The organism is Neobacillus drentensis, assembly GCF_036962125.1.
Classification (GTDB): Bacteria; Bacillota; Bacilli; order Bacillales; family Cytobacillaceae; genus Neobacillus; species Neobacillus drentensis_B.
In genome coordinates this window covers 1-57,671 of sequence record NZ_JBALOA010000034.1, presented here as the reverse complement: position 1 = coordinate 57,671, position 57,671 = coordinate 1, and the positions used below count along the sequence as shown (strand labels likewise).

Below are 57,671 nucleotides of genomic sequence, written 5' to 3'. Positions count from 1 at the left end.
AACACCCTCTAATGCCTGTCCAAATGAAGAAAAGGATGAGGTGGAAGTTTGTTTAACGGATTCGCCTATATCAGAGATAAACTCACTATTTAATTTATTCCCGATCAGTTTAATGGGCTCCCCAATAGTCGCACCAGAAATTTCTCCTATTTTTTTGCTCATTTTCCGAATCATCCACGACACCATCTCTCTCTTAACTTACTACTGCAGCGGTAGTTCCATTGCGAATTTCTTCTAATTGTCCTTGATAGGAACTCATCTGATTTTGAATGTTCTTCATGTGTTGAACATGGCTTTCGATATTGTGTTTATTTTTAATAAACTCAGCAAGAAGAGAGTCTAATTGATCCTTTAGGTTTTTAATAAAACCATTCATTTGCTGTTCGACATAATCAATATATTTTTTATTGACAGCATCAATATTGGAATCAATTTCACCCACATAGCCTTCCAACTTGTTATTAACGTCTTTTAAGATACTTTTCTTCATTTTCTCTAAATCCACAAAATAAACTTGGCTTTTTTTGTGCCAAAATACCTGGCGTTTGCAATGCCAAAATTGGAACGGTCTTAAAAGCGATTCACGAAGAATACATGAGGCAAAGACCATCAAAGAGTATTGGCAGACGGTGAATATGGCTGCATTTAGCTACAGTTTGGAACTGGAGCTCCATCACATTTTAGATGTTGCTATCCAATCCTTTAAGCAGCTCATAAGGAAGTTAAAATTCAACCGCAATGTCAAAAATTCATTCGCCTATTTTTATGGCATCGATGAGAATAAGTTTTGCGTGCTTTTTCACGATATACTCTCGGATAAGTATGATTTAAATGATGTGAATTGGAGTTTAGTCTCGGATTGAATCAATGACAAATTCTAAAGTTTAAGTGGAGACATTTATGTTTAGTGGTTCCACTCATACATTCTGGCCGCGATATAAATTCTGTCATGATTTCGTCACGAAATTAGGCGAATTTTGGCGAATATTCACACTATAGTCTGTGGTAATAAAGTCCCAATTACTGTTTAATTAAGATGAGAGACAAACAAGATCATAAGCACAGAATATTCTCAGGCTAAGCAAATAAGGAAAAGAAGCTTACATACTAAGTGAGCAATTTACCCGCACGCTGCCAAGGTAGTCAGGGATATTCCATACATATAGATGCGCACACAATCTTCCTTTCCAACAGGCAGTACATGACAGATTCAGTTGTAAGTGAACCCTTTTTCAAATCTTTTATATTTAAAGGAGAGGGAGACTATTTTTATTCAAACGAACTATTTTATTGAAAAGAAAATGATCTTACTAACAGGGGAATATGATGGTTATGGTAAGCTGTGTGCACGAGTCATGGCAGGAGGTGTGTCTTTTTTGGTGGGCCGCTCACCCTTACAAGTATTAGATGACACCTTAACCTCCATCGGATTTGACCTAAGAGGTGCCCTTGGAAGTGCCAAACGTATTCTTGGAGAGCGGTCTAGATGTCCCATTATCGTCAATCCTTACCAGGGAATTTGTCTGTTCCCAAATAAATCACCCAATCATGCCGATTGTATTTGGTTCAACCCCGATCATATTGTTCGAACAAGAGCGAGCGGAAGAAGTCAGACAGAGGTCGAGTTAAGTAATGGTCACTCCATTATCGTTGATTCAAGATTAACCTTTTTTAATAATAAGATTCACCAAGCCAAGCAACTGTTGGAGCTATCCATGAAAAGGGGCAATCAACCAGGCTCGATTCTTTTCTATCTCGATTCCCCAAAAGGGCATCAATTAACCAAAGAGAAAACAGGAAAATATAATTTTGCTAATTTAGAAGAGGATAACCAAAAATAATAAATTGGAAGAAAGGAAGTTACTCTTTGGAAAATTTCGGAATAGTCCTAAAAAAATTAAGAAATGCACAAAATCTATCTCAAGAGGGGTTGGCCGACCGCTGTGATCGACACCCGTCCTACATCAGCCTGTTGGAAAGAAATCAGAAAAAACCGAGCTTGGATACTTTTGTTGCTCTAGCCTATGGATTGGAAATGAAGGCTTCTGAAATGTTAGAGGAACTAGAGAAACATCCTTAGAACCGGTGAAACTAAGAAGGAAAGATGAATTAGAAAGAAACCATGCCGGAAAACTAGCATGGTTTCTTTCTGGAATCCTTCAGACCTTTCCCCACCTATTTTTCAGCAAATTTCCCTATTAACCAAACGTTTGATTAAAACAGCCTCATCCCTTGGTACATATGTCCCGAAGTAACATAAGCCAAAAATTATTTGTAGAAAAATAACAAAAAATTAGTCGTTTCTTAACGAAAAGTCAAGATGCGACACCCTTTCGACGAAATAACAAAAAGGCTATACTAATCAAACGTTTGGTTGAAACTGCCACAGGGATTAATTAATAAGAATTCCTCTTACAAAGAGAACACAAAATTTGTCGTGAGGAAATAACTATCTATTTTACATAATTAGAGGGGTTTCTCGTTATTTTACATAAATCCTGTAATCCCCCGCCTTTTCACCATTCCAAATGCATTTTTTGGTGACGTGCAATGTATTTATTTCTTAAATAAACTTTTACTTTACTTCTCCCTCATAAGTATCAGTGCTCCGTACCTCCACGATTTATGAGGATGGATTGCCTCTTAGGCTATTACGAAGGAACGTTAGAACAGAACCAGGCACCAGGTTTACTGCAATTCCCTTTCGAGAACTAAGGTAAGGCTAAAAAAAGTTTTATTAAAGAGTAATATCATTTAAGAAAGCACCTGTTTTATCAACTTAAACAATTTCATTATCTTATTATTATATTAGTATTTTATTTGTTTTTTGAAAAATAATTAATTTAATGAAAATAATGTTAGTTTAGACCCTATGATACACATACTCCGTTGTAATAATTTTCTAATTATTGTATAATATACTATATTAAAAAAATAATGGGAGATTGGATAATGAAAAAGAAAAACAAAATAATTATACCAATTGTAATCACTACTGCGATGGTAACCGGGCAAATTACATATACAAATACAGCATTTGCAGCTAGCCAGAACAATATCGAAGCAGGGGATTTAGTAAGTAGAACGGGGATTATAGTAGATTACTTTAACCACTGGGAATGGACTGAACAATTAGCTCAACTTGTGGGAAGTGACCATTATATGACCGATGATGTTTGGGATATTTCTATTACCGATCCACAAACTACAGGGTTTATGACTGCTCTAAAGGAAGCCGACCCTACAGGGCTAGGTGAAGTGATGTACGGAACTTGGACTGGTGATTTTGGAATAGAATTATTCGAAAAGCTGGATAGAGATACTATTAAATCAATTACTTTGCAACAAACGGAAAAAATCAAAGCATTAAAAAATGCGGTTGAAGCATACGATACATATGAAAACATTAAGAAGTTAAGTGAAACTGTGGATATAACAATAAATGTATCTAAAATTCAAGAAAATCCCAAAGCAAATTCTCTAGCCATTCTTGCTTACGGGGTAATGAGTAATGATCATAAGTTTAGTGTTGGTGATTGGGATTATATCCTTCAGTTAGTAAAAGATAGAGGAATTAGTATAAAAGCAGGACATCCTTTAAAAAACATTAGTAATTATAAACGGCCTAACCTTGTAACGGATGGCTCAGCTAGTAAAGGGAAAACGGCACAGCAGCAATTACGTAATTTATTGTCTGACATATATTCTGTTCAAGTCGGTTCACAACCAGTTTATTATCCTGAGTATTCAAAGGCATTGGTGAAGGATTACACAAATTCATATCATTATTATATTAATGATTTAAAGGAATTAAATGTGGACCTTAACCTAAAGTTAACAGACATAAAAAAACGCTTCAATGTATCTCAAAAACCTAAACAGTATATTCCACCAGTCCAAATTAATGAGTCATTTCTAAGAGCAAAATATGAATATCAAAATGGATATGGAGAAAACGCATTATATTATGCATTTAAGGCTAAAAGAGAGGGCTATTATAATAAAGAGGTTCAAAATTTAATAGATTCGGCGTCAAACCGAATATTACAAATGGCTAAACAACAAATGAGTATTAATGTTAAATATTCATCTAATCTACTTTTTTATTTAACAAATACATCAGATATACCGAGCAGTATCCAACAAACAGCAGAAGACTTAAAAATGCATCTTCGGAAAGATTCAGGCTATTCTACCGCGTTGTGGTATTCACAAAATTACCAATATAAAAATAGTATTTATTTTGTTACTAAAGCAATACAGTACGGCTATGATACAAAGGAATCACAGAACCTTCTTAGTAGTTCAGCTAAAAATTTATTAGATTATGCTAATAAATTAAACTCAGCAGGTAATTATAAAGAATCTCTGGATTTGTTTACCTACATTAATAGTAATTCTTTAATTCCATCGGATATTAAGGATGCATCACAAACGGGAATCGATTCAATCAGGAAGGCATCAGGATATCCAGAANNATGGGCAGAAAAAGGAAGCCTTAGATTTATTTTCTTTTATTACAAACGAAACACTGATTCCAAGTTCAATTCGAGCCGATGCGCAAAAAGCAATCGATACCATAAAGACGGCATCAGGATATCCAGAAGCACTATGGTACTACCAAAATAATCAGTATAAAAACGGCATAATACTCTGTGCAAAAGCAATTCGTTATGGTTATGACAATAATGAATCTCGATCTTTATTATCAAATGCAGCTAATAGTTTACTAGCATATGCTTACAAAATAAATGCGAATGGGCAGAAAAAGGAAGCGCTAGACTTATTTGCTTTTATTACAAGTGAACAACTCATACCAGACAGTATTCGTAATGAAGCTAGTAATGCTGTAAAAACTATTAGTGATTACCTTTCAAAATAAAAAATTGACCACCTCGAAATACTTTCCTGTATTCTAATAATTGTCGAGATTATTAGAATCTGGAGGAAAGGTATGTACGAGATGGCTGGTTATGAGTTTATCAGAAATTCACATTATAAACTAGGGTGGCCAATCAGAAAGATAAGTAAGGAACAAAAGATTTCAAGACAAACTATTCGTAAAGCGTTAGAGCCACAGAGAAACCAAAATACCCATTAAAAGCATGAATGGGGGTCTAACCCCAATATTCTGTTTTGATAGACTAGGAGGAAAGTTAGTGAAAAGCAAGGTTTTTAGTGTAGTTGTTGCATTAATATTGTTAATCGGTATTACCCTGCCCAATGTAACTGTAGAAGCAGCAACATCCAATTCAGCATTACAAAAAAGGATAAAATCATTAGAGGAACAAGTCAAAAAACAGACGAAGGAAATTAAATCTTTAAAATCTTCTGTAAGTACTAAAAGTAAGCAACTGATTACAAAAACAAAAGAAGTTAACTCCGTTAAAACTCAATTAACAGTTAAGAACAAAGAAGTAAATACACTGAAGTTCCAAATCAGCAGTAAAAATTCTGAGATTTCATCACTTAAAGCCAGAATTCCTATCGTTAGTACAGGTAAGCTCTATAAAGATGGTATATCATCAGGGTCATCCCAGTTTATTAGCATGGGAGATAAGGATTATGTTGATATAAAAAATATCATTCCATTATTAACAATCTATGATCCGAACAGAGTATTTTACAACAGAACAACAAAGGACCTTTTCCTTGGAATAGTACCAAGAAATGGAATGATATCACTTACACAAATGAATCCATATTCAGTATTTGAAATGCCGTCTTATGGTGCCGAACTGGATATAAATAAATGGTCTGATGGTCAAACATTTTCTATCAATAACAAACGTTACATAACAGGAATTGGCGGAGATACTGTTCAGCCGTTGGACGTAGACCCTTATATAGAATATAAGCTAAACGGTAAATATAAGAAGCTGAAATTTAAATATGGGCTAGATGATAAGGCTGACCAACTTGCTAAAGGAGAACTCACTATATCTGGTGATGACAATCCCCTCTTTATTAGTGGAGAATTAAGGACTCAAGAGGAAGCCAAAGAAGTTGAGCTAGACGTAACCGGTGTTAACATTCTTAAATTGACATTCATCCATTTAAGTCCTTATCGTACAAATCCGTACCTAATTGTAGCAGAACCAGTATTAATTCCATAAACAAAATATAACTTACAATAAGATAATGGGTGGGCATATTGCCTACTCTTTTTTTGCCCTCTAAATATTCACAATTTTATAACAATAACTCTCTAAAATGACATATGAAACATGTACCAAGACCTAATCTGTCTATGAAGTTTATCCCTTACCCTTGCTGCATTCCTGTAATCCCCCGCCTTTTCACCATTCCATATGCATTTTTTGGTGACGGGCAATGAATTTATTTATTAAATTATAGGGCGTGCCAGGCACCAGTATTCAGGGACAGTGGGACAGCGGACAGCTGCGAAAAAAAGTTTCTTGTAAACTATTTGTATAATAGTTGGAGTATTCATTATGAATATGGAAGTGTGACCATATTAAACCAATTTATACTTTTTTTGACAAAAAAAGGGACAAGAAATTTAATACACCATCGAATCATCTATAGGAATTATTATGGATGACTTTTAACTTAGAATGGGAGACGAAGTTATTTTGACTACAGAGTTATTTTTAAATGGGGAATTAATGTTAAGCAGGAAAGAAGCTCATGGAAAAGGCAAGCAACTTGGAAATTAACCAGTTTTCACATCAAGGATGGAAAAACGTGAATATTATCAGAGCGTTAATCATTTAGATATCCGGAATGTCTTAGATGTGAAAGGATTCTTAATCGATATTCGTGCCAATTGGAATACATATGTAGCACAGGTGAGTCAATAGATTCAAAAAAATCCAATAAAAAGGAATATCTGGAATTAAACATTTTCATCCTATCTTTTGGATGGTGGTGAATGGTTTCAATTTGGAGATGAATGTGGTTTGTCATGAGGCAGTAGGAGAGGAGATAAAAAGGAAAATAAAGCCGAGCTTCTTCAAGAATTTGTAAATAAGCTTCGTAATCAAAATCATCATAAAAAATAGATGACCTTCGATTGCCACGATTCGTAATATCAACTTCAGGCTCCCTCTTTTCTTTTCATGGAATTCAGTTCCTAAAAAGAAATGGGAGTCATGCTGCTTTAATATGCAGGTGTCTGACTCCCGATCTCCTTTAAGTTGATTTTCCTCCATTGCGGCCTTCTATTTCTATTCACAAATTATGAGCGGCATCCCCATTAGTAGACACCACTAACAATTGCAAGCGCAGTTTTTTCATTCTCCCTTTAGAATTTCAAGAAAGGTTTCCATGATATCACCTCCTTCCCAATACGGAAAGAAGCGTAACAACCAACCATCCCAATAATATTCAGCTGCATTTTCGTTCTATCATTTTCCACCACTCTAAAAACCTATCAACCTTCGACAAATATCGAGGCGTGACAGACACCGCTAAATCATGTCCTAAAAAATTGAAATACTTTCTAGAAAGTCATCAGAGACTCTATATTCTTTTGGTCTTTGTTGACAGGTACCGAAATTAACCTTGTGTATTTACATTGCTAATTACTTGGGCTACATCTTCTACTTCTTTTGTTTGAGTTTCAATACCATTATATAATTCTTCTGTTTTCTTAAGGACATTTTCTACTTCTAATGCAATTTCTTTTCCATACATCGCCTGGACGTTCGTTGCAGTTGTCATCCCTCTAATCATTTCTTTCATGGTATTGATGTTACGAACGATTTCCTCAGCAGTAAGCCCTTGTTCCTTTGTTGCATGGGTCACAGAGCTAGATTGATTGGTTACAGCCTCTACTGCAGCAACTATTGCCTGGCTACCTTTAGCTTGTTCAGAGGTTGCAATAGAAATCTGTTGAACTAGTTCTTTTATATTGAGGATACTGTTAACAATTTCTTCAGCAGTGTTTGACTCCTCTTTTGTAGAATGAGTCATTTCCATTGCCAGTTTTTTAGCATTTTCAACAGACTGTATAATAGATTCACTCTTAACGCTTTGTTCTACTGTTGCATTTGCAATCTGGTTCATTTCCTCTGTTACTCGCGTAATACCCTTTGTAATTTTCTTAATCGCCTGATTCGTTTTTTCTGCTAGTAGATTTCCCTCATTAACCTTTTCGGTTCCTTCTTTAATTGAGGTTACTGCAATTGTTGTTTCCGCTTGAATTCCCTTGATCAGATCCGAAATTTCTTTTGTGGCTGTTGCAGACCGTTCAGCTAGTTTACGGACTTCATCTGCAACCACTGCAAACCCCTTGCCGTGTTCTCCTGCTCGTGCTGCTTCAATTGCTGCGTTAAGTGCTAACAAATTTGTTTGATCAGCAATGTTATCAATTACCTCAATAATACTACCAATCTCTTCAGAACTTTCACCTAATGACTCCATGACATGGCTAGCTTTTTCAATCACTTGAGAAATCTCTTTCATTCCATTCAGTGTCTCATTTAAAGAAGCGGTTCCCTCAAGGGCATCCCCTTTAACGGATTGACTTAATTGATTAACTGTTTGTGCACTATTGGCAACTTGCTGAATAGATACAACCATTTCCTCAACTGTTTCAGAGGTCTGTTCTGAAGCTGCCGCTAAATTATTTGCATTATTATTAACACCTTTAATAGAATGGCTCATTTCTTCAATAGAAGTTGAGATATGGTCAAAACTTTCTTCCGCACTACTTACATTAGCAGCAACTTGTTCAATGGACGCCATCATCCCTTGTATTGCAGAGTAAGAGTCCTCAGCTGCACCGGCTAAACTATCCGCATTTTCTGCCACTAAATGAATAGAAGCACTCATTTGTTCTACTGATGCAGAGATTTCATCAACATTGGCTGCAGTAACGCTAGTGTTTCCAGCTACTTGCTGAATAGAATCAACTAACTTACTTACAGAATCGTTTGCTTTATTCATAGCCCCTTCTAATTCTTGGGCATTAACGGCTGAATGATCTATGTTTTTTTTAATCTCTTTAATTAATTTTCGGAAATTCATTATCAAAATATTCAAAGAGTAACCTAGTTTTCCTAACTCATCTTTTCGCTTTAAGATCTTTTCGTTTACTTCATTTTCCAAATTCCCTTTTGAAACCTCTTCTGAGATGGCTACTATTTGCTGAATGGGTTTAATAATAAGTTTAAAAATTAATAGAGAAAGTAATACAAGTATAATAATGAATATACTACCGATAAGAAGGTTAATATTGATTAAACTATTTTTAACAGATGTACTTGTTACTTGTTTTTCATTAACATATAAAACACCAATCGGTTGCTTTGTAAAATCATTTAATGCTGATACCATTTCAGCATACTCAATTGAGTTGGAATGTGAGGTCTTAAAACTTTTCAGATTTGGATCCTTTTTAGTGATATAAGGATTAAGTTGATTTTTATCAACTTTAGCTGAAGTAGTTAATAATGTTCCATTGTTAGTTAACAACCCAAGATTATTATGTAAGGTAGCTTTAATTTCATTTAGTGCTTTATTATCAAGAATTCTCCCAAAAATTAATATACCTGTTGGGCTATCCTTGCCATCTTCATTGGTAATTTTTGAAACAGCAATAACTGCTAAGCCATTTGAAGTCTGAATAAGACCTGAAAAGTCATTACTGTTTTTTAATTTCTCTACAATTCCAGGATTACCAAGTTTGCCTGAGAATTCTTTTACACCTCCAACCTCAGAAATGACATTTCCCTCTAAATCAGATGTAGCAATAAAGTGTAAGTTCGGAACTGTATCTTTTATTGAGTTAACATTTTCCTTGATCCATGTTAAATCTTTGTTTTCAACGGCCTTTCTATAATCTTCCCAATAGGCATTGGACTTTGTTGTATCTAAAAGTTGATTCCCAAAGTTTTTTATTAGCTTTTCCGTTGCCATACTTGTTGTAAGAACTCTTTCTTTTTCCATTTGTGTTAAATCACCGGTTATATGGACATATAAATATGTGCCTGCAATGGAAATTGGTATAACCAAAAGTATAATTATTAGAGAAAGCATTTTGAACCGCAATGATTTTATTACTTTTTTCATAAGTACCTCCAAATCTGCTAGTAAATAAGTCACTGTTTTCTATTAATAGCATAATTATATTAAAACATTAGAATAAATCTACTTTTTTGTATTATTTTGTAGATTATTTTTGGAAAATGTTACATATAATCGAATAATTGGTTATATTTTTATCTTTGTAAACTCTTTGTATAATAGTCTGGAGATTTATCATGAATATGGAAGTGAGACCATATTAAACTAATTTCTACTTTTTTTGACAAAAAGGGACAAGAAATTTAATAACCCATCGAATCATCTATAGGAATTATTATGGATGACTTTCAACTTAGAATGGGAGACGAAGTTATTTTGACTACAGAGTTATTTTTAAATGGGGAATTAATGTTAAGCAGGAAAGAAGCTCATGGAAAAAGCAAGCAACCTGGAAATTCACCAGTTTTCACCTCAAGGATGGAAAAACGGGAATATTATCAGAGCGTAAATCATTTTGATATCCGGAATGTCTTAGATGTGAAAGGATTCTTAATCGATATTCGTGCCAATTGGAATACATATGTAGCACAGGTGAGTCAATGGATTCAAAAAAATCCAATAAAGAGATTGGTCGTGACGGGGATTTTTACCGTAGTTCTTGGTATTTCTTCCATCACTTCGAATGCCGCGGTAATAAAAGAATATACCTACCAGGTAAAAAGTGGCGAAAAAATTGAAGCAATCGCTGCGAAACATGGTGTAACAGCAGAAGAAATCTTAAATGCCAATGGGCTAACTGCCATTGACGGAAAGAATATTCTATTACCAATAGTAGAAGATCGAATGGTTATCGCTACTGTACTTAATATTCGATCCAAACGGACCACTGAAAGTAGTATTATAGGAAAGTATAAAAAAGGTGATGTGGTTAAGGTTGTATTCGAAGAGGACGGATGGGCTGGCATTTTGATTAAAGGAAGACTTTGTTTTGTGAGTGCGGATTATCTTACATCAAAGCAAGCGGATGAAACACTACCAAGCCAAACTACTAAAACCATGTATGTAACAGCAACATCGTTGAGAGTACGACAAGCAGCTTCGACAAGAAGTGCAATTATTGGCACTTTAAAATTAAACGATCGTGTGTCCAAAATATCCACTTCTAATGGTTGGGCTAAGATTCAACTCAACGGCAAAATAGCGTTTGTGAGTGAAACTTATTTAACGAATAACAAGCCAAGCAAAAATATTAATGATACGTTGAATCACACAGGCACCTATGTGATTCAGAGCAGTGATACTTTTGCAAAAATCGGTAAAACATTAGGGTTCTCTGTTTCACAGATTCAAGATCTAAATCCAGGAGTTGAACCAACAAAGTTGAAAATTGGACAAATCATCAAGATCCCTTCAACTACTGCACCTACTGTCAATCAAATAATCATAGAAGCTCAAATAGGTGGGGTAGATAATAACGGAACGTTTCGGTTTATCACGTCTGAGGGTACCAAATATACGGCAAAAGCAACGGGCAATAGGATTAATGAATTATTTGAACATCAAGGAAAGAAAGCAACACTAACACTGGAAGGTAAAAGGGGGACAATGTTGACTTTAGTAGCCGTTCGATAAAGGGTAGCAATTTGTGGGTCATACCCCATAGCCATCAAGTTAGGCTAAATACTGATGTAATTTGGTCTCCAATACCCACAGACTTCTAGTAAATACCCGCTTTTCAACACTACACAAACGTTTAATTAAAACCTAAATTACTTCTAGGGCTTCTAGATTTAATTCTGTTTCCTCTTCTTGATTATTATTCCCAATCGGGCAGTGACAGACAAATGAAAGAAAGGAGAAGCTAAACTAATACGAGCTTCCCCTTTCTTTCTCTCCATATTTAAGACAATCCCTTTAATAAAATACTTTATGAATCTCCGAGCCTACAAATCTCGATATATATCGGGGCGTGACAGGCAATTGAATTGAGTTCGACTTCAGACAAGTCCTTGCCTTTTTGGCCCTGCCTTGTCCGAAGTTGGTTCGGCTTCAAATTCCATTTTTCCTTTACATAAAATACAATTCCTATTAGATCTATTTTTCAGCAAATCCCTATTAACCAAACGTTTTGAGCTTCGTGTATGATCAAAAGTAAATTATTTCAACAAATGCAGTTGATAACAGGCGCTGTGTTATAAATCACATTTGTCTATCATTAATAATGCTATCATTATTAATGAGGTTAGATAATAATCACTTAGAAGTGGCCGATTTTTTCTCGCAAAAATTTGTACTATTTTATTCTTCTCATAAACGGAGATTGTATATAGGAGGGCTTTAAATGTCTGTAGAAAAATTATCTGAATTAATTAGTCCTGAAGCTGTTATTAATTTTGAGACTGGTGCAATTAAAGCAAGCACTTTGGATTCAATTATCAATCTTTTACCATTTGAAATGGGCTTTTGCGACGCCAACGATATTTTCCGCTGGTATTCAAATAATCCCAACCGTGTCCATGGTCGTCGTAAAGAAGCAATTGGTTGCCATGTGCTTGAGCTTCACCCAAAAGTGGCTCATCACGTTGAAAAACTGTTGAATGATTTTCGTTCTGGAGCACGTGACGAATGGGAGTTTTGGTTCCCAAAACGTTCTGGTGAAGAAAAGGGCCAAATTTACCAAAAATTTATGGCGGTACGTGATGAAAATGGAAAATACCTTGGCTGTATGGATGTGACCGTTAATATCGACCTTTTCCATGGAAAAGAAGGTAAAAACACCCCTGAAACTATCGGCGAATTTATAGCTGTAAAGCCTGAATAAGTAATATCTTTTCAATTTAAAAGGTTGCCGAAAAACACATTGAATCCCCCAATTCAATGTGTTTTTCTTTATAACAGAAGTTTTGGTTTTTTGAGATTATATCGTTCATAGTGCATTATGAATCTCCGAACCTACAAATCTCGACAAATCTTGGGCGGTGACAGGCACCGATATTAACTTTGGTTGAACCGTTAAAGTGCTACTCTTTCGTTTATTAATAAGGGTTTGTTGAATACCTTAGTCCAGGATATCTATCATCCTTAAGTATCCATAATCCATTTTCATAAGAATAATGTTTAGCCGTGCCTGTTTCAGGGTTGAATTCTTGCCAAAATGCTTTTTGGAAAGGGACTATCGGTAGCGTAAAACTATCCGGACTTGACAAAGATACATAACAATTTCTTTGCTGCCATTCTACAAAACCAGTTAATGGAACGTAAAAGTATACCAAATGACCATTCGATCTATTTGTATAATAATTCCCATCAGATGTTTTTATTCTCATGTAGTCTTTTTCAGCAGCCTTTTCCATTTGCACTAACTCACTTACGTCAGTATCTCTGTAATATTTTGTGAGTTCCTCATCATAGTACAGAGACATCGAAAGAGTGTAAACGCGATTTGTGAAATAATAATTATCCCATAAATCTGAAGGTGTTTCGCGTTTATAGTACGTGGTTAACGTCTCGTTCCGAGTTACAGTTATACCTTCCGTGCTGTATGTTTTATATCCGGAAATCGTTTTTATCTTTGATACATATTTTGTTCCATATTTGACACCTTCAATGGTATCCTCACCCAATATTTCATCGGTATCTATATCTCTATGAAGGGTTGTAATGTAATAGTTTTTCGCTTCATATTTGTAGGTTATGGTTTTTGATTCCTTAATGGTGTTGGTTTGTGAACTCGGTCCAATATAACCAATAATAATCTTGATTGGAGATTCATATTTTCTATTATATTTCACATAAGCTGTTACATCGACTGCAAGCCTAGCATTTGTGTCTTTGTCGACAAACTCTGTTGTCACTTTAAATGTTTTAGGCAAATATTTGTATATAATAGTTTTTGTTCCATTAATAATGTTCGTTTGAGCATTTGGTTTGGTGTATCCATTTATTTCTTTTCGTGGCGATGTATAACTTCTATTGTACTTTACACTGGATGAAGTATTGGTTGAGATGGTGGCCTGTGTTTCGCTATCAACATACTTTGTGGTTACAGTATATGTCTTAGGTATGTATTTGTAAGTAATAGTTTTATTTCCTTTAACTATATGTTTATCTACTCTAGGTTTATCGTAGCCAGTAATGGTGCGTTGATAGGCACTATACACCGTGTCATATTTGGCTGTTGATTTATGGTCACTGGCGATTTTTGTATTTGTTTCTTTATCTCGATATACTTCGGTGACAGTGTAAGTCCTTGGTGAATACTTGTAAGTAATCGTGATATTCTTCTTGATAGTCTTCTTAATTGTGGCAGGACTTTTATAACCAGTAATTGTTTTTTTCTTTGCCGAATAAATCTTTCCCTTGTTGATCTTAGTTGTATAGTCGCTTGAAATTATTTTGCCAGTATCTTTATTAACATATTTAACAATGACTTTGAACTTTGGTGCGGCTGCGTTTGCTTTAATTGTCCCGATAAATAATGTGCCACATCCCAACAATAAAATAAGTATTACTAATTTTGCCTTTTTCATTAGAGCTCTCCCTCAAATTATTTCTCTTAAGTTTATTATAACACCAATCGAAATTGGTTCCCCTGATTATGGGAGTTATTTAAGCCTTGTTGTTGATAAAGATTTTTTCTTTGTAAAATGTTGTTATTTGAAATAAAGTTTGCTTAAAAACACCTCAAACCTATTTTTTTCGATAAAAAAGAACTGGCCGTTCGAGATTTACAAGAATTGATGGCTACGTTCTAGGGTCTTATCTTAAAATGCAAACCATGCTGGAACATCAGCATGGTTTTTTACAACCCAATGGGACGGTGACCAATGGATAAAAAAGCTTTGTTAGAAATGCCATTAAAAAGCGAAAAAAACGCTCTGGGCCATACTTCACACTTTACCGCGTTAAACTTCAGCTGAGTGGGGGTCTGACCCAAAATGTGTATTGCTCTTTTTAAATTTTGAACATTATGTGTCAAAAAGGAAATTTATTTCTAACTTTTGCTTTAACCATTACATACATCACTATTTCTAAGAAAACCCTATTGTTACTATTAGTGAAATTAAGCTTCACTTAATAAAGGTAATGAAATGGGGTAATTTTTTGAACATTCCACAATTGAAAATAGGTCATATGGTGCCAAAGTTTCCAATCATGCAAGGTGGTATGGGTGTAGGAATTTCCTTAAGTGGACTTTCTTCTGCTGTTGCGAATGCTGGAGGAATTGGGATCATATCAGGAACTGGGATTACCGTTGATGAAATGAGATCTCACATAAGGAAGGCCAAGGAGAGTATTAAGGATTCCGGCTATATTGGAGTAAACGTTCTTTTCGCTATGAATGACTTTGCTGAAAAAATGAAAGCTGCCATTGATGAAAAGGTTGATTTCATCATATCAGGTGCTGGTATTTCAAGAGATATGTATGCTTGGGGCAAAGAATCCGGAATACCCGTCATCTCGATTGTGTCTTCGGCGAAGCTCGCTAGGTTGTCAGAACGTCTTGGTGCTTCAGCAGTTGTTGTAGAAGGTCATGAGGCCGGCGGACACCTTGGTACGGAAAGACCTTTATTTGATATTTTGCCAGAAGTAGTTGAAGCTGTTACGATTCCAGTTATTGCTGCCGGAGGAATTATGACCGGTGAAGATCTTGCGAGAGCTTTTCGGGCAGGAGCGTCTGGGGTACAGATGGGAACTAGATTCGTTGCTAGTGAAGAGTGTGATGCACCTTTATCATTTAAAGAAAAATATGTACATGCCGAGCAGGAAGATACCATGTTGGTAAAAACAACGGTTGGTCTCCATGGTCGTGCAATTAAGAACCAGTTTACTGAACTTATTTCTGATGATAAAAAGGTTAAAATTAAAAAGTGTATAGATTGCCTAAAAAATTGTTCTTACCGTTTTTGTACGCTAGATTCTTTGATAACATCGATGAATGGAGATTGCGAGAATGGTCTAGTTTTTGCGGGGGCAAGAGTACATGAAATCAAAGAAATCCTACCAGTTGAAACAATTATCAACAATATTATGAGTGAATATAAGGCTTGTATTTGATTTTGAAGGTACCTGCCCCCTCAATTCGGTAAGGTACCTTTCCCATTTTTACAAACCCGTTTATTTATGGTACAGTTCATTCCGATTGATACGATAAGCACTATTAACGGTCTCATTCCTAGCGAAAGGTCATAATGCGACACCTTTTCGAAGAATTAACAAAAGGGCTATACTAATCAAACGTTTGGTTGAAACGGCCACAAGGACTGATTTATAAGAATTCCTCCTGCAAAGTAGCCACGAACATTGTCGAGAGGATTCGCATGAATTTTCCCTCTATTCTACAAAAATAGAGGGGTTTCTCTTAAACTTACATAATTCTAGAAATCTCCCTCCTTTTCACCATTACACAAACGTTTAATTAAAAGTGCCCTCAGCCCCAGTAATTCCTAGATTTCCAGCACTAAACACCTGGAATAAGTGTCGATAACTGCCATACCAACATTTTTGTCGGTTATAGCCTGTGGAGTGATTTTGTTTCTAATTATGTAATGGTCTTAAAAAGGAGAATTTTCTTAAAAAATGTCACTCAAGGGGAATCTAGAAGACTTTTTAACTCGATTGCCTAAAATGTCGGCCTTAGAAATACTGTTGCTAATGCACCCAGCACCAGGTTTAGCCCAACTAATTATCTGGTAGTGACAGGCACCTATATCTAAAAAATATAAAAGTACCCTTAGTTTTGTAGTAATCTAAAGGGTACTTTTACTTTATCCTACTATTATTTTTTCAAACCTAACCGATTCATTACGTATAATATAAGGGAGAGCTGTTTTTGTGATTATAACTGGTCCATGTCCAATCCAATGCTCTTAGCTAACTCCTTGATAATTTTCATGGATTCATCTATATCCCATTTAACTTGATGTTGATTATTAAGGTATACATTCATATCGGATTCCTTACCCCCACTAAACATAAAACCTTCCCAAGTAGCTGCCATTGGGTCCAAATCTTTAGCAGCCATTAACATATACTCATGCGCATGTTGTACACCTAGATTATCTCCAGCGTCTACACTTTTTAATTTCAAAGCAAGAGAATCCAGCTGCTCCACAATAGCCATAACTTCTTGTTTATATTGATCTGTCTGGGTATAAGCAGGATTTTGAGTGACAGTCAAACTAAGTTCTGTCATTTTATTTAGGATCTCCTTCTGCTCATTTAAAAGGGGGGTGATTTGATCAGTATAATTCGTGATAGCAATAAGAGTAGCTGCTCGTAATTTATTGACTTTTTCTGTTTTTATTTCCTCTTCCGATTTCTCCGTCTTTTCAGTCTTTACCGATTTTACGGATTCCGTTGTTTTCTTCGGTAAAGAAAATCCTTCCCTAGAAAAATAACCAATAAAAAAAGTCATCAAAAGTAAGGGAATAATAAAGAATAATTTCTTCATTCAATCACTCCAAACGTTATAGGTTATTTAATTATAACAAGAAAGATAGCCGGAAAAGAGCTATCTTTTGGTTTCATGCCGATTTATTATTCTACTTTCTTGTCCAAATGTACCGATTCTACAGGGCGTGACAGGCACCTGAATCTATTAATTCATAGTTACTAGTTTTATGAAGATCTGGCTGCAGATTTCTTGTTCGACATTATTAAGAAAAATTTGTATCTATTTAGCGAACGATTTAATTAATATTGTGAATCAATCTATGGTTAAATGTTATTAACTAACACGTTTCAGAAGTGGACTCAAAATATGGATAAGAAAGACGAAGCATTTTAAGAGAAAACAAATTGACTAATTCTATAAAGGGGTTAGTTAAAATCGTTCCTAGCGATAATCTCCAACCATTAAGGATTTTACAGATTTATACGAAAGAGATATAAGACAACTGTAAAATTGATGTCGATAATATTCCAAATTCAGTTTAGAAAAACAAAGATTTAAGACAACTATCACTAGGGGTGGATTCAATGGAAGAGCAAAGGAATCTATTTGCTGGATTATTGTGGGGAACTTCACTAAGCGTTCCATTATGGATTGCGTTTCTCGGTTGGATTAAATTGTTCACTCACCTTATTCTTTAATACTTAGAATAGTTAAACTGATTGTTTTTAATTAACTTGGAATACTATTATGGCAATATGGACTCTAGTTTCAAGTATTCAGCAACAACTTCATACTATCATTTTATCTTTAGCTAAAAGCCTATCAATCTTTTACACATACCAGGGCATGACAGGCATCGATTTTAAGGTAATCAACCTATTTCTTAAAAAAGAATACCCTTTCTGCCAAACAATTTTGGTCATAAAGCCGAACATCATCTTCAGCCTCAAAAAATGTTGTGTACCTTTCCTTCCTTGCAAGGCTAGCAGCAAATTGTAAAGCTTCTCCACTCTCCAAATCAATTGGACTCCATAAACTTTTCCCAAAACCGTCAATCATAAAAAACCATTGTTATGCAAAAAGAGTAAAAGCATTATTCATGCTTTTACTCTTTTTATTGATGACCAAAAAATATATGAAAATGATTGATGTTGCCTATGGTTTAGTCTTAGGAATGTTATTGTACAGTGTAGCTGCCTTCATTAATTTCTACATCAGCATATTCTTTCCCATAAACTGTCGTTAAGTAAGATACGTTTATTGCTGAATGATCTTCAAAGAGAACTAATTTAACTAGAGTGCTAGGAGTGAATTGGTATGATGTAGTTACTCCATTTACCGTTGAAAAACCATTTACATATCTTGATTTATCATAGCCATTTACAACACTGTATTTTACTCCAGTCATATCAAATAATTGAAGTAATTCACTTTCAGTTAAACGATATTGCCAATAATAATTCACAATAGATTGATATTTTACTTGCGCAGTATTTTCCACTTTTACTTCTTCATAAATCGCCTCTTGAGCAATGTACGTATACTCCTCTTTTTCAGTATATGTGTATTCTTCTTTTTCAATATATGAATAAGGTTCTTTTACCATTTGCGTTTCATATACATCTTGCATCTCGGTTCTATAGTTTGTTACAGTGTCTATTCTTGTTCCCACTTGTCTCCAGTGTATATCTTTTCTTATTTCATTTGTAGACATGTTAACAGTAGGCTGTAAGTTAAAGTATCCATCTGCAGTTTTCGTTTGTTTTGACCAAGTGTAGACTTTTTTACTGGTTGTTTTTACATTTTTGTAATGAACATAAACTGTTGCAGTTTTAGTATACCTTTTCCACCTTTTGCCAACCTTCTTGTAGTCATTGTACTTGATTTTTCCTTTGTACCAAGTCTTATTTGCTATTGATAATTTAGTTCCTTTTGCAATTTTAATATCGACCTTTTTACCCTTGTAGTTGCGAGCAGTTAATTTGTACTTGTTGTTAGTCTTTGTGTAACCTTGTACACTTTTCTTTGCAGTATAAGTTTTTGTAGTTTTCGGCACATTGGCATAAGTTACAAATGTCACCTTTGCCTTTCCCCACTCTTTATTTATCTGCGTTAGTTTCACTTCTCTATCTGTACTAGCACAAGTATACGCTTTATCTTTTGTTCGAACTTCTAATCCACCACTATTAAGAATGGGCTTAGTGTCAAAACATACCCCTTTTTTTGCATAGTATCCATTTACTACCCAATCATAAACTGGATAGCTAAACTTTTCTTCGTAAGGAATGGTTACTTGCTTTTGCCCTATAAGAACCTCTTTCTCAACATCTCTATATCCAGTCTTTTCTACATCTCTATATCCTACTTTTTCTACATCTCTATAACCGATCTTTTCAACATCTTTATATCCTACAATCTTTTGCTCTAAGTGAGTTGATACATTTTCCGCTATTGATTCTAAAGGCATTGTACTCGCTTCTGTTTTATCCCCGACCCCTGCGAATAATCCAAGTGCTAATGCTCCTATTGCGATCCCTTTTAATAACTTTTTCATGATTAATTCCCCTAAGTTTTTTTATTTATTCGCTGCTTCTATAGCCTACCACATCATCAAGCCATTTTCCTTATGCGAAATTACTCAAAAATATTCCTTTCCCGCTATTATTTTAGATTCCTGAGCAAGGGAAATTATCATGCTCATACTAAAAATCCCATGTTTTATCCAACAGGTTCCAATTGAATTATCTTATTCTACAAATCTCGATATATATTCGGAGCGTTACACGCACCAAATTCTATTTATTCTTTTTAAGCCAACTGATAGCAATAAAGTAACCAATGACGGGTGATATCCCATATCCCATGATTGGCAATGGGAAATTACCAAATAAAGTTACAATGATCGCGATTAAGAAGTAAACCCCTAAAGATAAAGAAATGACATTTTTATTACCGTTAAGAAAGAATGGACATAATAATAATATGAGAGACAAAATGCCTAAAATGAACCAGACAGTTCCAAGGTCTGCGACTAAGAAGATAATATCTTCTACATAAGGAACTGGTTCTAAATCATCGAGAAAAATCCACGATATGATAACGAAGACTGCAATAAAAGTTAAACTGAAAAACTTTATTATCCATTTACTAATCGTTTTCCACAAAATAATAGCAGCTGCACATGCAAATGCGGTTAATTGACCTGCATCTGGATGAAAAAACAATATTAATAATGTAATAAAGAGTAATCCTATAACATAGCGTTCATGTTTGTTTAAAGCTAATTTATATAAATGAATGATTAATAAAGGCAAAATAATACTTGCTACATAAATATTAATTGGCCCAAAGGTTAACCATCGATGAACACCATCTAATCCATTAAACAGAAATGGAAAAACTAATAAAACAATTATAACGATGGTAGGAAGTAAATTTCCTATACTTAATTTTCTTTTCTTATTACGAAATAAATAACTAGAACCCAAAACAGTTCCTAATAACCAGATTAATATATTTTGAATCCAAATGCTTGAAGCCACCCCATTTGAAACCATTGCAAAGGTCCCTATAAGAATAGCAGGTAAAATAAGCAAATAAGATAGGATATTTTTAAAAATATTTATGTTAACACATCCTTTTTAGTATTTTTTATCCATGAAAATTTTAACATAAAAATTACCAACATTTTTAATTTCTCTTAAAATACGGCTGCCCCTTTAGTGATAAAATACTCTTTATTGCAGGACTCATTTCTTGTTTGTATTTCTTCTGGAGGACTGACCCCATTATCGAATAAACACAAGAACTTCCCATGAGCTTTTATGTCTCCCTCGCAAGAGCTTGTTGTTTATGGAGTCTCCATCTTCTCAAAGTCATCGCCTCCCAAAGAGCTGTTTCGCTTATTTTTTCTTCTTCAGCTAGGTCCGAGATAGTTCTCGCCATTCGAATTATTTTAATTTGAACGCGATTACTCCAGTTTTGCTTTGCAGCAACGTTCGTAAGCATTTTTCGCTGTTCAGTTGTTAATGGACTCGTTTCCATCATGACTTCAAACGGAACTTTGGCATTTGTTATTTCAGATTGATAGCGTTGATACTGGAGATGCCGTGCCATTTCAACCCGTTCTCGGATATCGTGGGAGGAATCTTGATTGAAATTTGTTTGATCTAAATTAACAGACTTCAATGATAGCAGGATGTTTTAGTGAACTCCGCTATTTCGTCAAGGAACAATACGCCATGATGGGCAAGTGAAATTTCTCCTGGTCTGGGTGATGATCCTCCACCAATGATGGCGACTGAGGATGCTGAGTGGTGTGGATGTCGGTATGGGGCATTTTGATGTAAGCTTCTACTCTCTCCTGCCAACTGATATAGGCTCATTACTTCTAGCTGTGCTTGATTAGTTAGGGCAGGCAAAATGGAAGGAAACGTTTCCGCCAACATACTTTTCCCACATCCCGGCGGGCCGGTCATGATCACATTATGTTCACCAGCCGCAGCAATCTCAAGTGCCCGCTTTGCCTGCTCGTGGCCAATAACATGTCGGAAATCCTTTTGTGGTGAACCGGAACTAAGAGGAGTTTGATTATTCGAAGGTATGTTAGGGGGAAAAGGCAGTATTTCTTGCCCTTCTAAGTGCTGGACTACTTCCTCAATATGCTGAACGACGATATACTCCAAATCTTTTAACATCTGAATGGGTATGGTGGGATCATAGGGAATGTAAATTTTCTTTAAGCCTAGCCCTTTAGCAGATATCAAAGCAGGCAGCATTCCTTCGGCTTTTACTACCATCCCATCCAGAGATAGTGCTCCAATAAACGCTGTATCCACTGGAATTCTTCCCTTTATCATGTTCAGTTCTTTTAAGGCTGCAACAGCAATCGCCAAATCAAATAGCGGTCCATTTTTCTTTTGTTCAGAGGGTGATAGATTGACCACAATCTTTTGGTCTGTAACATCCACATCAAAATGGCCAAGTGCCGCTAGCACACGTTCCCTGGATTCTTTTACTGAGGCATCCGGCAAACCCACAATCACCATGGATTCCGCCCCTGGTTTGATCCTTACTTCTGCCTGAACTAGATAACCTTCAAGACCTTTCAATCCAATACTTAAGGCTTTCACAGTCATATAGAACTTCCTCCTACTATCTTTCTATTTAATTTGTTCACTTGATATCGGATTGTTTAGAAGAGGTCCTTCAACAAACTTGCGGTAGTTTTCCTTCTGCGGTTCTGGAAAATAAGATAATATTTAAGTGGTTGTTATATGAGGATTTACAGAGTTCGAAATGTAAGCATTATAGCTACTCCATTGGTAATCGCATGGGGATTTTACCATGTTTGCCTCTACAGGATTCAAATGAATATATTTGCTAGCATCTAATAGATAGTCTTTGGAATCAATAAGTTCTGCTCCATATCTACCTTGAAAAACATGACCTACGAGGTGATGACGTTTATTAAAATACATCGCATATCTGGAATTAAGCATTTTCATCATATCTTTTGGATGGTGGTGAATGGTTTCTATTTGGAGATGAACGTGGTTTGTCATGAGGCAGTAGGAGAGGAGATAAAAAGGAAAATAGCGACGTGTTTCCTCCAGAAACTGTAAATATACTTCATAATCAAAATCATCATAAAAAATAGATGACCTTCGATTGCCACGATTCGTAATATGATACTTGGCACCAGGAAACCAGACGCGGTGTTTTCTCGACAACTGAGCATAACACCTCTCTTTCTATCATAATTCTTTTTCCTAATACAATATTCTACATCATCCGAGTTTTTCCTCTATCATTCGGTAAAATTGCAAATAAATTTTTAAACAAAATAAGATAGAAAGACTCTTCATCTCTCTATCCTACTTTACCGCGTTAAACTTTTAGCTAAGCGGGGGTCTGACCCCCGAATTTCACGGTTATATCAAGCTAGATCTTAACTTATATTCGACTTCACCAAGATATGCGCTAGGCAAGGTCCTAGTGAGAATCTCATATAACAAAGTTGAAATTTTGAACGATGACCACCACCTCGTTGTCAGCCATTCCCGACTGTATGGCCAATACAGAAAGTCCATGAAATGGCAGCCATATCTAAATTTGATGGCCAAACGGCCTACGGCACTTAAGTATACAAGTTTCTATGATTAGCTCCCGGAAGAATGGAAAAGTTATTTTGGTGCTTGTACAGTGCCTGAAAAACCAGAAGCGCTGAAACTATTATCTATAATTCTGAAAGACCACGATTTCAGTGTCATTACGAAAGCACTGGCCATTGCATCGGAACATGGGCATCCCTCCGTGGATGCCATAAAACAAGTATTCTATCAACTTATTAACGGACGTGGAATCCGTAGTGATATTAAGCCGAACATATCGCTACCCAAACTACCGGAAGCAACGCGAGGCCTCGGACATTATGACCAGCTCCATAAAGGAGTGGACGCATAATGAATGAGCAAATTAAAACCTATGCAAAGCGATTGAAGCTGAGCTGGATCAAAGAACATTTTCATGAAGTGGAATGCTCAAATAATCAAGAGTATTTATTTAAGATCTTTGAAGCAGAAATCCAGCAGCGTGAAGAACGCAAGGTTAACCTCCTATTAAACCAAGCTACGCTTCCAAAAGTGAAAGGAAGACCGTTTGATTGGAGCGAAGTTCAGATTCCGGCAGGAATGACAAAGGAGTAACTATTGAATGGGGAGTTCATAGAAAAGCAGGAGAATAACATTTTCTATGGTGGGGTAGGTGCAGGTAAGACTTACCTCGCCACGTTGATTGGTTTGAATGCCATACATAAGTTTGGCAAGTCCGTAAAGTTCTATACAGTTGCAGGATTGGTAAATAGGTTACTTGAAGCAAATGAAAAAGGCACTTTACCGAAATTGTTTAAGCAAATAGAAAAGCTGGATTTATTGATCCTAGATGAACTGGGTTACATCCCCTTGCATAAACAGGGTGGAGAGTTATTATTCCAAGTCATTTCAATGTGTTATGAGGCCAAAAGCATCATTATTACAACCAACCTGCAGTTTGGTCAATGGAACCACGTTTTTGGTGATCCAATCTTAACGGAGGCAGTCAATGACCGACTGATTCACCACTCTCACCTAGTGGTTTTCAACGGTGATAGTCATCGCTATAAAGAGTCATTATTACAAGCATAGCAATAATGTTGGCAAGTGGTTACATTTTTAGTTGCCGATTAATACATTTTTTACTTGCCAAATACACCTTTAAACTCTACTTCTTAATTCCGGTGTCGAGGTGTTTAAGGAATTCAGGGGTCTGATCACTAGCGTTGTATGGAAGTAAATGATTTCAATATATACAAAAGTTTTACACCTAAAAGATCATGGGAACGGTTCTGCCGGCTTTTCTAAAGGTTTTCCTGACTTTTTGTAGCAGACGTTTAGCAAAAAATGGATGGAGTAATTTGGAGATTAGTGTATGATAGCTTTGTTAGAAATAGTTTACTCCTTTGCTTCCGCTAAAGATCCCCCTTATGTGCTTATCCAACCATGGAAAACCTATCCTTTAGGGGCGTGACACGCACCGGTATTAAGATTTACAAGAATTGATGGCTACGTATCAAGGACCCGTATCTTGAGATAAAAACCATGCTGGGCATCAGCATGGTTTTTTACATCGCTCTATGAACCGGTGATAGATATTTTGAAAAAACTTTACTAAAATGCCACTAAAAGGCGAAAAAAAACCAATGTAAACAAGGCTAGTGGGGCTGACCCCAAAATTCAGTGATAGTTACTGCGACCAACAGGAACCTACTTTGTACGATCCTCGATGAGGTAGAGTGAAAGACCGCCTTTCTACCTTTGAAAGAAGCAAGCAGAACCGTCCCCATGGTCTCCTCATGGTCTCCTTATCTAGCAAAAACTGTCTACTCTAGTTTAGCAGTCACAAAAGTCCCTTATCTTTCTATCTCGCTTTACCGCGTTAAACCTTTAGCTAAGCGGGGGTCAGATCCCCGAATTTATACTTCACACATCCTTGTTAAACTATAGCTAAGTCAAGGTGTAACCGTCATTTTGAAATAATAATTAAACATAATAATTAAACATAAGTAGGTATGGTAACATTATTTTCTTCATTATTAAAATCCATAGGTCTATCATTTTGGTAGCCTAGATGGTAAAGAATCGCACTCACTATTCTCTTGGAAGCATTCCCATCTCCATATGGATTAGAGGTCTTTGCCATTTGGTCATGGGCGAACTTATTTGTTAATAGTTCATCAGCGAGTTTAAATATAGTATCCTCGTCAGTTCCTGCCAACTTTAACGTACCCGCCTTAACCCCTTCTGGTCGTTCAGTAGTGTCCCTTAAGACTAGTACAGGAGCTCCTAAAGATGGTGCTTCTTCCTGAACTCCTCCTGAATCAGTTAGGATTAAATATGCCTGAGAAGCAAAATTATGAAAATCAATAACATCTAAAGGCTCAATTAAATGAATTCGTTCATTTTCTCCTAATAATCTATTTGCAATTTCTCTAACAACTGGGTTCATATGAACAGGATAAATTACTTGAATATCATCATGCTTTTCAACAAGTCGTTTAATTGCACTAAACATATTCTCCATTGGTTTACCAGTATTTTCTCGACGATGAGCAGTCAACAAGACTAATCTATTTTTTCCTATTTTCTCTAAAACTGGATGCGAATAATTTGTTTTAACAGTTGTCTTTAAAGCATCAATCGCTGTGTTCCCAGTAATAAAAATTTTTTCCTCCTCTTTATTTTCTAATACAAGATTTGCTTTTGATTGAGCAGTTGGTGCAAAGTGGAGATCAGCTAATACTCCTGTAATTTGCCTATTCATTTCCTCAGGGAATGGAGAATACTTATTTCTCGTACGGAGCCCTGCCTCAACATGCCCAACCGGAATTGAATTATAAAATGCTGCTAAGCTAGCTACAAAGGTCGTTGTAGTATCACCATGAACTAATACAATATCTGGTTTCACTTCTTGTAAAACTCTATTTAGCCCTTCTAAGCTTCGCATCGTAACCTCAACTAACGTCTGTCGGGCCTTCATAATATTTAGATCAAAATCAGGAACAATCTCAAAGATATTTAGTACTTGGTCGAGCATTTCCCTATGTTGTGCAGTTACAGTGACAATTGATTTAATCTTTTCATTGCTCTTTTCAAGTTCTTTAACAAGGGGAGCCATCTTTATTGCTTCAGGTCTAGTTCCAAATACCGTCATTACTTTGATTTTATTTTCCATAAACATCTCCCACTTTCAATTAAATTTCCATTCCATTTGTCTTCTCATAATACTATCGTAATCTTTCCATCATAAATACTATTTCAATTTAACAAAGAAAGGAACATAATATTAAAGAGATGTATAGATTCTTCTAGAGGGTATCAAAAATAATCCCCTTCATTTCCGGATGGGGATTATTTAGGTTATATAACGAATATTATAATATCGACATATGTCGGGCGGTGACGGCACCAGAATAATTGTTACAGCCTACCTTTCGGTACATATCGAGAAGGCGCCCTTAATATTGCCTATGTTAATACAAATAAAGACTATTTATATTTACGCCTATAGAAAAACAGTCAAGTATTGGTAACATATATAAAATTTCAAAAGGATACGAAAATTTTATATCAAACCCCTTTCATCAGAAACACATTAAAACCAAACACAACCTTTTAATCCAGCAGGTTGAAGGAATATTGATGATAAAGAATCAGCAAAATGGATTTTCGGACTATTAGCTGAGCAGTTTCACATGCTACTACCATCAAATCAATTTTTTTATAATTCTATTAAATACATTATACAAACCCTCTTTTTTATACACCGTTATAACAGATATAATGATCCATCCTAACTTTTCACCAAAAATACTAACTATTTTATAATTATTTTTTCGATCTTTAATTTTATGTTCATCTAACCAAGATCCATTAAAATGATGAATTGTATAGGTATTTTTAGTTAATAATATTTTACCTGTTTCATAACTTTTCGGACAAAAATACTCTTTAGGGTATATAGTTAATAGCTCGTTAATTTCAAAAAATTCACTATTTAAAGATACGCCAAATTCCTTCTGTGTAATATTAGTAATCGTAACCACATTTGTTGTTAAATCATAACTACCATCATCTTTTTGAAAATGCTTGTAATCGTAATAATCTAGCAATTTTTTTATCCATGTATTCTTTTCTCTAGAACCCATTATGGCTGTTGGTATATAGTTATCATTTTCAAACCCTGAGAATGCATAATGGGATAAAAAAACATCTAAATTTCTTATTACCTCTACATCAGTATCCATATAGATACCACCGTAATTATATAGAACATATAGCCTGACATAATCAGAAACAAAGGCATATTTTTTAGCAATATAAGCCTCTTTTACATACTCGTTACAGTTTATATCAAAGTTATCTTCATTCCATTCAACTATTTTGTAATCAGGAAGGTATCTCTTCCAGCTATTTATACACTTAATAATTAGGTCATTATGGGGTTTTTTCCCAAACCAACAATAATGAATTATTTTAGGGATATTGTTCATGATAGTATCCTTTCATTATTAATAAAAAATAGATTTTAAATAAATACTGGAGCACCTATTTATATAATTATTATTGAAACTGTTTTGTTCTTTTTAAGTCATTGATAATCGTATTTAAGTAACTTAAGAATTCCCGGCTAAAAACTATCATTTTATACTTCTATTTTTAAGGAAAAATATAAAACAATTGTGTCTAATATCAAACTCTTTTTTATTTCTATTTTTAAGTGACCCAACAAAAATAAAAGTTTTATTAATTCTCTTATAAATCGATTTAGACTATTGAATAAGGTACAAATAAGATTTTTGTTTTAAAGCATAAATGCTAAACTCATATAATCGTTAGCAATTTGTCCGAGCAAGTTTATAATTAGTATCTTACATGTGATTTAATATTTTCAATCAAGGTTTTCATTAATTTATTTTTTTGAGTTTCAATAATTTTTTTATTGTACCCAACATTTTCAGCAGAAATAAGTTTGTTAATTAATTCACTATGATCCACATAAATATCAAAACATCTATCTATACAATCAATATTTTCAAAAAAGAATTTTACTTTTTCATCCCAAGAGATTGCTATACTTGGAATATCCAAGGAAGTCGCTATAATATGGCTATGCAACCTACAGGAAATAATACTTCTATACCTTGAAATAGTATTAACTAATTCTCTTGGGAATATTGGTCTTTCTGCTAATACCGAATTATTTTTCCCACAATAGTTTGCAATTTCTTTTGCAAGCTCGTAATCAGTCTCGGACCCGTTACAAAATAGTTCCCATTTAATATCCCTCTTATCTAATTCTTTAATTAAGTTGGTGTATATTCTAAAAACTTCATTATCCAATTCTGAGTTTAATCTAATTACTCCTAGACCAACAACTTCACTCTTTTTCTTTTGAATTTGAAATACTTCACTAGCCCAAAGGGCTGGGTCATATGATTGAGTGGCAATTATATTAGAATTGTTTAATAGCAATTTATTAATTTTATATACATCATCTCTACTCGTAATACTTTTTATATTCTGATGTCTTAAAGCATTAATTAGTTTACCTAATAAGACTGAGCATTTTATAGAACCCAAACCACATGCATTAAAAATAATTGGAACATTCTTTTTCGATAGTTCTTTTACGTGTCTTTCTATAGAAATACAAAAGTAATCTAGAAATAATTGACCACCCGCAAATACAGCAATATCAAAATGGTCATTACATGTATTTTTTATAAAATCAGCTTGATGCTTCCGTCCATTCAAATCTTTATACTTAAGATATTGAAACCTGTAAATAAATTTATTTAAGTAGTTTTTTATAGCTTTTTTTGATCTTTGCAGGTTATTGCTTAATTCTGGTTCAGTATCTTCAATTTTGTATCCAGTACGACTTGTTAAATCTGAGATAGATATATCACTCATAGGATATGCTTCTTTAATGAGATATTCTACTGACTTGCAAATTACACCGTCACCTAGATTTGATGAATAATGTTCCCCTATAATCAAAACTTTCATAATTTGCCACCCTTGTTGTATATTAAAGTTAAGCTTATATTTTTGGTTATTATTTCCCTACTATGTTAATTTAATGAGTTTTTAAATTAATTTTACTTCGAGTTATTTTATTTTTAACTCCTTTTAAGAGGAGATTCCTATCATATTTACTTAATATCAAAACAAAATTTATAATAATTGATACAATGGTGGTTAAAAATGCTGCAACAATTAACATTATCCAACTGTCAATTATTATTATATCTTTTATAAAAAATGAAATAATAGTAACAAGTGTTACAGCAATGACATTTTTTATTACAACGGGATAGAATGTATTCCATTTTAGATTAAGACATCGTGCTCCATATAGGGGTAAAAATGTAAGAGCCCGAATAATCGAAAATATTGTACTAGTTCCAGCTATGATAAATAATTTAGTTTTTACGTTATCTGAGAAGTTCAATAATATTAAAACTAATATTATCGTTAATATTGAGTTAAAAAATAAATAAATAGAAGACTGCTTCACTTTATTAGTAACAGTAAAAATATTCCACAACCCTTCCATTGGTAATGCAAAAATAAACGCAAAACAGTTCAATATTGAAAGAATTTGTAATAATTTAGCATCTTGTGAAGGAACCCACAATCCATAAAAAGCATCACCATAAGCAAATAATATTGCCATTGGGATACAAGCAAATAATCCCATAATCTTCATTGAATATATAAGTTCTTTTTGCATCCCCTTAATATCCTTTTTTGCATAACTTATAGTTAATTGTGGTGAAAATGCCCCGGCCAGCATAGCAAATATTGATAATATCATATTGGGTAAAGTCTTAGATATAGATAATGTTCCCATTGCCGATGCACTAATAAATAAGTTAGTAATTAGCAAATCCGTACCTGTAGAGAGAATACTACTAAGTTTTGTAAAGCTATTCCACAAACCAGAAGATATAAGAGTTTTAACTTTAGAAATATCAAAATAATTTCTATTAATACTTACATTTGGTAACAGTTTTTTTGTGTAATATATGTTTGCCCCTATAATATATATAGTACTAATTACTGCTGAAAAACCAAGATACCATACTGAAGGTTTCAAAAACAAAAACATTGTTATTAATATTAGAGCTTTTAAAATTGATGATACGATAGATATTGAAGATGATATGTTTAACTTATTTTTAGAAAATATAGATATATTAAAAACTGATCCCATAATATTAAGTAAAAAGTTCAAAAAAACAAACCCAAGAAGTAATGTAACATCTAGTAAAATATTATTAGGAATGCTTACAAATTTATTTAGGGTAAATAATAATACAGTAAATGGAATAGTTAAGAATAATGATATTGCTAAATTTGCAAAAAGGACTGAAGTAAAGTATTTGTTCACATCCTCATACTTTTCTTGATGTAAACTTATTGTTATATATCTGCTAGCCATGGAATTTAACGCAAAAGATATAACAGCTGCATAACTTACAAAATCATTGGCCATTCCTACAAAACCATACGCTTCGCTACCTACATTTTTCACCATAAAAGGTGTTAGGAAAAAGCTTATTCCAATTGCAACTAAAAAACTTATTATTTGTGCTATCATATTGATAACAATTTGTTTATTTTTCCCCATTGCAGTCCTCAAATTCTTTTTGTAGAAGTAATATTTTTTGACCTTTCAAACTTGTTATATGGTTATTATTGGAATGGGTGAAAGGCAACAAAAAATTATATTACTAATTCATATTTATTTTGTATCTGATATTTTTTATCACTTCAAATATTCTATAGTTTATTGCAATTACAATAGCAATAACTTTAGATTTTATTGGCACATTTCCATTACAACAAAAAAACAATAGATGCTTTCTAACCTTTTTTTCTATATTGGACTTTATTATTTTATCTCTAAAATTATCCCTACACATTTCACCTAACAATGATATATTTGCCAGTATAAAAGCACTAGTTACAGCTTTTTTTGACTGGGGGTATTTATCCACACATAAATCAAAAATACCCTCAAAAGCATTAAGGTAATCTAGTTTTTCTATTTTAAATTTACTCTTTACAATTCCATCTTTACGTTGAAAATAATTATAGCCAATGTAGTTTGAATAAACGACTTTGTTTATCTTCTCAAACAACTTATATGTGGTAAACATATCTTCATATAATTTTCCTTTTGGATATTGGATATTATCAAACAATTCTTTTTTATAAAGTTTATCACAAGCATGACTAGCGAAATATTTGTTGTTAAACAAACAATCAAAAGCCTCTTTATTATTAAAAACTTTACAATTATTAGTGATTACGCTGTCTATCTCAGAGTAACCTGATACTTCACGGTATTTACAAACAGATATATCAGCATTATATTTCTTAATATTTTGGTATAATATTTTATACATATCTTTCTCTATCCAATCATCACCGTCAACAAATGCAATATACTCACCTTGTGCAATATTAAGTCCTGCATTCCTTGCATCAGAAAGGCCACCGTTTTCTTTGTGCAATACTTTGATTCTATTATCCATCCTTGCAAAATCATTACATATTTCTCCACAATTATCTGGTGACCCATCATTTATTAATATTAATTCGAAATCTTCAAAAGTCTGAGCTAGGATACTGTTTATACAATTATGAATATATTTTTCCACCTTATAAATCGGAACTATTATGCTAATAATCGGCATCTTCTCACACTCCAATATAATCAATACCTATTAATTTATGTCAAAAAATCGGAATAAATAATACTAACTGTTAAAATCAATTCTAAAACCAAAGAGTTTTATGATGTACGAAAAGTTAGCAAATAAAATTCACTTAATCTGATAGGTTATCGTAAAATATATCAAATTCCTATCAACACACAATAAATTTCACATTGGTTGCTCATTTCTCATTTAATAAAACTAAGAACTAAAACCATATACAGTGCAAATCGAGAAGCTTTGTTAAGGTTTAAATCTTAGTTTTGTACTTTCAATGCAAATCTCAACACTAATTCAAATTTCTACTTATTCTGCCCCCATACAATCCTATTCACATAATTTGTATACGACAAAATAATCCTAAGAACTTTATCTGAAACGTTTGGCATACTATAATCTGATACGATTCTAAGAGTACTTTTTTCTTGTGTCTCTAATATTTCCAATCCCTGTAATATCCTTTCTTTTTTTAAACCCACCATCATTACCGATGCCTCTTCCATCGCTTCTGGTCTTTCATGGGCTTGTCTAATATTCAATGCTTTAAAACTAAGAATAGAAGACTCTTCGCTAATAGTTCCACTATCACTAAGAACTGTCTTAGCTTTAATTTGAAGTTTCACATAATCATTAAATCCTAATGGTTTCATAGTCTTCACTAAAGGATTAAATTCAATCCCTTTTGCTTCAATCATCTTTCTAGTTCTTGGATGAGTACTCACAATAACCGGCAAATTATACTTTTCTGCAACTGCATTTAAACTATCAACTAAATCTAGAAAGTTAGTTTCCGAATTAATATTTTCTTCTCGATGGGCTGATACGACAAAATATTGATCTGCTCCAAGTCCCAATCTCTCTAATACATCGCTTTTCTCAATGTCATCTTTTCGGGAATTGAGTACTTCAAACATCGGACTACCTGTCTTAATAATGCGATCAGCTGGAAGTCCTTCTCTTAACAAATATTCTCTTGCAATATCACTGTAAGTTAGATTTATATCAGCTGTATGATCAACAATTTTCCTATTAGTTTCCTCAGGTACTCTTTGGTCAAAACATCTATTACCTGCTTCCATATGGAATATCGGAATATGTCTTCTCTTAGCTGCAATTGCACATAAACAACTATTAGTATCACCTAATACCAAAAATGCATCTGGCTGAACTTCGTCTAATATTGGGTCAATCTTTATAAGAATATTTCCTACCGTCTCAATTGCTGCTCCAGTAGCAGCATTAAGGAAGTAATCTGGCTTTTTCAGGTTAAAGTCTTTAAAGAACACTTCATTTAATTCATAATCATAATTCTGACCTGTATGAACAAGGATATGTTCTATAGCCTCTGAATCTTCTAATTTATTAATAACAGCTGATAACCTTATAATCTCAGGTCTAGTACCAACGACTGTCATGACTTTTAATTTCTTCATTAATTATACCTCCAAAAAATGAGTGTCAGGCTTTTCTGGATCAAAACATTCATTTGCCCACATTACTGTTACTAAATCAATTTCTCCCACATTCACAATTGAATGCGTATATCCAGTAGGAATATCTAGAACTTGAAGCTTATCCCCACTAACCTTATATTCAATAATTTCGTCTGAATCAATCTTTCTAAATCTAATTAAACCTTCTCCACTAACAACTAAGAATTTTTCATTTTTAGTATGATGCCAATGATTACCTTTTGTAATCCCAGGTTTTGATACATTCACTGAAACTTGTCCTCTTTCCGGTGTTCTAATAAACTCTGTGAAAGATCCTCTGTGATCACAATTCATCTTAAGGTCATAGGAAAAATTATCGTCTGGTAAAAAACTTAAATAAGTACTATAAAGCTTTTTAGTTAACGCACTTTGCATCTTAGGAATACTTAAATTTGTTCTACTTTCTTTAAAGCTTTTTATAAGATCAGCTAATTCCCCAAGTTTAATATTATGTGTTACAGGTACCACACAATAATCTTCCTGCATAGTTGGTTTTCCTTCTAGAGCCCTTAAAAACTCGTCTAAAACATCATCTATATAGCACAGATTAATTTGTGCATAAGGATTATTAATTTGGATGTCTAACCCCCTAGCTATATTATGACAATAAGTGGCTACTACAGTATTATAGTTAGGCTTGCTCCACTTACCAAATAAATTTGGTAGTCTATATACATATGCTTTTACACAAGTTTCTTTTCTGTAATTAAATAATAAATCTTCTCCTGCCTTTTTACTTCTTCCATAAGAATTGTCTTTATCTGCCTGAATAGAGGAAGTAATCAGAACGGGAGCTTTATTTCCATGTCTTTTTAATAGTTCTAACAATTTAGCAGTAAAACCAAAGTTTCCTTCCATAAACTCATTTTCATCTTTAGGTCTGTTAACCCCAGCCAAATGAAAGACAAAGTCACACTCTTTTGTAAACTTTTCAAGTAAAGAAGGATCACTTTTTCTAGTAAACTCAAATATTTCATTATATCCTTTATTTTTTAATTCAGCGATAAGGTTCTTTCCTAAAAAACCTTTCGCTCCTGTAACAAGAATATTCATCAATCTATTCCCCTTTAGTTCATTACATGAATCTTTTTATTGTTCCATTCCTTTAGCTCGTGTTGCACATAGTCTAACTTAAGTAAGGTCTCTTTTATTTGTTCAATACTCAGGATTTGCGTATTATCCGAATTATATTCCTCTACAGTAGTGAGCTTTTGATCTCCCTCTGCGAAATACTTATTATAGTTTAGATCTCTTTTATCTGCAGGAACTCTATAGAACCCACCTAGGTCCTCTGCCACTACATACTCCTCTTTAGTAAGAAGTGTTTCATAACGTTTTTCCCCATGACGAGTACCAATTACTTTAATCTCGTTGTCAGCATTAAACAATTCCTTTACCGCTTGAGCAAGATCACCAATTGTACTAGCTGGAGATTTTTGAACCATAGTATCTCCTGCACTAGCATTTTGAAAAGCAAATACTACTAACTCAACCGCTTCATCTAAACTCATAAGAAATCTTGTCATATTAGGATCAGTTACAGTTAAAGGATGTCCACTTTTAATCTGCTCAATAAATAATGGGATAACCGATCCACGTGAGGCCATCACATTACCATATCGTGTTCCACAAATCAAAGTTCTGTCTGGAGAAACTGTTTTTGATTTTGCAACAAAAACCTTTTCCATCATTGCTTTTGAAATTCCCATTGCATTAATTGGATAGGCTGCTTTATCAGTTGAAAGGCAAATTACTTTTTTTACTCCATAATCAATTGCTGCTGTTAAAACATTATCTGTACCCAGTATATTAGTTTTCACTGCTTCTATAGGAAAAAACTCACAAGATGGTACCTGTTTTAGTGCTGCTGCATGAAAAACATAATCCACACCATGCATTGCATTTTTAACACTTGCTAAGTCTCTTACATCTCCCAGATAAAATTTAAGTTTACTATTTTTATAGTTTTTTCTCATATCGTCTTGCTTTTTTTCATCACGAGAGAAAATACGAACTTCTTTTATATCAGTATCTAAAAATCTTCTCATTACAGCATTTCCGAAGGATCCTGTACCGCCTGTAATTAATAGGGTTTTATTTTTAAACATGATAATTGCTCCTTTAATTTTATTGAATTATTTACTTTTTTATATTTTTATAATGCCTATAAAGATAATAAATTTATAGATCTTTACAATTTAAACAAAACAATTATTATTTTGGTTTTAGGAACAAAAGCATTACTCCTAATATATTTATTATATGGATATTGATAATCACTCATCTCTTAACTTTCATTAATTATTAATATTCTTAATACTTATATTTACTGCCAAATGAAATAGTAGGGTACAATATCATATTGTCTTACAGACAAAACAGTTACATAGAAAAATATAATTAAAAACGAAACAAGGAGACCTTTTAATAAAATTCTCGATTTGATTTCAAACAACTGCAATATATTAGGTAAAAGAATTATTATAAAAACTTGAAGATACATAGCAGATCGTGACAAGTCATCCTGGCCTGTCATTAACAAAACCACAATGGCAACATATAAAAGTTTTAAACAACCCATACTAATATCAAAAGGAGATGTACTATTAGATCCAATTTGCGTATAATTTAATCTTTTCGAATTCTTTACTTGGGTTTTATTAATGAAATAGAGACTTATTAAAGAAAATATCAAAATGCCTATTAATAATATTATATTTCCTCCTATTGAGATTTCCCCTGGTTGCCCCATTCCATGAATAAATGTATTAATAAAACTATAAATGTAATTTCTAAAAATGACTAAACCTAAAGATCCTCCAATATATCCTAGAGCAGCAAATGGAGTGATTTTTGCCTTCATAATATAATACACAAGGAAAAAGATAATTGCAGAATTATGGAAAAAGTATGCTATTAAAACAACCAAAGTAAATCCAATAAATGATTTTACACCTGATTTTTCTAATAATCTAAATGAGTATAGGCATATCGCTATTGATATAGCATTTCTTATGCCAGATATATTAAACACAAAAAAAATATAGCAAATATATATAAGCAAAGATAGAGTTACGTCCTTTGAGTATCTTTTAACAAATTGATAAAAGGATAAATATATAAAGGCATATATAATTGCAGAAAATAATTGAAATGATAAGCCAATCTGCGAAAATATTTTCATAAGCAATATATATCCCGGCTCAAAATAAACATAGTTAAAATCGCCCCAAGAATATTGGCTTGCGCTTTCATATACTCTTTTATATCCAAGAGTATCTATACCTACTGTATCCTTTTTTAGAGCACTTATTGCATACATAGAAATAGTTCCAAATAGCAAAATTAATGTTTCTTGCCTTTTTTTACCTTTTACTATTAACTTTGTTAGAAATGAAATAGTTATTATAAAAAAGATAAGTATAATATAAATAGCTATAAAGCATCACACCTGTATCTTATATTTTTTAATCTACATAAATGGACTTATTCTGGGTAATTTCCATGTAATAATCTATATATTCTTTATATTTTTTTGTACGTTCAAATTGTGATGCCCTTACTAAGATAAGATTAGGATCATATGATGGAAGCGTACATATAGCTTCACAAAGTTTATTAACATCTCCTACATCAATTACCTGTCCACAATTGGAATCTATTGCTTCTGGAGATCCGCCGGTTCTATAAGTAATAACAGGTGTAGCACAAGCTAGTGCCTCTATATTAACTGTAGGAAAATTATCTTCATAAGTTGGATTCACAAAAACGTCTGCATCCGAGTATATTTCTGCAAGTTCTTGAATACTATTTGTACGTTCAATTCCTAAGATATTTTTTGGAAGAGCTGCAATTTGCTCTTTTGTCAAGCCAATCAACACAATCTTATAGTTTTCATCTAACATTTCAGATAAACGTATGAAATCATTCAATCCTTTCCGACTATTCCAAGCATTTGCCACACCAAGAACAATTTTCATACCAATAAGCATATTTTTTTCTTTAAAACTGCTTTCTGTGGGCTTGAATACATTAAGATCAATGCCGTTATGAATTGTTCTGACTGTATAATTGCCTAAATAGGACTTTCGTATTATTTCTGTCAGCCAATTAGATGGAGTAATAATAGTCATATTTTTAACACTTGTAAATAGTTCCTTTTTGAGAGCATAATTCTCCTTTGATTTATCTAGAAAATAACTTTTTGGATACTCTGATTTCTGAGGACAATTAAAACAACCGTCCTTCCATTTGGAACAATTGATTAGGTCAAAGTGTGTACAATGGCCTGTAATAGGCCAACAATCATGCATAGTCCAAATAACAGGCTTATTAGCCTTAGATAGATAATCAAAAAGGATATTTACATTTATATAGTATCCATGTAAATTGTGTAAATGAATTATATCAGGGTCATATTCTTCAATTTGTTTGATCAAATTTCTTGTTGCTCTAGAAGAATAAAACCCAGCCTTATCTGTAATGCGTGAAAGAGCATTATGGGTATAATAGCCATATTTGTTATTCATTTTTATCGTAAATTCCGGTGATACATTATTTGCGGTTCCTATTCCATAAGCAATTTTGCAATCATGCCCTTCTTCCCTCAATGTATGGAATAAATCGGTTGCTATTCTGCCTGTACTGCCTATCCCACAAACGGAGTTAATTATTAGTACCTTCATACTCTTCATTCCTTCTAAGGTTAATCACACTAATCAATTTCGCTATAAAATTTAAATCCTTTATTTATTAGTCTACGCTTGATAAAGTTAGCCAAGCCTTGTGGCAAGATTTTTTTCCCTGTTGAGAATACAAAGATTTTGAATTCATCTTTGTAACTGATTACACCACGTGGACCTTCATACAAATGGTGCTTTTTTAAATATCGATTAGCTTTGTGTAAAAGCTTCCCCTTTCGTACAACATCAAGAATTGGGAATTCCTTTCCTTTACTCAAAACACATTTAGCTCCAGTTTCACGCGCAATTTTAGTAAGTGATACCTCATACTGCCATGCATTTAGAGGAGCGTTTAAAGTTTTTTCAATAAAAGATTTTCTCCATATTCCCGGATATAAATTAACCTTGTAGTTTCCAATTAAATTAACATTATAGATATTTTTGTATCCATTCATCCTATCAAAAGAATTTGGATCATTAAATAAACTGATATAGTCTATTTCCTCCTTTTCCATCACATCTATCAAAGAAGCTATTTTTTCAGTGTGTATTTGTTTCGTCAAAAAGTAGTCATCAAGTGTAACTAAGACATACTCGGTCTTTATATGTGGTAATGAAAATGCTACTCGCTCTGAGAATTCCTTTCCCTCACCCGCAGATAAAAGCTTGATACCTTCAAAAGATTTTGAAGGTTTATTATCACTAACTAAAAAAGTGTCAATATTTCTATTAGCCCAATTTTTATTTAATAGCATAATATGTGTATCCCATAAATCAGAAAACTTATCACATGTATGAATTAATAGGCTCAATTTATCCTTGATCATATTTCTATTTTTCCTCTCAACCATTTTATTTACGACACCTTTAAATATCTCTGAGCTCTGAAGTAAATTATGATGTTTCTGGGTAAAGTACGCTGCCATTTCATAGTTTCTTTTCTGAAACTCTACATTAGAGATAAGATTGGCTATGCAATCAACCAAATCTTCCTTTTGAGAACATACCGCAGCACTGTCAATATTCTTCAAGTATTCTATTGCCCCACATTCCATTGAGCCATATACTAAAATGTTGGAGCCGGATGCTAGAGAGTCAGCAACCTTAGTAGATAGAGAATATCTTGTAATATCGACATCATGTTTTTGAAATCCCTCTACTACTACGACAATATCGCTTTGCACAGTTTTACTTTGTACTTCTGAATAGGGGATTGAGCCGTGATAACTGATATTTTTATTTTCATTAAAAACTTTAAAGTAACTGGGGTCAGTTTCATTTGAATATACATTAAGAATATAATTAGGATTAACTTCTCCTAGAGCATATCCAATATCGTTTAAAGAATGATTTCTTCCTAACCGGATGTTTCCGAAATAAGAAATGGTAGGTTTTTGAACATCTATCTCTTTAAATTCTCTCCTCTTAATCGATGATGAAAGGTAAACTGTTTCTCCATCTAGCCCGAAGGACTGATTATATTTGTCCCTTATCTTATCACCTATATAAATGGCACTTCCTGGATGTTTAAAAACTTCCCTTATGAGTTTTTTGTACTTTAATTTATATAGATAATAAAATGGTGAAAGGGAAAATTTAGTATTAAAGTAATAGTCATCACCAATTGATGAAACAATAGGGATATTAAAACGTTCGGCCACATATAGAGCAATCTCTGAAATAAAAAAGTCATCTGAAAAACTTAGGAATACACATTCTGGATTAAATTCATCCAGCCATTTATTTAATTTTTCTGTACACCAATACTTTTTATTCCAAACTAATCTTCTCATCAAATAAACTATTGGTCTTTTCTTGCTTCCCCAATTATATAACTTAGAGAATATTGAACTATTTACTTCAAGAGTATTGTCTGACCATTCATCAGCCAAATCTTTATCATAATAAATTACACCAGTTTCTAGGGTATGCTTAAGTCTTTTCTTTACTAGCCTTTGATCCGTAATTTGAAATAATGTACTACAATGGCCCTTTGCTGGCTTTTTGGTATTTGAAAATATCTGTGCCAGGTTCTCACTTTCCCAATTAGAGAAATATGATTCAAATGCCCTTGATGTAGATTTCTTATTGAAGGGAACCGTACCAACAATCAAAACTCTTGGTGCCATCTTCACTCACCTCTTTTTATTACTCTATACAGTGGCTTTTGGATCCCTTTCGAATCCTAAAACTTTTCTTCTTAATATATTCTTATAAACTAGTCCTTTTAAGGATACTGGCATATAAACAAACAATCTTATCAATAGCAAATTTCGAAAGTATTTACCGATAGATACCATTTTATGTTTAAGCATATACTGATTGAGTATTTTCCAACTTTCAATATATTTTTTATTGCTCCTTCGTTGTACCATACCATTACCTATACGCGCATGAACCAGATATTCATCTAAATTACTCAAAGTAGCTCCGTTTTCAATTGCTCTAACCCACATATAATAATCCTCTAGATAAGGTAGATGCTGGTATGAGCCACATTTTATTATAATCTCCTTTTTAAACATAACTGTCATATGATTTATAGGATTTCTAAATGTAGCCATTTTACATATATCATCGTGAGTAGTAGGGAGTACCTTTTGGTTTACAGGAAGTTTATAATCAGTATCAAATTCCTCGATAAACGTTCCTAAAACATCTACCTTTGGATTTTTTCTAAGAAACTCTATTTGTTTTTCGAAGCGTGTTGAATCACACAGGTCATCACTGTCCGCTCGAGCTATTAACGAATAGGTACACTTAGATAATCCAAATGCTAGTGCATTTCCCAGTCCGCCATTCTTATCTAATCTGTAAATCCTAGTTATATTCGGAAATAAGTTCTCATACTTTTTAAGTACATCATCAAGTTCTTTTGTTAATGGCCCATCGCATATTAATACAAATTCATTCGGCCTTAATGTCTGCCTACATAGAATACTTTCAATTGCAGTATCAAAGAATTCAGGAACTTCCTTATGGTACACTGCCATCAAAACACTAAATTTATATTTATCACCATCTTCTTTAGGCTTTGCACTTTTTTCAAAAACTTCATTCTTCATCAAGACATAGTCCCCTCATCTTTCTGTGTCTTTCCAGTTCCTCCTTCAACCACACCATCACTCTTAACAACACTAATGATTGTACCGAAGAAACATTTTGTATCCATCCACAAGCTAATATTTTGTACATACTCCCCATCTAACTGCGCCTTTATTTCAATTGGAAGTTCATCTCTACCATTTATTTGTGCCCAACCTGTTAGTCCTGGTGGTACATCATTTGCTCTATACTTATCACGTTCTGCTATTAGGTCATATTGATTCCATAAGGCAGGTCTAGGGCCAATAATACTCATTTGTCCAAGAAAGATGTTCAAAATCTGGGGTAATTCATCAAGAGATGTTTTTCTTAGAAACTTTCCCATCTTTGTAATGTATTGCTCAGGATTTTCTAAAAGATGCGTTGGTGTATCTTTAGGTGTATCTATTCTCATTGTTCGGAACTTTAGTATATTGAAGTGGGACTTTTTTAAACCAACACGCTTTTGTTTGAACAAAACTGGACCTTTTGAATCGAGTTTAATAGCTATAATAAGAAGCAAATAAACTGGAGATAAAACAATTAAACCTAATAAAGAAAGAATAATATCAATTAATCTTTTAAAATTTATATACACCTTAGTACACCCCCTAATTTTTTTAGTGATTTGGAACTTTATTGGATATAAATAATTATCAACCAATACAAAACCACCAAAATCAGCATGAAATATTCACCTTTTATACTTTTTTCATCATTATCAAACCAAATACTTGAAACTTTTATTCCGCTCTTTCTAACTTACTCCAGTTAAAACAGAAAGTCCCTCAAACCTATTATTAGCCACATCAATCAAAGTATCATGCATATCCTTCTCAGACATATCAAGCAATCCACCAATCAACTGACTTAACACATCCGCATGAATAACCCTAGCCTTCCCAATATGAATCTTAGGGAAGATACTCTCAGGATGCACCTCATTCTCATTAAGAAGCTCCTCATACATCTTCTCACCAGGACGAAGTCCTGTGAATTTAATCCCAATCTCTTCAACAGAATACCCTGACAACTTTATAACATTGACCGCAAGGTCAACGATTTTTACAGGCTCACCCATATCAAGTACAAAAACCTCTCCACCACGCGCAAGGGATCCTGCCTGAATAACAAGCCGCGAGGCCTCCGGAATCGTCATAAAATACCTCGTCATATCCTCATGCGTAACCGTAACCGGCCCACCAGCCTGAATCTGCTTCTTAAACAACGGAATCACACTACCACGGCTACCAAGCACATTCCCAAACCGAACCGCCACAAACTTCGTATTACTATTCACAGCAAGACTCTGAATAATCATCTCCGCAAACCGCTTCGTCGCTCCCATCACATTCGGAGGATTAACAGCCTTATCCGAAGAAATCATCACAAAAGAATGGACGCCGAAGGTGTCAGCCGCCTCCGCAACATTCCTAGTACCAAAAATATTATTCTTAACCGCTTCTCTCGGATTATATTCCATCAACGGAACATGCTTATGTGCTGCCGCATGATACACAACAAACGGTCGATGCTCTTCCATGACATCAAACATTCTCGTCCGATCCTGAATATCACCAATCACCGGCACAATTTCAATTTGATTTTGATATTTTCTTCGTAATTCCATATCAATTGTGTAAATACTGTTCTCTCCATGACCTACTAAAACAATTTTCCCAGGATTAAACTTGCAAATCTGTCGGCAAATCTCAGATCCAATCGAACCACCAGCACCGGTCACTAGCACCGTCTTACCTGTGACATACTCAGAAATACTATTAATATCTAACTCTACCGGTTCCCTACCAAGTAAATCCTCAACCTGTACCTCACGGAATTGATTCACAGAAATCTTTCCTGTCATCAAATCCTCAAGCTTCGGAATGATTTGTGTCTTGGCTTTTGTCTTGGCACATTCCTCAAAAATCCGATTTAATTCTTTCTGCCCTAAAGAAGGAATCGCAATCACGATATTATCAATCTGAAATCTCTCGACTGCTTCCGGGATATGGCTCGAATCCCCGACTACTGGAATACCGAGGATATCTAATTTATATTTCTTCGCATCATCATCAATAAATGCCACGGGCTTCAGATCAATGTCATGGTTATGAATCAATTGCCTAGCCACCATTGTTCCACCAGAACCGGCCCCGATAATTAATGTCCTTTTTACGCTTTCCTGTTTCTTCATATAGCTATCACGAAACATTCTCCACGAGAACCGTGAACCGCCAATTAACAGGACATGCAACATCCATGTAATCATTAATGCCCTGACATACATGTTATGAAATGCCAATTCCTGCATAAGTGCGGTAACCGCAATTGAAAGGGTTACTGCCTTAACAATGGCAACCAACTCACCCACACTCGCATATTCCCAGGCCTTTTGATACAACTTATAAATAGAAGCAAATAGATGATGGCATAAAAATAATGTCAGCCAAGTAACCTGAAACATTGGGATCTTAATCACATTTACACCTGGTACCAGTGTCAAATAGCTTATGTAGATTGCTGTTATCACAATCACAGAATCCAAAACAGCGAGTGCCGTCAATCTCTTACCATACGTCACCTGGACATTCCCCTTTTTCTAAAATTAGTTTATCTAATAAACTCTTTCATCTACTAAAGTGTGTGGGCAAAAAAATAAATACCTAATGGAAATCCAAGTGTTCAACACTTATTCTTTCATTAGATATTTATTAGATTCCAATCTACCTTCTGGCATCTTACCCAACCTCAGTTCGTGTATTTATAAGTATATTAAGGAGGAGAAGTACTCCTCCTTTTTCTTCCTTTAAAACCCGTTTATCCTTATCCGCTTACTCGGTTAAAAAAGGTTAAAGAACTTCTTCTTTTTGATTCGCTCCGGGACTTCTTTATAAACATGACCGCCTTCAATCACTAGTTCTGAATTCTCTTGGAATAAATACATGTAGTCATTACCGTACTTATTTTGAACAAGGTCGAATGCTGCTCTCATTTTAAAGGTACGGTTGACTGTGTTATGTGCATCCGATGCGATAAAATGAGTCAGATTTGCTTCGATTAATTGCAGCGAAAATGTTTTAATCTTTTTTCCAAAATCTCCACAGATGCTTGCAGCCGTTACTTGGGTTAATGCACCCTTCTCGACCAGGTTATAGAGAATTTCTGGCTGCTCAATAATTTGCTGATTCCGCTCTGGATGAACCACTACAGGGACAAGCCCCTTTGTCTGCAAATCAAAAAACAGCTTCTCTGTGTATCTTGGAACCTGGCTGGATGAGAATTCTATTAATACATATTGGGTATGATTAATAGGTAGAATTTCTGCTGCTTCATAGCCAGCGACCATTTCACCATAGATCCTTGTTTCTTGACCTGGCAGAACAGTTAAATCAATCTTTTCTTCTCTCAATGCCCGATTTAACTCTTCTACTCGATCAATAATGGACTGTTTTGGATTTTCATATCGATTGTTTAAATGATGCGGGGTAGCCACAATGGTATGAATTCCTTGTTCAATTGCCTTTTTGGCCATTTTGACACTTTCCGACAAATCCCTTGCCCCGTCATCAACGCCAGGCAATATATGACAATGCAAATCAACCATTAGTCCCACATTCTTTCCAATTAATTGTTAGTTTTTAAGGAACTTTAATATAGTAGCACAGGATAAGGGAGAAGTTTGTCGAAATTTGTTACTTCGCCCCATAATAATAGTAATAGTCACCATTTTGTATTTCTTTATGATTCAAGACCACACCAAGCAATTTGCTTTGGGCATGTTCAAGTAATTCTTTACTCTTTTTGGCTTGATCGATGATCGTTTTTTCACTGTACACAACAAGAATCGAACCATCCACTTGATTGGCAATAATTTGCGGATCCGCTACCGCTAACAATGGCGGGGTATCAAAAATGATATATTCGAATTGAGATTTTGCCTCTTCAATAAATTGTTCCATTGATTTCGAGCTTAATAGTTCAGCAGGATTTGGTGGAATCGGTCCACTTGTCAGGATGTACAAATCCTTCTCCTCTGTTTCAAGAACTGTTTTTTCAAGTGTCTTCTGTTTAGTTAACACAGTCGTAAACCCGAATAGATTATTTAATCCGAAGGTATGGTGAACAGTCGGTTTACGTAAGTCAGCATCGACTAGTAAAACCTTTTGGCCTAGCTGGGCAAAGGTAACGGCTAGGTTCGCAGCTGTTGTTGATTTTCCTTCCTCAGGTCCAGAGGAAGTCACCATGATGGCCTTTATTTCCTTATCAACAGAGGAATACTGAATATTTGTTCGAATCGTCCGGTATTGTTCGGAAATAGGCGACTTAGGGTCAATTGCTGTTACTAGTTTACGTTTTGAGTCTTTACTTTTTAATTTTTTCTTTTTAAGCGCCAACATTCTCACCTCTTACCTGTGAATTTCTTGCGGCCCGACGCGCTGCAGATTCTTCCATTTTTTGATCATCAATCGTTGCAATAATACCTAAGATTGGAAGACCAAGGAGCTTTTCCACATCTTGTTCGTTTTTAATTGTGTTATTAAAGTATTCAAGTAGGAAGGCAAGTCCAACTCCAGCCATTAAACCGACAATTATGGCAATTGCTACATTTAATAATGGTCTTGGTTTAATCGGTGCTGGATTTTCAGACACATCTGCTTTCGCCAAAATGCTGACATTATTGACATTCATAATATTGGAAATTTCTTTTTTAAAGACTTCCGCTGTTTTATTCGCAATTTGCGCAGCTGCCTTTGCGTCAGGATCTTGAACTGAGAGGTTAACCACCTGGGAATCCTTTTCGCTTCCCACGGTAATCTTTTCTTTTAATTGTGCAGCTGTCATATTTAAGTCAAGTTCTTTAGAAACAATATCTAAGATGGCAGGACTTGTAATGATTACATTATAGGTGTTAATTAATTGAAGGTTTGTTTGTACTTCATTTGTTTGGTATAAAGATTGTTTATTTTCCTTTTGATTCACGAGAATCTGGGTAGAAGCTTGGTAAATCGGGGTTAAGAAATAATAACTCACCACTCCACTAATGATGGCAGCAATAACAGTTATCGACACGATTAACACTAATCGCTTTTTCAATGTCTCGAGCAATTCTTTTAAACTGATAGTCTCTTCCATTTCGTCCTCCTAAATAATTCAATACAAAACCTTGTCTATTATATCATAATTTGTCGTCTTTTTACTTTTTTTGTCTAAGTAATTATTACTCTATCTATTAAACACCCATTTTAAATATATTTGAAGAGGAAATCCATAATTGGTAGGAATTTCAATCCGATTGAATCCCAATTTATGATTAAAAAGACCCATTAACATTCAAACTCGTTCTAGACCGAAAGAAACAGACCAACCCTATTCACTTAAGTTGGCCTGTCACTTATTTACCTGTACAATCTTCCCTCATTCCATCTCTTTCATAATCCCATTGAAGAACCATAGACAAAACCCACGCGTCAGCATAAAGGTAAGAAATAGAGAAGTCCAGGTCCAATACCAGGTCCAGTGCTGATACTCAATTAAGTCCGTGTATTTTTCAATAAATACCTCAGGAATCGTCAGGACCGTGCAATAGGCACTAGTGTAGAGGATCCTGATGAACAGACTGAAGGAGTATGGGTAAAATACATTATAGAGACCAGCCACAATAGGGTAGACAAAAAATTCATAAGTAAAGCTTGAACGGTTGGCCACATGGAACAACCGGACTGGATACGTGATCAACCCATATTCGACCACTAAGGAACCAAATATCCACGTAATTGCCTGCGTAAATACAAAGGCGCTCACAGCTAAACGGAGTCTATTTTTAGGAATGAGAAAAACTAACCCCGCTGCCAATAACCAGACCACGATTAAAATCCAGTATTCCCGTCTCATTTAGCCGCCTCCTGGTCTTTTTGAAAATACCTCTTTTCATGAAAGAACCACTGAAAAATCCCATTGGTCACCACAAAGATCAGAAAATAATTCAGCCACGTAAAATACCAAGCGTAATGGAGATATTCAATTAGATTTGTAAATTTGGCAAGTATCAGGTCATAAACAGTTAAGGCGGAAATCCACACCGACAAGTAGAACAGCCGAACCCAATAAGAACGTCGTTTGGGCTCGTAAGCAAGATACACCCCACACACAAGCGGGTAAAAGAAATATTCCGTGGTGAAGAGCACGTTTGTCGCTATAGGCAATTCACGAACCGGATAAGCAATCAGATGAAATTCGACATGTATGAAGGCATTCAGCCACAGAATGGCCTGGCATACAAGGATTGTAAACAATACTTTTCTATGCCGTTTTTTCTGAGTAACAACGATATATGAAATCATACCAATAACCCACATCAGAACAATCGTTACCCAATCTATTGACATAATCATGACCTCTTTTTGCATTTTCCCTTATGATACTTCGATTGTTCACTTAGATGTAAAAGTAATCGAGCAAAAACACATCACAACAAATGAGATACCATAGTAAGAACCATGTGCGGGATTCACATTTAAGTTGTAAACGCTATCAATGTTAATAACTATATAATAGTAAAAACTAGGATTTCAACACCCTTTTGTATGGTTCTTGAGGTCACATAAACCTCTATAAAAACCCATGAGAAAGGTTTCCCATTGTCATTTAGTGTATTTATTTTGAAGCCATACGAAAAAATTTGTTATCCACTTTGCTGTTAAAAGCCCACTTACATACCAAATGAAAATATGGAAATAATTTGTACTTCCATACATTCTAAATAAACCTAACCCAGCAAGTATGGGATTAAAAACAAACGAGAAAAATATGGCTGCAAGTAAGGCATAGACGTAATAATTTTTTTTATGATTTAACGTCCACTGAAAGACAAGCATAAAAGTAACCGGTACAATACTTGAATCAATCGAAAAACTAGGAAGTAATGGGATTGGCGGAAATGGAAAATTCCACTTTCCACTATTTATCGCAAATAAGTCGATATACGCAGCTAAAAGATGAACGGTGTATCCATAAAATGTGATTAAAAATAACTTATTCTTATCGATTTTAACGACTAGAACGATGAGTGGCAGGATAAGGATGGCAACCATGATCCAATACTCTAGAGAACTATATAGTGCATGGTCTTTCCAATAGTCAAGCATAGCATCTGTAGACTCTTTTCTCAGTTTAACAGCCTTATCAAATTGAACGATTCGAGGGTCAGACAAATTCATCATCCTTTAAAATACGGTTATAATGTTATAGTTACCATTTATAACAAAAATATCCCTTGAGAATTAGTCACTGTCAGTCAATCAAATATCTAAACTCTACAGGCACAAGGCTGCCATCCGATTCCTAAAACACACAAATGACCAGCGAGGTAACCTCGCTGGCCTGATTTTTATCATTTATTTATTATCTATAATTAACCGACCAATAAGTGTTTCAGGTCTGATTTTAAGTCTGCTAGTAATTTTTCTAGGGTAATTTCATTCTCGTTCATACCTGTTTCGTATGCCTTTCTCACAATCTCTGAGAAATTGGCTACACTGTCACGATTCTTCTCGACTGCACGATCCACCTTTCATATCCTCCTTTAGTTTACTCTAATTCCCAATTCTACTAGACTAGCAGAAAAATGTAAATGGATTTCCAGTGAATTTTGTAATTAATTAGAGAATTTTGTAAAGAATTGTTGTTAAGTGATTCATCGTGAGGCTGTTTCACTTCCGTGAAGGCATTTTTTGAATCATTTTCTTATAATTCTGCAAATAATTTAATTTCTACACCCAATTCAGGAAAGTTTTACATATTTTTTACCGAAACACTAGCAAACTATGGTAAAATTAATAAAACTGTGAAAAAAATAGAGGTGATTTGCTAAATGAAGAAAACCATCGTTCGCGCCTTGTCGACAGCCGCGCTGCTTTCGACCGTATTTGCAGGAACGGCCCTGGCCGATACATACAAGGTCCAAAAAGGCGATACCCTTGCCAAGATTGCCACAAAGTATCATACGACTATAAAAGACATTAAAACTACAAACGGGTTGAAATCGGATTTTATCACCGTCAATCAAATGCTCAAGATCACAGTTGCCAGCAAGATGACCCAAGCCTCACAGCCCACTACTTACACCGTTGTAAAAGGTGACGCCTTGATTAAGATTGCCAACCGTTTTCATGTGACACTCGCAGAACTAAAGCAGTGGAACAAGCTTGATACGACGATTATCCATGTCGGCCAAAAGCTGAAGGTGTCTGCTCCGAAACAGACAATTATTACTGTACCAGCACCTGTGAAGAAGCCGACAACGACCACAACTAAACCGCAGACGACTACGGCTGCAACAAGTGTTTATACTGTCCAAAGCGGGGACTATCTTGGCAAAATTGCTGGGAAGCATGCAACAACCGTTTCGAACATCAAATCATTGAACAAACTAAAGTCAGATATGATTTATGTCGGCCAAAAGCTCAAGGTTCCAGCCAAGAAAGCACCCGTACCTGCCGCGAAGCCTACGACAGCTAAGCCGCCCGTAACGGCCAAACCGCCTGTCGTGAAGCAGCCTGAAGTAACCGATTATATCGTTAAAAGCGGTGATACCCTGGGGGAAATTGCTTCCCAATATAAGATTTCACTCAACGACTTGAAGGCGCTTAACAAACTAACTTCCGACCGAATCAATGTCGGGCAAACACTCAAGGTTCCAAAGCTTAAGGTACCTAGCACCTCTAAACCAGACGTTGACACGGAGTTTGCCACCAAGATGATCGCGAGTGCGAAGAAGCTGATTGGCATTCCATATGTCTGGGGAGGCAGCACGATTTCTGGCTTTGACTGCAGTGGGTTCGTGTATTATGTGGCCAATCAAGCAGGGATGGACATTGCACGGTATTCTGCCGAAGGGTTCTACGACCGTACATATTATGTCAACACACCTAAAGCTGGTGACATTGTCTTTTTCGAAAATACATATAAAAAGGGAATTTCTCATTTAGGTATTTACCTCGGCAACAATGAATTCATCCACGCCAATGATGGAGGCGTAATGATTTCCAATCTGCAAGGCAAGTATTACCAAGAACATTTTGAGAGCTTTAAACGGTTTTATTAGAATTTTCTATTCTTAAGAGGCTTGGAAAGTAATAAACTAATATAGCAATAGTGTATTGTCATTTTTCATGAACATCAAAGGGGGTACATTCATGGAATGGTATTTGAAAGTGTTAAAGGAGTATGTAGGTTTTTCAGGCAGGGCTAGACGGAAGGAATACTGGATGTTTATTCTTTTCAATGCGTTTGTCTCACTTATCCTATCTGTAGTGGAACATTACACGGGGCTTCCCGCGATTTTATCCGGACTTTATTCGTTAGCTGTGCTATTACCATCATTAGCTGTTACGTTTCGCCGCTTGCATGATACCGGTCGAAGCGGCGGGTGGATTTTTATTGCGCTTATTCCGATCATCGGCGCCATTGTCCTGCTGATCTTCACTGTTATGGACAGCCAGCCGCATGACAATCAATATGGTCCAAATCCGAAAGCAACTGTTTAGAGTACAAAGCTAAACCGCCTTATTATGAAGGCGGTTTTTGTTTTGGGGAAATCGGGAGATTTCCGCTGAAAAACCCGTTTTGATGCCGACAACTTTTCACTTGTGCTGTCTAGGATTGCTGAGTCTGGTACTCCTCTCGAAGCCGTTGAAGGGTCGCAGGAGGGCACAAGGTTTAGGGAATCGAAATGAGTTCATTTTTCGAAAAGGCCTTTGCTCTATCAAAAGCGATGTGAATGGTGCCTGTGATTCTGTTAATAGGGGCCGTTCCAGTTTTCCTTTGTATAGTTAATGGTTGGATAATTGGTCCGAAGATAATTCCATATTTCGCTGGTTTCCGCTCTCATTGTATGAGGTGTGACGGTCCCTCTTGAGGAGAGTGTGATCTGTATAGGTTCTGTTTGATTCTTTAGATGAAATTGTAAACAATCTATATACCAGGTTTGCCTGGAGGTGACCTTTTTTTTAAAATACTTCACTTCGACTACATTATCTATTAATACTTCTTGTGTACGTTTCTTCGCGTCCACTATTCGATCTGAATAAACGGCGACATACCCGCGGACATCGCCTCGATAATGGCGGAAGAGCAGAATAAATGTCATTATCAAGACAAGTCCATATACAATCAAAAAATGATTCTTTTCGATTGTCCACTTGATGGTCATGATGAGTGGACCTCCGATGCAAAGCAATTGGATTAGTTCAAAGGTGATGATTTCCCATTTGGGATGTTTAATCATTACTATCGGTTCTTCCATTTAAGTTCCTCCAGAAAACCTGCTCTATGATCAGCGGCCACGGACTATTTCCAATTGATGTATCTTGGCTCGGCGCCTAGTAATTTGTCGGCGATTAATTTTCCGTCTTTGTCAAAGGCCCGGATGGTCCATGTATCTTCTGTGTAATCGTCCAATACAAATAACGCATAGCCATCCTTCACTTCTTTTACATGGTAAGCTGCCCGATTTTCTTTGACATCTTGGAGAGATAATTCATAATGATCCGAAGGCGTGATTCCTTCGATATGATTTCCAAGTACGATATATTTTATCTTTGAATGGTCAGCGGTTTTAATCGCGACTAAAAAAGCATGTCTATCTCCAATTCCACTTGCTTGAAATGGCTTGCCTTGTTCAATGGAGTAACCTGAGGAACCCCCTTGATAGCGGTAAAAGAAACCATACCTTTTTTCGATTTCTGCGACTCCAAAAGATTGGTTGGTTCGATCTTCAAATAATACCGCTTGGCCAAACTCACCAATTGCGAGTGAGCGAACCTTTATGACATCACCTGGGATCGCTTTCGCTGACGTAAAATGATATCCATTTAAGCTTCCGATTAGGAACAACCCTAGTAACATGCAAAGAAAAGCTAATGATTTTTTCAATTGGATTCCCCCTGAAAGGACAGACTACTCTCAACCTCTTGCTCCTTTGTTTCTACACTCCTGAGGATTTTCTCTGTCCTAAACTATTTACTGCTTTTTATTTTCATAGGAATGATTTCTTTTTGACCATTCCACTTCACGGTGACCTTAATGATTTCATCTTTATCTTGGATCTCGCCGCCCGTTCCTTTTTCACTGGTCCGAATATATCTGGTGCCTGGCGGGCTTTCTGAGCCGCCTTCGACTCCTGAGCTGGATTTATAGGAATAGCGGACAACTGAATGAGAGATATCCTCATAATCCCCTTTATATTCGAGTAAAAAGCTTTTTTGGTTTTCATTATAATGGTCGGACGTATTGCCCTTTCCTGAAAACAGCATTGTCGCTGCCCAATGAGTGGATTCACCATAATAGTGATAATTATGTACAAAGGGTTTTGTTTCTTTGCTCGTACATCCTGTTAGAAGTGCACAAATGAACAGGACTGCTGCGAATTGGTACCTGACACCGATCATGTTTACATACATCCTTCCGCCGATTTTCGTTATCTTATTCTATCATTTCCTATATACTAATTGGATTTTTTTCCATCTCTGCATGATTTTATTACAAGTGGTATAAATTTAATGGACCAAGTAGAATAGAAGAGATAAAAATTCGGTATTGAGGTGTTTTTTATGAAAGTAATGGAAACGGAACGGTTGACCCTTCGCTGGTTAACTCCAGATGATGCAGCGTTTATACTCGAGCTGTTGAATGATCCCACCTGGGTGCGGTTCATCGGTGATCGAGGGATCCGGACGTTGGATGATGCTAGAAACTATATTGTAAATGGTCCGATGGAGATGTACGTACGACTGGGCTTTGGTCTTTTTTTGGTGGAATTAAAGGACGCCGGTAGGACCCCGATTGGGATGTGCGGGTTGATTAAACGAGATGGATTAGCAGATGTCGACCTGGGGTTTGCCTTTTTAACAAGGTTCCAATCTAAGGGGTATGGCTTTGAGGCCGCTTCAGCGACATTGGAATATGGTAAGGAGGTGGTCGGGCTGAAGCGATTGGTTGCAATTACCTCTGTTGATAATGTGGGCTCAGCACGCTTGCTTGAAAAAGTGGGAATGCGGTTTGAACGGATGATTACGCTTCCGCATGATACGGAGGAGCTTAAGTTGTATGGGGTTAATTATTGATGAGGGGCATGGGTTCTAAGATTGTAAGAGTTTGAGATCCACTCCCCTTTTCGTGTGGGTCTGTATGAGAATCCATAGGCGGAGAATTTCCGGCTAATGTATATAGAGGGGACTTAACAAGCCGATATAAGCGGAGATATTCCGGTTAACCGCTCGATATAGGACTAAATCCAATGATTTGAATCATATAAGCGGAAAAACTCCGCTTATATTTAAGGAAATATGGGTATTTTTCTTTATAGGCGGAATTCTTGCGCTTATTTTTCGAACATAGTGAAATCAACCATTCAGCCTACTAAAAAGAAGGTTATTTACTAGTTACTAGTAACTTCCGTGTTTTGAAGTCAAATATTTTATAACTTATTTCAACCAAATGGTCTTTTGTAACGGTCACTTCGCAATAATAAGGGATTGCCTTACCATAGGCATCAAGTGCAGGAATATCTCTGAAGGAAAATATTTCATCTGTACCGAGCATGGTAAAGTCCGCTTCAGAAGTACGGCCTGACGAATCGATTTCAATCACACATTTCCCACGGACGACATCATATTCCTTTAATACAACATACTTTAGGCTTGGAAGAGTCATTGCTAAAAGTAAAATACCCATTAAAAGGGCTACAACGCTCCTACCTACTTTTAATAATCGATAGTCCCTATTACCATACATGACAAAAAAGGAAATAACCGCGCCAATTACAAACAAGGCGCCCAGAATGAGCATAAAATAATACAAGAGCATTTCTTCACGTCCTATTCCCTCTTCTACTTACGGCATTTGTTGGAAATTAGCCGAAATTCTAAGTTGTTAATGACATATTTTTCGAGACTTATTACATATTTTTGGATACTTATGACTTATTTTATTAAACTTACGACACTTTTTGGATAATAACTGGAAAATATCTTTATTACAAGTTCCTTGTAACATTTTAATTCTACGCACGGAATCTCTGGACGAACCATTTCGTTATGGTTACTAATAAACAAAAAAGTGGATAGGCCATAATGAATGAGAAGCCTTGCAAGAACATAAGTCCAATTGGATCCGAGTCATCTGCGCTGTCTGTAGCCATACCTCCAATGAAAAAGGCAATGGGCGAAGCGACAACGATGAAAATAGTACAAAGTATGAGTTGTGTTTTGGTCGTGTCCTTTTCTTTTTTTCGATCCGTTTTTCGTTTAAATCCCAGAACGATCCAGATAAGAAACGCTAAGGGAGCACTAAGAAAAAAGGCCATCTGAATGTACGAATAGATCATTTCTACTATATCTTTCACATCACACCTCATTCAGGAGTTCGTTCAAAATTTAAATTCCTTGTACTCATCAATATAGAAAGCAACATACCCGCAATTTGGGCACACCGCTGCTTTGGGCTTTGCAGAAACACTCTTGAATATTCCTTTCCCTTTTCGACTAATTTTTAGGCCATAGAAGCCGCCTTCGACACTAACGTTGCAATCTTCGATCATTTCCGTGTGGCATTGATTACAGACTCTTTTCATTCCTCTCCCCCCTGCCATCTTGCTCTCTAGTAATTTAATTATATTACTTCTCCTGTAGGAATACTTTATCAAAATTAGGAACATTTACCTTGTTTTCAGTTAATCCAGACAACAGGAAACCGTACAATCATATAATTTTCTGAAAATGGGTGGCGGCTAATATTTTTCCGTGCTATGATGATTCAAATCTAGTTGGCAGAGAGGTTTCTAGAAAGGTAGGTTAGTTTATGTCACAAAAAGCATTAGACGTGCAAACAGCCTTGTTACATTCTCCAGAAAAACAAAAGTCGCTATACAAGCGGACATTAATCGTTGTCAGTATTTCACAAATATTTGGGGGTGCTGGCTTAGCAGCAGGAGTGACTGTCGGTGCACTGCTTGCCCAGCAAATGCTTGGTACAGATGCGTATGCCGGCATTCCCTCCGCACTATTAACGTTTGGGTCAGCAGGAGCGGCCCTTTTTGTTGGGAGACTTTCGCAACGGTTTGGCCGGCGTACAGGTCTCTCCACTGGTTTTTTGATTGGTGGACTTGGAGCCATAGGCGTCATTCTGGCCGCAATCCTGAATAGTGTTATCCTGTTATTTGCTTCCCTGCTGGTTTATGGTGCCGGGTCTGCCACCAATTTACAAGCTCGTTATGCAGGTACGGATTTAGCCAATAGTAAACAGCGAGCGACGGCGATTAGTATGACGATGGTGTTTACCACCTTTGGTGCCGTTGCAGGTCCGAATTTAGTAAACGTAATGGGGAATTTCGCTGTTGCGATAGGTGTTCCATCCCTTGCTGGTCCGTTCATTTTAGGAGCAGCAGCCTATATTTTTGCCGGACTTGTCCTATTCATTATGCTTCGCCCGGATCCATTAGTGATCGCGAGAACGATTGAAGCGACGACGCTAGAGCCTAGTGAGAAAGGGCATGTGGCAGTAGCTGAGCAGACAGAAAACAAAAGAGGCATCATCGTTGGTGCCGCCATTATGGTCATCACGCAAATTGTCATGGTCGCGATTATGACGATGACACCCGTTCATATGATGCATCATGGACATAGCTTAGGTGCCGTCGGCCTTGTGATTGGTTTCCACATCGGGGCCATGTATCTGCCTTCACTCGTTACAGGTGTCCTCGTTGACAAGCTGGGGCGCACAGCGATGGCGATTGCCTCTGGAACAACGTTGCTATTGGCCAGTTTAACCGCAGCCTTTGCACCAGGAGACTCGATGGTTCTGATGATCATTGCACTTTCTTTACTTGGATTAGGATGGAATTTTGGTTTGATCAGTGGGACCGCACTTATTGTCGATTCAACTAAAACCTCGACACGTGCACGGACTCAAGGTACCGTTGATGTCCTAATTGCGTTGTCAGGAGCGGCTGGCGGGGCCTTGTCCGGAGTAATTGTAGCAGGTTCTAGTTATCTAGTATTATCTTTTACTGGAGGCATTTTATCGTTATTGCTGATTCCGGTGGTGATCTGGTCGCGTGGGAGAAAAGAAAGACAGGTAATTTGAAAGCGAATGGCTCAGGGGGATGTGAACCTGGGCCATTTTTTTGGGTTCTGTTGATTTCACGGCGAGGATGTGAACGAAGTCGAGATTACTTCGGACATGGGAGGGCACAAAATGCTAGGGCGTGTCCGAAGTCGGGTCATCTTCGGACATGGAAGTGTCCAAAAAGCATGATTGTGTCCGAAGTCGTGTGTTTGAAAATTAAACGGAAAAATTCCGCTTAAATCGGGAAATACCCATATTTCCTTAAAAATAAGCGGAGTTTTTCCGCTTATTTTATGCAAATCTTTGGATTTGGACTTATTTAGAGGAGTTAGTCGGAATTTCTCCGCTTATATCTGCTTCTTAAGCTGCCTCTATATACATTAGGCGGAAATTCGCCGCCTATGCAACGCTATCATGCTTCTCTCAATCTATCGTTAAGAAACTATTTTGTTAGTAGTATGTAGAGGATACCGAAAATAAAAATCATAGTGTCATGCATCCGCCTGACTTTTCTTTCTTCTCCTGATTATATCCACACGAGAGGCATCGGGTGTTCCAGTAGAGGTTGCCTTCATCCTCCTGCTTGATGGAAAGATTACACTTTTTTATAAACTCCTTCAATTCGTGTTCCATCCTGAATCCCTCCCAATAAATTCGCCGCGGAAGTAAAAGTAACTACCTAAAGTCATAAATAACAAAAATCCGACAAGATGGGAATTTTATTCTTCTTACAAAAAAATGGAGAAAGAGAGATTCTTAGCAGCTCTCTTTCTCCATTTTTATTCTATAAATACAAAAACAGTCTCCGTTTTACACACAAGTAAACGATTGAATTTGTCGTAAGCTTATTCCGAAGTACATCCATCTAAAGCCGGTCCAGCGATAGCCTGCGACAGAGTCACGGCCAACAAAGGTCGGATAGAACCAAAATTGTTGGAAACCTCGCAGCCATACATATGTGTACCTGAACATACATCTGGCAATTCCGCCAGGGTCTACTGCAAAGGCTGATGCTTGTTGATGAGGAACATACGATGGCGGTGGTGCTGTTGGCGGTCCGGCTGATGGAC

At 35.5% G+C, this 57,671-nt stretch carries 49 protein-coding genes and 3 pseudogenes (1 of these 52 running past the window's edge); 13 read left to right on the top strand and 39 right to left on the bottom strand.

Annotation, left to right across the window (positions count from 1 at the left end; all coding sequences use genetic code 11):
- Both V7121_RS22530 and V7121_RS22525 read right to left on the bottom strand, forming a co-directional pair.
- A protein-coding gene (locus V7121_RS22530; protein WP_335547944.1) for a hypothetical protein crosses the window boundary here: on the bottom strand, nucleotides 1-162 show its 5' portion. 708 nt of this gene lie to the left of the window's left edge; 162 of the gene's 870 nt are visible here — the first part of the coding sequence; it begins with the start codon at nucleotides 160-162; its stop codon lies beyond the left edge, outside the window.
- Nucleotides 163-193: 31 nt separating this feature from the next.
- Entirely contained in the window at nucleotides 194-490 is a 297-nt protein-coding gene (locus tag V7121_RS22525) for a hypothetical protein (protein WP_335547942.1), read from the bottom strand.
- 730 nt (nucleotides 491-1,220) lie between these two features.
- Here V7121_RS22525 and V7121_RS22520 point away from each other — a divergent pair.
- The 3 genes from V7121_RS22520 to V7121_RS22510 all read left to right on the top strand — a co-directional run bounded on the left by V7121_RS22520 (nucleotide 1,221) and on the right by V7121_RS22510 (nucleotide 6,116).
- Nucleotides 1,221-1,841, top strand: coding sequence for a competence protein ComK (locus V7121_RS22520; protein ID WP_335547940.1), 621 nt, complete (start codon nucleotides 1,221-1,223; stop codon nucleotides 1,839-1,841).
- Nucleotides 1,842-1,867: 26 nt separating this feature from the next.
- A complete protein-coding gene (locus V7121_RS22515) occupies nucleotides 1,868-2,080 on the top strand; it encodes a helix-turn-helix domain-containing protein (protein WP_335547938.1) in 213 nt (70 codons plus the stop codon).
- A 3,079-nt stretch (nucleotides 2,081-5,159) separates the two neighbouring features.
- Nucleotides 5,160-6,116, top strand: a complete 957-nt coding sequence (locus tag V7121_RS22510; protein WP_335547937.1) for an NPCBM/NEW2 domain-containing protein — start codon at nucleotides 5,160-5,162, stop codon at nucleotides 6,114-6,116.
- 610 nt (nucleotides 6,117-6,726) lie between these two features.
- Here V7121_RS22510 and V7121_RS22505 read toward each other — a convergent pair.
- The 3 genes from V7121_RS22505 to V7121_RS22495 all read right to left on the bottom strand — a co-directional run bounded on the left by V7121_RS22505 (nucleotide 6,727) and on the right by V7121_RS22495 (nucleotide 10,038).
- Nucleotides 6,727-7,023: a hypothetical protein gene (locus V7121_RS22505; RefSeq protein WP_335547968.1), complete on the bottom strand. Its 297-nt coding sequence runs from the start codon at nucleotides 7,021-7,023 to the stop codon at nucleotides 6,727-6,729.
- Nucleotides 6,927-7,175, bottom strand: coding sequence for a hypothetical protein (locus V7121_RS22500; RefSeq protein ID WP_335547936.1), 249 nt, complete (start codon nucleotides 7,173-7,175; stop codon nucleotides 6,927-6,929). Before V7121_RS22500 ends, V7121_RS22505 begins: the two co-directional genes overlap by 97 nt.
- A 346-nt stretch (nucleotides 7,176-7,521) precedes the next feature.
- Nucleotides 7,522-10,038, bottom strand: a complete 2,517-nt coding sequence (locus V7121_RS22495) for a methyl-accepting chemotaxis protein (protein ID WP_335499705.1) — start codon at nucleotides 10,036-10,038, stop codon at nucleotides 7,522-7,524.
- Between the two features lie 330 nt (nucleotides 10,039-10,368).
- Between V7121_RS22495 and V7121_RS22490 the strand changes: the two genes are divergently transcribed.
- Together V7121_RS22490 and V7121_RS22485 are read left to right on the top strand one after the other, a co-directional pair.
- Nucleotides 10,369-11,625: an SH3 domain-containing protein gene (locus V7121_RS22490; protein WP_335499703.1), complete on the top strand. Its 1,257-nt coding sequence runs from the start codon at nucleotides 10,369-10,371 to the stop codon at nucleotides 11,623-11,625.
- A gap of 709 nt (nucleotides 11,626-12,334) precedes the next feature.
- Nucleotides 12,335-12,814: a PAS domain-containing protein gene (locus V7121_RS22485; protein WP_335499701.1), complete on the top strand. Its 480-nt coding sequence runs from the start codon at nucleotides 12,335-12,337 to the stop codon at nucleotides 12,812-12,814.
- 214 nt (nucleotides 12,815-13,028) lie between these two features.
- Here the strand turns inward: V7121_RS22485 and V7121_RS22480 are convergent, their stop codons facing one another.
- Entirely contained in the window at nucleotides 13,029-14,522 is a 1,494-nt protein-coding gene (locus tag V7121_RS22480; RefSeq protein ID WP_335499699.1) for a MucBP domain-containing protein, read from the bottom strand.
- Between the two features lie 556 nt (nucleotides 14,523-15,078).
- Between V7121_RS22480 and V7121_RS22475 the strand changes: the two genes are divergently transcribed.
- A complete protein-coding gene (locus tag V7121_RS22475) occupies nucleotides 15,079-16,050 on the top strand; it encodes an NAD(P)H-dependent flavin oxidoreductase (protein WP_335499697.1) in 972 nt (323 codons plus the stop codon).
- Between the two features lie 781 nt (nucleotides 16,051-16,831).
- Here the strand turns inward: V7121_RS22475 and V7121_RS22470 are convergent.
- From V7121_RS22470 to V7121_RS22450, 5 genes and pseudogenes are all read right to left on the bottom strand, one after another.
- Complete coding sequence (locus V7121_RS22470; RefSeq protein WP_335499695.1) at nucleotides 16,832-17,446, bottom strand: hypothetical protein; 615 nt, start codon at nucleotides 17,444-17,446, stop codon at nucleotides 16,832-16,834.
- A gap of 1,120 nt (nucleotides 17,447-18,566) precedes the next feature.
- Nucleotides 18,567-19,943, bottom strand: coding sequence for a hypothetical protein (locus V7121_RS22465; RefSeq protein WP_335547933.1), 1,377 nt, complete (start codon nucleotides 19,941-19,943; stop codon nucleotides 18,567-18,569).
- A 241-nt stretch (nucleotides 19,944-20,184) separates the two neighbouring features.
- Complete coding sequence (locus V7121_RS22460; protein WP_335547931.1) at nucleotides 20,185-20,946, bottom strand: hypothetical protein; 762 nt, start codon at nucleotides 20,944-20,946, stop codon at nucleotides 20,185-20,187.
- A 265-nt stretch (nucleotides 20,947-21,211) separates the two neighbouring features.
- A pseudogene (locus tag V7121_RS22455) lies at nucleotides 21,212-22,527 on the bottom strand (YifB family Mg chelatase-like AAA ATPase).
- A 123-nt stretch (nucleotides 22,528-22,650) separates the two neighbouring features.
- Nucleotides 22,651-23,121, bottom strand: a complete 471-nt coding sequence (locus V7121_RS22450; RefSeq protein ID WP_335547929.1) for a transposase — start codon at nucleotides 23,119-23,121, stop codon at nucleotides 22,651-22,653.
- Between the two features lie 181 nt (nucleotides 23,122-23,302).
- On the opposite strand from V7121_RS22450, the gene V7121_RS24985 reads away from it, so the two are divergent.
- From V7121_RS24985 to istB, 3 genes and pseudogenes are all read left to right on the top strand, one after another.
- Complete coding sequence (locus V7121_RS24985) at nucleotides 23,303-23,554, top strand: Mu transposase domain-containing protein (RefSeq protein ID WP_420490741.1); 252 nt, start codon at nucleotides 23,303-23,305, stop codon at nucleotides 23,552-23,554.
- A gap of 39 nt (nucleotides 23,555-23,593) precedes the next feature.
- Nucleotides 23,594-23,854, top strand: coding sequence for a hypothetical protein (locus V7121_RS22445; RefSeq protein ID WP_335547927.1), 261 nt, complete (start codon nucleotides 23,594-23,596; stop codon nucleotides 23,852-23,854).
- Nucleotides 23,854-24,573, top strand: a pseudogene (istB, locus tag V7121_RS22440) (IS21-like element helper ATPase IstB). The gene V7121_RS22445 and the pseudogene istB overlap by 1 nt, the downstream one beginning before the upstream one ends.
- 907 nt (nucleotides 24,574-25,480) lie before the next feature.
- Here istB and wecB (V7121_RS22435) read toward each other — a convergent pair.
- The 21 genes from wecB (V7121_RS22435) to V7121_RS22335 form a co-directional block, all read right to left on the bottom strand.
- The gene (gene wecB, locus V7121_RS22435) at nucleotides 25,481-26,659 is read right to left on the bottom strand and encodes a non-hydrolyzing UDP-N-acetylglucosamine 2-epimerase (protein ID WP_335547925.1); all 1,179 of its coding nucleotides are present in this window, start codon (nucleotides 26,657-26,659) and stop codon (nucleotides 25,481-25,483) included.
- Between the two features lie 532 nt (nucleotides 26,660-27,191).
- The gene (locus V7121_RS22430; protein WP_335547923.1) at nucleotides 27,192-27,977 is read right to left on the bottom strand and encodes a glycosyltransferase family 32 protein; all 786 of its coding nucleotides are present in this window, start codon (nucleotides 27,975-27,977) and stop codon (nucleotides 27,192-27,194) included.
- A 370-nt stretch (nucleotides 27,978-28,347) separates the two neighbouring features.
- A complete protein-coding gene (locus tag V7121_RS22425; protein WP_335547921.1) occupies nucleotides 28,348-29,496 on the bottom strand; it encodes a polysaccharide pyruvyl transferase family protein in 1,149 nt (382 codons plus the stop codon).
- 70 nt (nucleotides 29,497-29,566) lie between these two features.
- Nucleotides 29,567-31,123, bottom strand: a complete 1,557-nt coding sequence (locus V7121_RS22420) for an oligosaccharide flippase family protein (protein WP_335547919.1) — start codon at nucleotides 31,121-31,123, stop codon at nucleotides 29,567-29,569.
- 103 nt (nucleotides 31,124-31,226) lie between these two features.
- Nucleotides 31,227-32,195 (bottom strand): glycosyltransferase family 2 protein, encoded by a 969-nt coding sequence (locus V7121_RS22415; protein WP_335547917.1) that lies wholly within the window; start codon nucleotides 32,193-32,195, stop codon nucleotides 31,227-31,229.
- Between the two features lie 323 nt (nucleotides 32,196-32,518).
- Nucleotides 32,519-33,649: a non-hydrolyzing UDP-N-acetylglucosamine 2-epimerase gene (gene wecB, locus V7121_RS22410; protein WP_335547915.1), complete on the bottom strand. Its 1,131-nt coding sequence runs from the start codon at nucleotides 33,647-33,649 to the stop codon at nucleotides 32,519-32,521.
- 3 nt (nucleotides 33,650-33,652) lie between these two features.
- On the bottom strand, nucleotides 33,653-34,762 hold the full coding sequence (locus V7121_RS22405) for a capsular polysaccharide biosynthesis protein CapF (RefSeq protein ID WP_335547913.1): 1,110 nt from the start codon (nucleotides 34,760-34,762) through the stop codon (nucleotides 33,653-33,655).
- A 14-nt stretch (nucleotides 34,763-34,776) separates the two neighbouring features.
- Complete coding sequence (locus V7121_RS22400) at nucleotides 34,777-35,817, bottom strand: nucleoside-diphosphate sugar epimerase/dehydratase (protein ID WP_335547912.1); 1,041 nt, start codon at nucleotides 35,815-35,817, stop codon at nucleotides 34,777-34,779.
- A gap of 218 nt (nucleotides 35,818-36,035) precedes the next feature.
- The gene (locus V7121_RS22395) at nucleotides 36,036-37,052 is read right to left on the bottom strand and encodes an EpsG family protein (protein WP_335547911.1); all 1,017 of its coding nucleotides are present in this window, start codon (nucleotides 37,050-37,052) and stop codon (nucleotides 36,036-36,038) included.
- Between the two features lie 124 nt (nucleotides 37,053-37,176).
- A complete protein-coding gene (locus V7121_RS22390; protein ID WP_335547910.1) occupies nucleotides 37,177-38,394 on the bottom strand; it encodes a glycosyltransferase in 1,218 nt (405 codons plus the stop codon).
- A 29-nt stretch (nucleotides 38,395-38,423) separates the two neighbouring features.
- Nucleotides 38,424-40,520 carry a hypothetical protein gene (locus V7121_RS22385; protein ID WP_335547908.1) on the bottom strand — a complete coding sequence of 699 codons (2,097 nt, stop codon included), beginning with the start codon at nucleotides 40,518-40,520 and terminating at the stop codon, nucleotides 38,424-38,426.
- Between the two features lie 24 nt (nucleotides 40,521-40,544).
- Nucleotides 40,545-41,456 (bottom strand): glycosyltransferase, encoded by a 912-nt coding sequence (locus tag V7121_RS22380; RefSeq protein ID WP_335547966.1) that lies wholly within the window; start codon nucleotides 41,454-41,456, stop codon nucleotides 40,545-40,547.
- The gene (locus tag V7121_RS22375; RefSeq protein WP_335547965.1) at nucleotides 41,456-42,073 is read right to left on the bottom strand and encodes a sugar transferase; all 618 of its coding nucleotides are present in this window, start codon (nucleotides 42,071-42,073) and stop codon (nucleotides 41,456-41,458) included. Before V7121_RS22375 ends, V7121_RS22380 begins: the two co-directional genes overlap by 1 nt.
- 159 nt (nucleotides 42,074-42,232) lie before the next feature.
- Complete coding sequence (locus tag V7121_RS22370) at nucleotides 42,233-44,059, bottom strand: nucleoside-diphosphate sugar epimerase/dehydratase (protein WP_335547907.1); 1,827 nt, start codon at nucleotides 44,057-44,059, stop codon at nucleotides 42,233-42,235.
- Nucleotides 44,060-44,317: 258 nt separating this feature from the next.
- Nucleotides 44,318-45,082 (bottom strand): tyrosine-protein phosphatase, encoded by a 765-nt coding sequence (locus V7121_RS22365; protein ID WP_335547906.1) that lies wholly within the window; start codon nucleotides 45,080-45,082, stop codon nucleotides 44,318-44,320.
- Nucleotides 45,083-45,170: 88 nt separating this feature from the next.
- Nucleotides 45,171-45,875: a CpsD/CapB family tyrosine-protein kinase gene (locus V7121_RS22360; protein ID WP_335547905.1), complete on the bottom strand. Its 705-nt coding sequence runs from the start codon at nucleotides 45,873-45,875 to the stop codon at nucleotides 45,171-45,173.
- Nucleotides 45,862-46,611 carry a YveK family protein gene (locus V7121_RS22355; protein WP_335547903.1) on the bottom strand — a complete coding sequence of 250 codons (750 nt, stop codon included), beginning with the start codon at nucleotides 46,609-46,611 and terminating at the stop codon, nucleotides 45,862-45,864. Before V7121_RS22355 ends, V7121_RS22360 begins: the two co-directional genes overlap by 14 nt.
- Nucleotides 46,612-46,893: 282 nt before the next feature.
- Nucleotides 46,894-47,370, bottom strand: a complete 477-nt coding sequence (locus tag V7121_RS22350) for a CBO0543 family protein (RefSeq protein ID WP_335547901.1) — start codon at nucleotides 47,368-47,370, stop codon at nucleotides 46,894-46,896.
- The gene (locus tag V7121_RS22345; RefSeq protein ID WP_335495621.1) at nucleotides 47,367-47,864 is read right to left on the bottom strand and encodes a CBO0543 family protein; all 498 of its coding nucleotides are present in this window, start codon (nucleotides 47,862-47,864) and stop codon (nucleotides 47,367-47,369) included. The genes V7121_RS22350 and V7121_RS22345 overlap by 4 nt, the downstream gene beginning before the upstream one ends.
- 255 nt (nucleotides 47,865-48,119) lie before the next feature.
- On the bottom strand, nucleotides 48,120-48,689 hold the full coding sequence (locus V7121_RS22340; protein ID WP_335495618.1) for a hypothetical protein: 570 nt from the start codon (nucleotides 48,687-48,689) through the stop codon (nucleotides 48,120-48,122).
- Nucleotides 48,690-48,889: 200 nt separating this feature from the next.
- Complete coding sequence (locus tag V7121_RS22335) at nucleotides 48,890-49,045, bottom strand: hypothetical protein (protein WP_335495616.1); 156 nt, start codon at nucleotides 49,043-49,045, stop codon at nucleotides 48,890-48,892.
- 303 nt (nucleotides 49,046-49,348) lie between these two features.
- On the opposite strand from V7121_RS22335, the gene V7121_RS22330 reads away from it, so the two are divergent.
- Entirely contained in the window at nucleotides 49,349-50,581 is a 1,233-nt protein-coding gene (locus V7121_RS22330) for a C40 family peptidase (RefSeq protein ID WP_335495613.1), read from the top strand.
- Nucleotides 50,582-50,672: 91 nt separating this feature from the next.
- Nucleotides 50,673-51,023 (top strand): DUF805 domain-containing protein, encoded by a 351-nt coding sequence (locus V7121_RS22325; protein ID WP_335547899.1) that lies wholly within the window; start codon nucleotides 50,673-50,675, stop codon nucleotides 51,021-51,023.
- Nucleotides 51,024-51,274: 251 nt separating this feature from the next.
- Here V7121_RS22325 and V7121_RS22320 read toward each other — a convergent pair whose 3' ends face one another.
- From V7121_RS22320 to V7121_RS22310, 3 genes are all read right to left on the bottom strand, one after another.
- Nucleotides 51,275-51,781 carry a hypothetical protein gene (locus V7121_RS22320; protein WP_335547897.1) on the bottom strand — a complete coding sequence of 169 codons (507 nt, stop codon included), beginning with the start codon at nucleotides 51,779-51,781 and terminating at the stop codon, nucleotides 51,275-51,277.
- A 44-nt stretch (nucleotides 51,782-51,825) separates the two neighbouring features.
- Complete coding sequence (locus V7121_RS22315) at nucleotides 51,826-52,410, bottom strand: hypothetical protein (protein ID WP_335547895.1); 585 nt, start codon at nucleotides 52,408-52,410, stop codon at nucleotides 51,826-51,828.
- Between the two features lie 83 nt (nucleotides 52,411-52,493).
- Nucleotides 52,494-52,925, bottom strand: a complete 432-nt coding sequence (locus tag V7121_RS22310; protein ID WP_335547893.1) for a hypothetical protein — start codon at nucleotides 52,923-52,925, stop codon at nucleotides 52,494-52,496.
- A gap of 162 nt (nucleotides 52,926-53,087) precedes the next feature.
- On the opposite strand from V7121_RS22310, the gene V7121_RS22305 reads away from it, so the two are divergent.
- Complete coding sequence (locus tag V7121_RS22305) at nucleotides 53,088-53,600, top strand: GNAT family N-acetyltransferase (protein ID WP_335495603.1); 513 nt, start codon at nucleotides 53,088-53,090, stop codon at nucleotides 53,598-53,600.
- A 307-nt stretch (nucleotides 53,601-53,907) separates the two neighbouring features.
- On the opposite strand, the gene V7121_RS22300 is transcribed toward V7121_RS22305, so the two are convergent.
- The 3 genes from V7121_RS22300 to V7121_RS22290 all read right to left on the bottom strand — a co-directional run bounded on the left by V7121_RS22300 (nucleotide 53,908) and on the right by V7121_RS22290 (nucleotide 55,108).
- Nucleotides 53,908-54,342 (bottom strand): hypothetical protein, encoded by a 435-nt coding sequence (locus tag V7121_RS22300; RefSeq protein WP_335547892.1) that lies wholly within the window; start codon nucleotides 54,340-54,342, stop codon nucleotides 53,908-53,910.
- A gap of 196 nt (nucleotides 54,343-54,538) precedes the next feature.
- Nucleotides 54,539-54,880, bottom strand: a complete 342-nt coding sequence (locus V7121_RS22295; protein ID WP_335495599.1) for a hypothetical protein — start codon at nucleotides 54,878-54,880, stop codon at nucleotides 54,539-54,541.
- A 24-nt stretch (nucleotides 54,881-54,904) separates the two neighbouring features.
- Nucleotides 54,905-55,108 carry a nucleic acid-binding protein gene (locus tag V7121_RS22290; protein WP_335495597.1) on the bottom strand — a complete coding sequence of 68 codons (204 nt, stop codon included), beginning with the start codon at nucleotides 55,106-55,108 and terminating at the stop codon, nucleotides 54,905-54,907.
- Nucleotides 55,109-55,335: 227 nt separating this feature from the next.
- Here V7121_RS22290 and V7121_RS22285 point away from each other — a divergent pair, with 227 nt between their 5' ends.
- Nucleotides 55,336-56,619 carry an MFS transporter gene (locus V7121_RS22285; RefSeq protein ID WP_335495596.1) on the top strand — a complete coding sequence of 428 codons (1,284 nt, stop codon included), beginning with the start codon at nucleotides 55,336-55,338 and terminating at the stop codon, nucleotides 56,617-56,619.
- Between the two features lie 792 nt (nucleotides 56,620-57,411).
- Here V7121_RS22285 and V7121_RS22280 read toward each other — a convergent pair.
- Nucleotides 57,412-57,671: pseudogene (locus tag V7121_RS22280) on the bottom strand (hypothetical protein); the annotation flags it as partial.

Bases quoted from the DNA above. Each gene is read 5' to 3' on its own strand.
- V7121_RS22465 (WP_335547933.1), bottom strand. From the start codon at position 19,943: ATGAAAAAGTTATTAAAAGGGATCGCAATAGGAGCATTAGCACTTGGA.
- V7121_RS22345 (WP_335495621.1), bottom strand. From the start codon at position 47,864: ATGTCAATAGATTGGGTAACGATTGTTCTGATGTGGGTTATTGGTATG.
- wecB (WP_335547925.1), bottom strand. From the start codon at position 26,659: ATGGAAAATAAAATCAAAGTAATGACGGTATTTGGAACTAGACCTGAA.
- V7121_RS22500 (WP_335547936.1), bottom strand. From the start codon at position 7,175: ATGGAGGAAAATCAACTTAAAGGAGATCGGGAGTCAGACACCTGCATA.
- V7121_RS22475 (WP_335499697.1), top strand. From the start codon at position 15,079: ATGAAATGGGGTAATTTTTTGAACATTCCACAATTGAAAATAGGTCAT.
- V7121_RS22300 (WP_335547892.1), bottom strand. From the start codon at position 54,342: ATGCTCTTGTATTATTTTATGCTCATTCTGGGCGCCTTGTTTGTAATT.
- V7121_RS22330 (WP_335495613.1), top strand. From the start codon at position 49,349: ATGAAGAAAACCATCGTTCGCGCCTTGTCGACAGCCGCGCTGCTTTCG.
- V7121_RS22400 (WP_335547912.1), bottom strand. From the start codon at position 35,817: ATGTTTAAAAATAAAACCCTATTAATTACAGGCGGTACAGGATCCTTC.
- V7121_RS22390 (WP_335547910.1), bottom strand. From the start codon at position 38,394: ATGAAGGTACTAATAATTAACTCCGTTTGTGGGATAGGCAGTACAGGC.
- V7121_RS22385 (WP_335547908.1), bottom strand. From the start codon at position 40,520: ATGGCACCAAGAGTTTTGATTGTTGGTACGGTTCCCTTCAATAAGAAA.
- V7121_RS22480 (WP_335499699.1), bottom strand. From the start codon at position 14,522: ATGAAAAAGGCAAAATTAGTAATACTTATTTTATTGTTGGGATGTGGC.
- wecB (WP_335547915.1), bottom strand. From the start codon at position 33,649: ATGAAGAAATTAAAAGTCATGACAGTCGTTGGTACTAGACCTGAGATT.
- V7121_RS22420 (WP_335547919.1), bottom strand. From the start codon at position 31,123: ATGGGGAAAAATAAACAAATTGTTATCAATATGATAGCACAAATAATA.
- V7121_RS22495 (WP_335499705.1), bottom strand. From the start codon at position 10,038: ATGAAAAAAGTAATAAAATCATTGCGGTTCAAAATGCTTTCTCTAATA.
- V7121_RS22325 (WP_335547899.1), top strand. From the start codon at position 50,673: ATGGAATGGTATTTGAAAGTGTTAAAGGAGTATGTAGGTTTTTCAGGC.
- V7121_RS22460 (WP_335547931.1), bottom strand. From the start codon at position 20,946: ATGGTTTCAAATGGGGTGGCTTCAAGCATTTGGATTCAAAATATATTA.
- V7121_RS22355 (WP_335547903.1), bottom strand. From the start codon at position 46,611: ATGGAAGAGACTATCAGTTTAAAAGAATTGCTCGAGACATTGAAAAAG.
- V7121_RS22350 (WP_335547901.1), bottom strand. From the start codon at position 47,370: ATGAGACGGGAATACTGGATTTTAATCGTGGTCTGGTTATTGGCAGCG.
- V7121_RS22405 (WP_335547913.1), bottom strand. From the start codon at position 34,762: ATGAATATTCTTGTTACAGGAGCGAAAGGTTTTTTAGGAAAGAACCTT.
- V7121_RS22470 (WP_335499695.1), bottom strand. From the start codon at position 17,446: ATGAAGAAATTATTCTTTATTATTCCCTTACTTTTGATGACTTTTTTT.
- V7121_RS22320 (WP_335547897.1), bottom strand. From the start codon at position 51,781: ATGGAAGAACCGATAGTAATGATTAAACATCCCAAATGGGAAATCATC.
- V7121_RS22365 (WP_335547906.1), bottom strand. From the start codon at position 45,082: ATGGTTGATTTGCATTGTCATATATTGCCTGGCGTTGATGACGGGGCA.
- V7121_RS22285 (WP_335495596.1), top strand. From the start codon at position 55,336: ATGTCACAAAAAGCATTAGACGTGCAAACAGCCTTGTTACATTCTCCA.
- V7121_RS22380 (WP_335547966.1), bottom strand. From the start codon at position 41,456: ATGAAGAATGAAGTTTTTGAAAAAAGTGCAAAGCCTAAAGAAGATGGT.
- V7121_RS22430 (WP_335547923.1), bottom strand. From the start codon at position 27,977: ATGAACAATATCCCTAAAATAATTCATTATTGTTGGTTTGGGAAAAAA.
- V7121_RS22485 (WP_335499701.1), top strand. From the start codon at position 12,335: ATGTCTGTAGAAAAATTATCTGAATTAATTAGTCCTGAAGCTGTTATT.
- V7121_RS22360 (WP_335547905.1), bottom strand. From the start codon at position 45,875: ATGTTGGCGCTTAAAAAGAAAAAATTAAAAAGTAAAGACTCAAAACGT.
- V7121_RS22290 (WP_335495597.1), bottom strand. From the start codon at position 55,108: ATGAAAAGAGTCTGTAATCAATGCCACACGGAAATGATCGAAGATTGC.
- V7121_RS22425 (WP_335547921.1), bottom strand. From the start codon at position 29,496: ATGAAAGTTTTGATTATAGGGGAACATTATTCATCAAATCTAGGTGAC.
- V7121_RS22310 (WP_335547893.1), bottom strand. From the start codon at position 52,925: ATGATCGGTGTCAGGTACCAATTCGCAGCAGTCCTGTTCATTTGTGCA.
- V7121_RS22305 (WP_335495603.1), top strand. From the start codon at position 53,088: ATGAAAGTAATGGAAACGGAACGGTTGACCCTTCGCTGGTTAACTCCA.
- V7121_RS22525 (WP_335547942.1), bottom strand. From the start codon at position 490: ATGAAGAAAAGTATCTTAAAAGACGTTAATAACAAGTTGGAAGGCTAT.
- V7121_RS22415 (WP_335547917.1), bottom strand. From the start codon at position 32,195: ATGCCGATTATTAGCATAATAGTTCCGATTTATAAGGTGGAAAAATAT.